The organism is Pseudomonas sp. GM79 (assembly GCF_000282495.1).
Lineage (GTDB): Bacteria > Pseudomonadota > Gammaproteobacteria > Pseudomonadales > Pseudomonadaceae > Aquipseudomonas.
The window spans coordinates 1-54,800 of the sequence record NZ_AKJE01000081.1 but is presented as its reverse complement, the minus strand read 5'-3'; the positions used below and the strand labels follow the sequence as shown (position 1 = coordinate 54,800).

53 protein-coding genes and 2 pseudogenes are annotated in these 54,800 nt (G+C 58.4%); 26 read left to right on the top strand and 29 right to left on the bottom strand.

The features are described from left to right. The 4 genes and pseudogenes from PMI36_RS07810 to PMI36_RS07825 all read right to left on the bottom strand — a co-directional run. Positions 1–221, bottom strand: a pseudogene (locus PMI36_RS07810) (phage infection protein); the annotation flags it as partial. A gap of 209 nt (positions 222–430) precedes the next feature. After that, positions 431–910: a YbaK/prolyl-tRNA synthetase associated domain-containing protein gene (locus PMI36_RS07815; protein ID WP_008074055.1), complete on the bottom strand. Its 480-nt coding sequence runs from the start codon at positions 908–910 to the stop codon at positions 431–433. A gap of 16 nt (positions 911–926) precedes the next feature. After that, positions 927–1,685: a sulfite exporter TauE/SafE family protein gene (locus PMI36_RS07820; protein ID WP_008074054.1), complete on the bottom strand. Its 759-nt coding sequence runs from the start codon at positions 1,683–1,685 to the stop codon at positions 927–929. Positions 1,686–1,689: 4 nt separating this feature from the next. Then, the gene (locus tag PMI36_RS07825) at positions 1,690–2,775 is read right to left on the bottom strand and encodes a TauD/TfdA family dioxygenase (RefSeq protein ID WP_008074053.1); all 1,086 of its coding nucleotides are present in this window, start codon (positions 2,773–2,775) and stop codon (positions 1,690–1,692) included. Positions 2,776–2,884: 109 nt separating this feature from the next. Here PMI36_RS07825 and PMI36_RS07830 point away from each other — a divergent pair, with 109 nt between their 5' ends. The 4 genes from PMI36_RS07830 to PMI36_RS07840 all read left to right on the top strand — a co-directional run bounded on the left by PMI36_RS07830 (position 2,885) and on the right by PMI36_RS07840 (position 6,156). After that, positions 2,885–3,814, top strand: coding sequence for a LysR family transcriptional regulator (locus PMI36_RS07830; RefSeq protein WP_008074052.1), 930 nt, complete (start codon positions 2,885–2,887; stop codon positions 3,812–3,814). Between the two features lie 313 nt (positions 3,815–4,127). After that, positions 4,128–4,604 (top strand): VOC family protein, encoded by a 477-nt coding sequence (locus PMI36_RS0129805; protein WP_032830569.1) that lies wholly within the window; start codon positions 4,128–4,130, stop codon positions 4,602–4,604. Positions 4,605–4,671: 67 nt separating this feature from the next. Then, positions 4,672–5,508, top strand: coding sequence for an AraC family transcriptional regulator (locus PMI36_RS07835; RefSeq protein WP_008074051.1), 837 nt, complete (start codon positions 4,672–4,674; stop codon positions 5,506–5,508). Between the two features lie 51 nt (positions 5,509–5,559). Beyond that, complete coding sequence (locus tag PMI36_RS07840; RefSeq protein ID WP_008074050.1) at positions 5,560–6,156, top strand: LysE family translocator; 597 nt, start codon at positions 5,560–5,562, stop codon at positions 6,154–6,156. 101 nt (positions 6,157–6,257) lie between these two features. Here the strand turns inward: PMI36_RS07840 and PMI36_RS07845 are convergent, their stop codons facing one another. The 7 genes from PMI36_RS07845 to PMI36_RS07875 all read right to left on the bottom strand — a co-directional run bounded on the left by PMI36_RS07845 (position 6,258) and on the right by PMI36_RS07875 (position 11,019). Then, positions 6,258–6,812 carry a YSC84-related protein gene (locus PMI36_RS07845; protein ID WP_008074049.1) on the bottom strand — a complete coding sequence of 185 codons (555 nt, stop codon included), beginning with the start codon at positions 6,810–6,812 and terminating at the stop codon, positions 6,258–6,260. A 258-nt stretch (positions 6,813–7,070) separates the two neighbouring features. Beyond that, positions 7,071–7,571 (bottom strand): GNAT family N-acetyltransferase, encoded by a 501-nt coding sequence (locus PMI36_RS07850; RefSeq protein ID WP_008074048.1) that lies wholly within the window; start codon positions 7,569–7,571, stop codon positions 7,071–7,073. 48 nt (positions 7,572–7,619) lie between these two features. Then, positions 7,620–7,940 (bottom strand): isochorismate lyase, encoded by a 321-nt coding sequence (locus PMI36_RS07855; protein ID WP_008074041.1) that lies wholly within the window; start codon positions 7,938–7,940, stop codon positions 7,620–7,622. 126 nt (positions 7,941–8,066) lie between these two features. Next, positions 8,067–8,585, bottom strand: a complete 519-nt coding sequence (locus PMI36_RS07860) for a cysteine hydrolase family protein (RefSeq protein WP_008074040.1) — start codon at positions 8,583–8,585, stop codon at positions 8,067–8,069. Positions 8,586–8,889: 304 nt separating this feature from the next. Continuing rightward, positions 8,890–9,435, bottom strand: a complete 546-nt coding sequence (locus tag PMI36_RS07865) for a hypothetical protein (RefSeq protein WP_008074039.1) — start codon at positions 9,433–9,435, stop codon at positions 8,890–8,892. 89 nt (positions 9,436–9,524) lie between these two features. Beyond that, positions 9,525–10,592: an SDR family oxidoreductase gene (locus PMI36_RS07870; RefSeq protein WP_008074037.1), complete on the bottom strand. Its 1,068-nt coding sequence runs from the start codon at positions 10,590–10,592 to the stop codon at positions 9,525–9,527. A gap of 10 nt (positions 10,593–10,602) precedes the next feature. Further along, positions 10,603–11,019 carry an ester cyclase gene (locus PMI36_RS07875; protein WP_008074035.1) on the bottom strand — a complete coding sequence of 139 codons (417 nt, stop codon included), beginning with the start codon at positions 11,017–11,019 and terminating at the stop codon, positions 10,603–10,605. 116 nt (positions 11,020–11,135) lie between these two features. Here PMI36_RS07875 and PMI36_RS07880 point away from each other — a divergent pair, with 116 nt between their 5' ends. Continuing rightward, entirely contained in the window at positions 11,136–12,032 is an 897-nt protein-coding gene (locus PMI36_RS07880) for a LysR family transcriptional regulator (RefSeq protein ID WP_008074033.1), read from the top strand. Further along, positions 12,019–12,111, top strand: a pseudogene (locus PMI36_RS32110) (two pore domain potassium channel family protein); the annotation flags it as partial. The gene PMI36_RS07880 and the pseudogene PMI36_RS32110, both read left to right, overlap by 14 nt. Positions 12,112–12,164: 53 nt before the next feature. On the opposite strand, the gene PMI36_RS07885 reads toward PMI36_RS32110, so the two are convergent. Together PMI36_RS07885 and PMI36_RS07890 are read right to left on the bottom strand one after the other, a co-directional pair. Then, positions 12,165–12,587: an MAPEG family protein gene (locus tag PMI36_RS07885; protein WP_008074031.1), complete on the bottom strand. Its 423-nt coding sequence runs from the start codon at positions 12,585–12,587 to the stop codon at positions 12,165–12,167. 81 nt (positions 12,588–12,668) lie between these two features. Continuing rightward, entirely contained in the window at positions 12,669–13,622 is a 954-nt protein-coding gene (locus PMI36_RS07890; RefSeq protein WP_008074029.1) for a diiron oxygenase, read from the bottom strand. Between the two features lie 199 nt (positions 13,623–13,821). Here PMI36_RS07890 and PMI36_RS07895 point away from each other — a divergent pair, with 199 nt between their 5' ends. The 5 genes from PMI36_RS07895 (at position 13,822) to PMI36_RS07910 (ending at position 20,134) form a co-directional block, all read left to right on the top strand. Further along, on the top strand, positions 13,822–14,778 hold the full coding sequence (locus PMI36_RS07895) for an AraC family transcriptional regulator (protein ID WP_008074027.1): 957 nt from the start codon (positions 13,822–13,824) through the stop codon (positions 14,776–14,778). Between the two features lie 333 nt (positions 14,779–15,111). Next, complete coding sequence (gene arsN2 / locus PMI36_RS0129800) at positions 15,112–15,561, top strand: arsenic resistance N-acetyltransferase ArsN2 (RefSeq protein WP_238543592.1); 450 nt, start codon at positions 15,112–15,114, stop codon at positions 15,559–15,561. Positions 15,562–16,479: 918 nt separating this feature from the next. Then, positions 16,480–17,838, top strand: a complete 1,359-nt coding sequence (locus PMI36_RS07900; RefSeq protein ID WP_008074014.1) for an MATE family efflux transporter — start codon at positions 16,480–16,482, stop codon at positions 17,836–17,838. A gap of 275 nt (positions 17,839–18,113) precedes the next feature. Beyond that, a complete protein-coding gene (locus tag PMI36_RS07905) occupies positions 18,114–18,854 on the top strand; it encodes an NAD-dependent epimerase/dehydratase family protein (protein WP_008047277.1) in 741 nt (246 codons plus the stop codon). A gap of 227 nt (positions 18,855–19,081) precedes the next feature. Beyond that, positions 19,082–20,134 (top strand): alpha/beta hydrolase family protein, encoded by a 1,053-nt coding sequence (locus tag PMI36_RS07910; protein ID WP_032830567.1) that lies wholly within the window; start codon positions 19,082–19,084, stop codon positions 20,132–20,134. A gap of 257 nt (positions 20,135–20,391) precedes the next feature. Here the strand turns inward: PMI36_RS07910 and PMI36_RS07915 are convergent, their stop codons facing one another. The 4 genes from PMI36_RS07915 to PMI36_RS07930 all read right to left on the bottom strand — a co-directional run bounded on the left by PMI36_RS07915 (position 20,392) and on the right by PMI36_RS07930 (position 22,822). Further along, positions 20,392–21,309, bottom strand: a complete 918-nt coding sequence (locus tag PMI36_RS07915) for an AraC family transcriptional regulator (protein WP_008074009.1) — start codon at positions 21,307–21,309, stop codon at positions 20,392–20,394. Positions 21,310–21,385: 76 nt separating this feature from the next. Next, the gene (locus PMI36_RS07920) at positions 21,386–21,643 is read right to left on the bottom strand and encodes an Atu4866 domain-containing protein (protein WP_008074006.1); all 258 of its coding nucleotides are present in this window, start codon (positions 21,641–21,643) and stop codon (positions 21,386–21,388) included. A 24-nt stretch (positions 21,644–21,667) separates the two neighbouring features. Continuing rightward, a complete protein-coding gene (locus PMI36_RS07925) occupies positions 21,668–21,880 on the bottom strand; it encodes a hypothetical protein (protein ID WP_008074004.1) in 213 nt (70 codons plus the stop codon). Between the two features lie 177 nt (positions 21,881–22,057). Further along, entirely contained in the window at positions 22,058–22,822 is a 765-nt protein-coding gene (locus tag PMI36_RS07930) for an SDR family NAD(P)-dependent oxidoreductase (RefSeq protein ID WP_008074002.1), read from the bottom strand. Positions 22,823–23,110: 288 nt separating this feature from the next. On the opposite strand from PMI36_RS07930, the gene PMI36_RS07935 reads away from it, so the two are divergent. Both PMI36_RS07935 and PMI36_RS07940 read left to right on the top strand, forming a co-directional pair. Beyond that, a complete protein-coding gene (locus PMI36_RS07935; protein WP_008073998.1) occupies positions 23,111–24,055 on the top strand; it encodes a helix-turn-helix domain-containing protein in 945 nt (314 codons plus the stop codon). A 185-nt stretch (positions 24,056–24,240) separates the two neighbouring features. Further along, on the top strand, positions 24,241–24,975 hold the full coding sequence (locus tag PMI36_RS07940; protein WP_008073996.1) for an SDR family oxidoreductase: 735 nt from the start codon (positions 24,241–24,243) through the stop codon (positions 24,973–24,975). Between the two features lie 242 nt (positions 24,976–25,217). Here PMI36_RS07940 and PMI36_RS07945 read toward each other — a convergent pair whose 3' ends face one another. Next, positions 25,218–25,967: an SDR family oxidoreductase gene (locus tag PMI36_RS07945; protein ID WP_008073994.1), complete on the bottom strand. Its 750-nt coding sequence runs from the start codon at positions 25,965–25,967 to the stop codon at positions 25,218–25,220. Between the two features lie 506 nt (positions 25,968–26,473). Between PMI36_RS07945 and PMI36_RS07950 the strand changes: the two genes are divergently transcribed. The 9 genes from PMI36_RS07950 to PMI36_RS0129790 all read left to right on the top strand — a co-directional run bounded on the left by PMI36_RS07950 (position 26,474) and on the right by PMI36_RS0129790 (position 39,521). Then, positions 26,474–27,265, top strand: coding sequence for a YfaP family protein (locus PMI36_RS07950; RefSeq protein ID WP_008008415.1), 792 nt, complete (start codon positions 26,474–26,476; stop codon positions 27,263–27,265). A gap of 35 nt (positions 27,266–27,300) precedes the next feature. Further along, a complete protein-coding gene (locus PMI36_RS07955) occupies positions 27,301–29,025 on the top strand; it encodes a DUF2138 domain-containing protein (RefSeq protein WP_008073991.1) in 1,725 nt (574 codons plus the stop codon). Beyond that, entirely contained in the window at positions 29,022–29,660 is a 639-nt protein-coding gene (locus PMI36_RS07960; RefSeq protein ID WP_008008411.1) for a DUF1175 domain-containing protein, read from the top strand. The genes PMI36_RS07955 and PMI36_RS07960 overlap by 4 nt, the downstream gene beginning before the upstream one ends. Continuing rightward, the gene (locus tag PMI36_RS07965; protein WP_008073990.1) at positions 29,657–34,231 is read left to right on the top strand and encodes an alpha-2-macroglobulin family protein; all 4,575 of its coding nucleotides are present in this window, start codon (positions 29,657–29,659) and stop codon (positions 34,229–34,231) included. The genes PMI36_RS07960 and PMI36_RS07965 overlap by 4 nt, the downstream gene beginning before the upstream one ends. 2 nt (positions 34,232–34,233) lie before the next feature. Next, complete coding sequence (locus PMI36_RS07970) at positions 34,234–35,853, top strand: DUF2300 domain-containing protein (RefSeq protein ID WP_008073989.1); 1,620 nt, start codon at positions 34,234–34,236, stop codon at positions 35,851–35,853. A 3-nt stretch (positions 35,854–35,856) separates the two neighbouring features. Next, positions 35,857–36,672: a YfaP family protein gene (locus PMI36_RS07975; protein ID WP_008073988.1), complete on the top strand. Its 816-nt coding sequence runs from the start codon at positions 35,857–35,859 to the stop codon at positions 36,670–36,672. 122 nt (positions 36,673–36,794) lie between these two features. Next, on the top strand, positions 36,795–37,340 hold the full coding sequence (locus PMI36_RS07980) for a L,D-transpeptidase family protein (protein WP_008073987.1): 546 nt from the start codon (positions 36,795–36,797) through the stop codon (positions 37,338–37,340). Positions 37,341–37,380: 40 nt separating this feature from the next. Beyond that, entirely contained in the window at positions 37,381–37,914 is a 534-nt protein-coding gene (locus PMI36_RS32105) for a hypothetical protein (protein WP_008073985.1), read from the top strand. A 74-nt stretch (positions 37,915–37,988) separates the two neighbouring features. Further along, entirely contained in the window at positions 37,989–39,521 is a 1,533-nt protein-coding gene (locus tag PMI36_RS0129790) for a WG repeat-containing protein (RefSeq protein ID WP_238543591.1), read from the top strand. A gap of 334 nt (positions 39,522–39,855) precedes the next feature. On the opposite strand, the gene PMI36_RS07985 is transcribed toward PMI36_RS0129790, so the two are convergent. Further along, positions 39,856–41,292, bottom strand: a complete 1,437-nt coding sequence (locus PMI36_RS07985; protein ID WP_008073981.1) for an amidase — start codon at positions 41,290–41,292, stop codon at positions 39,856–39,858. Positions 41,293–41,422: 130 nt separating this feature from the next. Here PMI36_RS07985 and PMI36_RS07990 point away from each other — a divergent pair, with 130 nt between their 5' ends. After that, positions 41,423–42,343: a LysR family transcriptional regulator gene (locus tag PMI36_RS07990; protein ID WP_008073979.1), complete on the top strand. Its 921-nt coding sequence runs from the start codon at positions 41,423–41,425 to the stop codon at positions 42,341–42,343. A 157-nt stretch (positions 42,344–42,500) separates the two neighbouring features. On the opposite strand, the gene PMI36_RS07995 is transcribed toward PMI36_RS07990, so the two are convergent. The 5 genes from PMI36_RS07995 to PMI36_RS08015 are packed head-to-tail and all read right to left on the bottom strand — an operon-like array spanning position 42,501 to position 46,984. Beyond that, a complete protein-coding gene (locus tag PMI36_RS07995; RefSeq protein WP_008073977.1) occupies positions 42,501–43,424 on the bottom strand; it encodes an SdiA-regulated domain-containing protein in 924 nt (307 codons plus the stop codon). Next, entirely contained in the window at positions 43,421–44,941 is a 1,521-nt protein-coding gene (locus PMI36_RS08000) for an ArnT family glycosyltransferase (RefSeq protein ID WP_008073975.1), read from the bottom strand. Before PMI36_RS08000 ends, PMI36_RS07995 begins: the two co-directional genes overlap by 4 nt. A 3-nt stretch (positions 44,942–44,944) precedes the next feature. Then, a complete protein-coding gene (locus PMI36_RS08005; protein WP_008008386.1) occupies positions 44,945–45,223 on the bottom strand; it encodes a lipid-A-disaccharide synthase N-terminal domain-containing protein in 279 nt (92 codons plus the stop codon). Next, the gene (locus PMI36_RS08010) at positions 45,220–45,960 is read right to left on the bottom strand and encodes a glycosyltransferase family 2 protein (protein ID WP_008073973.1); all 741 of its coding nucleotides are present in this window, start codon (positions 45,958–45,960) and stop codon (positions 45,220–45,222) included. Before PMI36_RS08010 ends, PMI36_RS08005 begins: the two co-directional genes overlap by 4 nt. Before the next feature lie 46 nt (positions 45,961–46,006). Continuing rightward, positions 46,007–46,984, bottom strand: a complete 978-nt coding sequence (locus tag PMI36_RS08015; protein ID WP_008073971.1) for an NAD-dependent epimerase — start codon at positions 46,982–46,984, stop codon at positions 46,007–46,009. Positions 46,985–47,038: 54 nt separating this feature from the next. Here PMI36_RS08015 and PMI36_RS31535 point away from each other — a divergent pair, with 54 nt between their 5' ends. Continuing rightward, positions 47,039–47,179 (top strand): hypothetical protein, encoded by a 141-nt coding sequence (locus PMI36_RS31535; protein ID WP_157214968.1) that lies wholly within the window; start codon positions 47,039–47,041, stop codon positions 47,177–47,179. A 73-nt stretch (positions 47,180–47,252) separates the two neighbouring features. Here PMI36_RS31535 and PMI36_RS08020 read toward each other — a convergent pair whose 3' ends face one another. After that, complete coding sequence (locus PMI36_RS08020; RefSeq protein WP_008073968.1) at positions 47,253–48,041, bottom strand: alpha/beta hydrolase; 789 nt, start codon at positions 48,039–48,041, stop codon at positions 47,253–47,255. Positions 48,042–48,389: 348 nt separating this feature from the next. On the opposite strand from PMI36_RS08020, the gene PMI36_RS08025 reads away from it, so the two are divergent. Continuing rightward, positions 48,390–49,208, top strand: coding sequence for an aldo/keto reductase (locus tag PMI36_RS08025; RefSeq protein WP_008073967.1), 819 nt, complete (start codon positions 48,390–48,392; stop codon positions 49,206–49,208). A gap of 146 nt (positions 49,209–49,354) precedes the next feature. Here PMI36_RS08025 and PMI36_RS08030 read toward each other — a convergent pair whose 3' ends face one another. After that, complete coding sequence (locus tag PMI36_RS08030) at positions 49,355–51,175, bottom strand: DAHL domain-containing protein (protein ID WP_008073966.1); 1,821 nt, start codon at positions 51,173–51,175, stop codon at positions 49,355–49,357. 229 nt (positions 51,176–51,404) lie between these two features. Continuing rightward, positions 51,405–51,968 carry a GNAT family N-acetyltransferase gene (locus tag PMI36_RS08035; RefSeq protein WP_008073965.1) on the bottom strand — a complete coding sequence of 188 codons (564 nt, stop codon included), beginning with the start codon at positions 51,966–51,968 and terminating at the stop codon, positions 51,405–51,407. 223 nt (positions 51,969–52,191) lie between these two features. Here PMI36_RS08035 and PMI36_RS08040 point away from each other — a divergent pair, with 223 nt between their 5' ends. After that, entirely contained in the window at positions 52,192–53,112 is a 921-nt protein-coding gene (locus tag PMI36_RS08040; protein ID WP_008073964.1) for a universal stress protein, read from the top strand. On the opposite strand, the gene PMI36_RS08045 is transcribed toward PMI36_RS08040, so the two are convergent. Beyond that, positions 53,102–54,085, bottom strand: coding sequence for a zinc-dependent alcohol dehydrogenase family protein (locus PMI36_RS08045; protein ID WP_008073963.1), 984 nt, complete (start codon positions 54,083–54,085; stop codon positions 53,102–53,104). The genes PMI36_RS08040 and PMI36_RS08045 overlap by 11 nt on opposite strands. Before the next feature lie 33 nt (positions 54,086–54,118). Further along, a partial coding sequence (locus PMI36_RS08050) for a helix-turn-helix domain-containing protein (RefSeq protein ID WP_008073962.1) occupies positions 54,119–54,800 on the bottom strand: 682 nt, incomplete at its 5' end.

Below are 54,800 nucleotides of genomic sequence, written 5' to 3'. Positions count from 1 at the left end.
CGATCCGAACCACCTTCAGCGACGCGGTTCTCGATCAGACGGTCCGAACCACCTTCAGCAACGCGATTCTCGATCAGACGATCCGAACCACCTTCAGCGATGCGACTTTCGATCAGACGATCCGAGCCGCCTTCAGCGACAACCGGGTGAGTAGAAGACGCGGCAAAAGCGTTAACTGCAAAAACCGAGAAAGCGATACTGAGGATGATTTGGCGTTTCATGATGGTGTGCTCCGGGGTGTTATTGGTTGGGTATGGAGCGGATGTTACGCCGAGGATTTTTTATGAGAACTTCATTGACGTGATGGTGACTATCGATGCCAGCAATGGTTGAAACGTAGTGGGCAAGTGGCGCGTCCACACCGAGGCACGCCGGCGCCATGAGCGCCCCCTTGCTTGAGCGGCATTCTCCCCACGCGGTAGCGGTGTGCTCAGGCCTGGCTGATATCCAGCAACCGAGGCTTGGCAATCGCCAGATAATCCTGCGTATCGAGCACCATCGACGCGTCCAGCCGACCAGCATTGAAGGCGATTTCGCTGTAGCCGGTGGTCAGGGCCGGATCGACGATCAATTGAATCCGCTCATCGAAGACGAAAGGAGGGATGGCGCCGATCCGGCATCCGGTCAGTTCCATGGCGGTTTCGGCCTTCACCAGTTCGGCTTTTTTCCCGCCGAGGGCCGCACCGACCTTCTTCATGTCGAGCTTCTGGTCTCCCGGCAGAATCACCAGAGCATACGGTTCGGCCTGACCCTTGAGCGAGCAGAGCATGGCCTTCGCGCCTTGGCCGGGCTCGGTGCCACGGATTTCGGCGACCCGCGCCGACTGGCCCTCGGCATCGTGCATCAATACCCGGTAAGAGGCTGCGCGGGCATCGAGTAGCGCCACCAGGCGATCGAACATGGGATGCATGTGATTTTCCTCAGGTTTACAGGAACAGGTCGTAGGACAGTTTGCTGATCAGAATCACCAGCAACACCAGGAACAGAGCCCGGACAAAAGGCACGCCTTTATGAACCGCCAGCCAGGTGCCGGTCAGCGCGCCCAGGATGTTGAATGCCGCCATGGGGATTGCGATCAGGTAGAGCACATTACCCGTCGGGATGAAGAATATCAGCGCCGCTACGTTGGTCGCGATGTTCACCAGCTTGGCCGACGCCGAGGCATGGAGGAAGTCGAAGGCGAAGCAGCGGATAAACAGGAAGATCAGGAAGCTGCCAGTGCCGGGACCGAACAGTCCGTCGTAGAAGCCGATTGCACCGCCGATGACGATCGCCAGCAGTTTTTCCCTGGTACCGATGTGCATGGGTTTGTGCAGGGCGCCGAAGTCCTTTTTCCAGAAGGTGTAGATCGCCATCAGCACGATCAACACCAGCACCGCCGGCCGAATCATCGACTGGGGTACGAACGACACCGTGGCCGCTCCGAAGAAGGCCATGACAAAGGCCGCACAGGCGGCGGGGATCACCAAGCCCCAGTTGATCACCACTTTGCGCACGAAGGACCGGGCCGCGAAGGCGGTGCCGCAGGCTGCCGCGACTTTATTGGTACCGAGCAGCGCCGCCGGTTGTGCCGTGGGCAGCACGTTGAACAGCGCGGGTATCTGGATCAGTCCGCCGCCGCCCACCGCCGCATCGATCAGGCCGGCGGCGAAGGCGAACACGCAAAGGATGACAATATCGACCATGAAATCAGGCTCTGACTATGTAGGGTTGGTGAGGGTCCAGCGGCATCACGCGTGCCGGGTCGTTGACCCCGAAGACGCGCAGCATCCAGCGATCCCGGCCGTCGTAGCGGGGGGTAAAACCGTCCCGGGCGTGCAGGGTTTGCTGGTTCTTGAAGATCAGCATGTCCCCCGGTTGCAGCAGTATGTGGTGCACGACATCGGGATGATTGGCGGCGGCGGAGAACAGTTGCAGGGCAAACTGCGCATTGGCGCAGGTCGCTTCGACACTCGCCTTGTTGTAGCGGCAATACAGTCCACCGGTTGCGTTTCTGTACAGCAGGGGGACGTTTTCCAACACATTACCCTGCTTGCCGAAGGAGGCCGGTCGGCGAATGGAGAAGTTCGGTCGTGACAATTCTTCTTCGACGGAGGCCGGCAGCATGGCCAGCACCTCGTCAATGGCGATGATGCGCGTCGGCACGTCGAGCTCGCATCGCAGGCCGGTCAGAGTCAGGTACTCCGGACAAGCCGACAACTGCGACACGGGTTCGCAGGTCAAGGGCAGATGAGGGTTGTCGACATGCATGTCCAGATCCGCGCGCGAGCCATAGGAACTCTTTTCGGTCTCTCGCTTGTGCTTGGGTGATACGTGGCGGAACACCGTGTCGTCGCTTTCACCCTCGTACGCCAGCGGACGGGTTTGCAGGGTTTGCAGCACGGACAGGATCGCCCCGGCCACAACCGACAGGTTCTCGATACCTGGTTCCAAGTCGTAGGGCGTGGCGGGCAGCTGCGGGTCCAGCGGCAGCCCCCTGACGATCATCGCCACTTCACGGGCCTGGGGAAAGTTACGCAACTGCTGGATTTTCTCGGTGCACAGGACACTCTCCAGCAACTGCCCCAAGGCCGGCATGTGGCGGATACCTGAGGCGCTGTCGGTCACGGCCAGGGATGCCAGGCCGGCTTGAAGCGTGCGCTGTTCTTCGAACGACAGATGAATTTGCGGTATCTCCTGTCGGGTCGAAGTCGCAGATTTTTTTCCCAGCCATTCATTAATTTCTTCACCGATACAGGTTGCGGATTTCCCGACTATTTCATCCAGCTTCGACACGTCCTTCTGCTCCTGTTTGCCCCATCCTTGTGGGTTGAGCGGGAAGGTTAACGGAAGGGCTTTTTTTGTGTTGCAATACCACGTTGTGAAAAGTGCAATGAGGTGGTCAATGGCATTGAATATGTTGGGGGAACTAGAAGCCTTCGCGACGGTGGCTCGCAAGCGCAGTTTCATCGCGGCGGCACGTACTCTGGGGCGCTCCCCCAGCGCGCTGACCCGTGCCGTTCAAGCCCTGGAGGAAAGTGTCGGGGTCAAATTGTTCAATCGCTCGTCCAATGCCGTGAGCTTGACCGAAGCGGGTGAGCGCTTGATGCCTCACGCTTACAAAATGCTGGATCTGCAACGTGAGGCGGATGAAGACCTGGCCGGTCTCAGCGGCCTGGCCTACGGCTGGATCCGCTTTTCCGCCCCCGAGTTTCTCGGGCACGGGGTATTGCCCCGGTTGATCGCGCAGTACAGTGAGCGTTATCCAGACGTGAACGTCGATGTGATTTTTACCGATGAACTCATTGACCCGGCCAAGAGCAAGTTGGACTTCTCGATTCGCGGAGCGTTTGCGCAATCGAGTGACCTGATCGGCTATCCGCTCTGGAATTATTCACGTTACCTGTATGCCAGCCCCGGGTATCTGGAGCGGCGCGGGATGCCCGACTCCATCGAGGCGCTGGAGGCGCACTCGCTGATCCTGCACACGGCGCCGCGGATTCTCAAGGAGTGGAATTTTCGCAGTGAAGAGCGGGCCATCAGCTTCCGGGTTCATCCAAAATTTCGTTTCAGCTCCGGTTTGGCGGTGTTCCAGGCGGCGCTGGCGGGCGTCGGGATCGCCCGCCTGGCGGACTGGATGGCGGAGCCCGAAGTGGAAGCGGGGCGCCTGCTGCGGGTCTGTCCCGAGTACAAACTTACCTCCAGCGGCGGTGAAAGCCCGCAGATGCACGCGGTGTACCCGGCCGGGAATCTGCCGCTGCGGGTGAAGTCGTTGTTGGAAGTGATCCGTGGTTTTGGCGACAGCCTTGGTCGAAAGCATGCGGGGACACTTTAGGCGGCTGGACTGCAAGGCACCTTGAACTGAATAGCCGTTTTTGGCCGACTCTGTTGAAAAAGTCGGCCATGGTTTCCATGGCAGAAAAGTACACGCTTGAGATTGAAATCTTTACTTTGAGTAGAGGATTCCGGGCTCAGATTTCACGTAGCTGCGCGCAAAAAGGCTGTTTCAGTATGCGAGCAGTCCGGAAGGACCGACTTTTTCAACAGAATCGACCGAATGCAGACATCAGTAGCTATCGCAAAGGTTAGCGAATCAGAATACCCGGACTGACAGCAAACGAATCGTATGTCTGAAAAGGGTGAGGCCATTGAAATTAAAGTTCAGCCACGTGGATGTTCTCGTCGAAGACCTTGAAGAAGCGTGCAGGTATTACGCCCGAGTTTTCAGCGCCAGGATCTCAAAGACACTTGATTGGCAGCGCGACGGTTTGCATGTGCGCTATGCGATCGTCATGTTTGGAACGGAGCGCCTTATGTTAGTGCAACCGTTTACCGGAAATCTCAAGGCGCTGATGGACTCCAACGGCGAAGGCACGATCTATCGTCACTGCTATTCCACACCAGACATTGAGGCAGCGTACGACGAATTGATCGATGCAGGAGTCCAGCCGGAAAATGAGAACGGAAAACCTCTGTCCCGCGATAATCTGCAATCGCCAAGCGGGACACGCATCATTTGGTTACCGAAACGCTTTGGGCATTTTTCTATTGAGCTGCTTGAAGAGAAAGAGCTGGAGGCATTCATCAAGGATGCATTTGCCGAGGAGCCTGCACAAATCTTCTAAACGTCATTTCCATTGCGCGGTAATTTAGTCGTCCGCACAGATAAACGCTGAACCAATGGAGCCTTCCGTGGATAGACGCAACTGGATTGAGCTGTCCCAGGACGCCGATACCGGGATTGAATCAATTCGTGCTCATTTTCAGGGCCATGCCTACGATCCGCATTGGCATGACAGTTTTCTGGTGGGGGTCACCGAGCAGGGCGTGCAGCAGTTCAATTGCCGGCGCGTTCGCCACCTCAGTACGCCGGGCAAGGTATTCATGCTGGAGCCGGGGGAAATCCACGATGGGCACGCGCCGACCGAGGAGGGGTTTACCTATTCCATGCTCTACCTCGATCCGCATTGGCTGGAGCGGGAGTTGCACGCGTTGTTCGAGCATGCGCCGGCCAACAGTCAGCCGGGTTTTGCCGACACCCTGAGCCAGGATCCGCGCCTGGCCACTGCCATTTTTCAAGCCTTCCACGCGCTCCATGAGGGCGATTTGCGCATTGTGCGCCAGAGCGCCATCGACACCTTGTTGGGGGCGCTCACTGGCCACCTTGATTGGCGCAAGCGTCAGGCTTTTGATCCGCGCCTGCCGTGGGTGGCCCAGGTTGCGCGTGACTATTTGCATGCCCATGTCTATGAAGACATTGGGCTGGATGATCTGGCCAAAGCCTGTGGTGTTGATCGCTTTCGTCTGACGCGGGCCTTCAAGGCAGCCTTTGGGCTGGCGCCTCATGCTTACTTGATCCAGCTGCGCCTGGCCAAGGCGCGACAGCTGCTGGCGCGGGGCGAGTCGCCGGCACAGGTGGCCAGTGCCCTCGGGTTCGCCGATCAAAGTCATATGGGGCGCTGGTTCCGTCGTGCCTACCAGCTCACACCCGCGGATTACCGCAAGCGCTGCTCAAACCTTCCAGACTGAATTTCGCTGATCCGCGACCATGGATTCCTATCTGATCAAGGAGTCCATGCCATGGAATCGTTGCTGCCTTTCCTGCTGTTTGCGTTCGTTGCCTCGATTACCCCGGGGCCGACCAATATTCTGGTGTTGAGCCACAGTTCGCGGCGGGGGCTGGGGGCCACACTGCCCATCATTTTTGCTGCCTGCGGGGCGGCGGCGCTGATTGTGTTTGCGGTCGGGCTCGGCGTGGGCGAAACGCTGCTGCGGTTTGCGCGTGTACAGCAGGCAATGGCGTGGGCCGGGGTGCTCTGGTTGAGTTGGCTCGCCTGGCAGATCTTTCAAAGCGCGCCGCCGTCCCTGGCCCCGACCACCTCGCGCGACGAAGGTGTCAGCGTGTTCGGTGCCGCCACCCTGCAATTGGTCAACCCCAAGGTCTGGATGATGGCGGTGGCGGTAGTGAGCGTATTTGTCGGTGGCGGTGACAAGACCCTGCGGCTGGTAGTGTTGTCGCTGATATTTTTGTTGGTCTCCGTGCCCTGCATGACCCTGTGGGCGTTGCTCGGCGTGGGCAGTGCCCGGGCTTTTGGTTCGTCGCAGGCATTCAAACGTATGAACACTGCACTGGCTTGTTTGCTGCTGGTGTCGGCCTGGTTAACCGTGCTGGTGTAGGTCGTTGACTGGGCAAGTCGCTTGAATCAGTAACTGGACCCCGCATGGCTTCAAGAGGGCGCATTTATGGACTGGCGCATCCATGCGCCAAACGACCGGTGTTAGCGCTTGATCAGCGAAATCTTGGTTCCTTCGATGCTGATCCCGGCCATTAACCCCTGCTGGTCGAAAATGAACGCGTAGGCATCGTCCTTCACGGTCGTGCTGGACAGATTCTTCGCCACCCCTTCATCAACCATTACAACAGTGGGTCCTACGCCGACTTCCCAACCCTTGGATTTGCGTATGTAGTCCACGGCTTTGTCGGTCATCAGGAAAACCGCATAGCCATACGACTGGGCACCTGCTTGCAGCCCCCAGGACCCGGTTACGGAGTTGTAATAATTCTCTACTTTCTTGTCCTTCAACAACACGCCTTCACCATAGCTGCCGCCAAACACAAGGCCCGCCTTGATGATTTTCGGGAAGACAAGAATCGCTTTGGCGTTGTGCGAAATGCTTTCAGCAAATGGCGTGGACTTGTACAGAGTTTGCAACGCTTGCCGAGAGTCGACATCCAGATCCTCGGCGGTTGCCGCGCTAGCAGTGTTCAAGAAGCTGGCCGATGCCAGTGTCGCAAGGACGATCGATAGGAAGAACCGCATTGACTGAGTCATGTTAGTACTCCGATACGGGAGCATTGGATATGAGCAGCAGTCAGCACTTGCCCCTCGGAACAATCCGAGCCTGCTGAAACTATCCGGCGCACCCTAAAATATGTGAGCTACTGACTTCGCCCTTGAATGAGCTCTTTGATCATTGGCGACGTCATCACCTGCTTTGACCTCTGTGTATCAGCCGGGTTCGTCGTCAGAACTGCGATGACCAACTGTAAAAAAAACGGACACCTGACAAGGCGCCCGTTTTTCAATCATCTAAATCGAAAGATCAAACCGATATTCATGCGCTGTCGTTTCTTGCCGGGATAGAGGTTCGATCAAAAAGCCACACCGTTCGAGTACTTTTGCCGAACCAATATTGCCAGCGTATACGTTGGCAACCAGTTGTTTAAGATTCCAATGCAACAGCGCCTCCTGAATCAAATGCCTCACCGCCAGGGTTGCCAGTCCCCGTCCGCAAGCGCTTTGAGCAATCCGATAGCCAACTTCTGCCGACCGCTCGGACATGTCGATGCCTTTCAGGTTCGCGCGTCCAACAATAGTTCCGCCAGCCTCTTCGAGGACAAATGGGTGCCAGGTTCCGGCGGTAAAACCAGATAAATAAGCCGCAATGTGGTCGGTGACACCCTGCACCGTATAAAAAGCAGCATCGCGCGCGTCAATGAAACGCTCGAACCACTCGCGATTGTCCATTTCAAATGCCAACAACGCCTCAGCGTCAGTACTTTGTAGGGTACGAATTCTGACGGGGCTCATAAGGTCGCTTCCCTTTCTGGTAGAACTACTTGGTCGTTGCGCAATGGATCAGATTTCGGATTGATGAGCCGCCCAGTGTTTCATCTCTTCGGCAATGAAGTGGTTCACCAGGTCGCTGTACATCTTCTCGATGGCATCCGGGCTCAAGCCCTCGGTCTCAGCCCACTCGCGACGTGTCGCCAACATCGCCTTGAAACGCTCCGGAGCACGCACCGAAGTCGCCGAGGTCTTGAACTTCGAGGCAGCCAGCACGTACTGAAAACGCTTTCCCAACAGCTTGATAACGGCGTGATCAAGGGCATCGATTTCGCGTCGGATGTCCTCCATGCCTTCACACTCTGCGGGTTGTAATTGATTGATGACTTCCATGTAAATGACTCCATTTGCTGAAAAAAATCGTGGGACTTCGGAAGAGGTATTAGCGGGTTAGGCATTCACTTGAGGGCAGGGTGAGCGAAGCGAACGAGTTGAACCGTCGACGCGTATTTTTGCTGGTTAGAAACGCCATTCCTCAGCGTGAACGACACGACAGAATGGGCCCGCCAGGGTTGCATTGTGATGAGCGACGATATTTTCGGCCTTCAATGCAGGGGTGTCGGTGCAGGTATGAGCATCGGCGATCAGCACTGCATCGAACCCAAGATCTCGTGCGGCGCGGCAGGTGCTGTCGACACAATACTGGGTCTTCATTCCGGCAATAACCACGCCTTGAGATCCACAAGCTTTTAGCTGATCGGCGAGGTCCGTCATGGCGAAAGCGTTGGGTCGGCTTTTTTCGAAGATTACTTCGTCGCCTTGTAGCAGCAGTTCCTGCACCAGTTCTGTCATCGGGCTTCCAGGTTCAATAGGCGAGCCAGGCGGACCTACGTGGCGAGCAAGAAAAATTGGCGCGCCTGCCCTCCGGGCTTTGCTCAACAGACTATTCAAAGTGTTTAGAAGTGCTTCGCCAGCCCATGGTTTATCCGGGCCATGAAACAATCCAACCTGCATATCGAGAATTAACAGTGCATACATAGTGCTTTCCTTGCATTTGGGCCAGCGACACAAGGGCAAAAGAAAAGGCCCTGTCCATCGCTGGCGGGCCTTTTGAAGTTCGTGCGTTATTGGCTCACGACACCTCTCACGACCCGCCCTGGGCGGTCGTGGTAGTGGTGGTCGAGGTAATGCGTGGCTGATTCATAAAGTTGACAGTATCTGTACGGTACCCTTGTTGGCAAGAGGGGCGTGACCTGCGTGACGGCTACTTCTTGTATTGATCGTTGAGGTCCGCCTATGGCCCAGAGTGTGTAAAAACGTACGTCGAGGTGATAGGCACCTCTCAAACACCGCCATATTGATACACCGTTGCACTCCAATACTGGCTGCCATTACGTTTTTGCCGAGTCCATCCATCTGCCACCAGTTGTTTGGCGATCATCCGATTCATAAAGCCATGACCGAGCAGTAGAACCGGTCCTTCGCTGGCAGCGAGTGTCTGAAGTCGTTGAGCCGCCGTGCTGGCGCGCATCTTCGCAGTGGCGACGGATTCGACGCTGCGTGAGTAACCGCACAACCATAAGACTCGAAGGATAAATGCCCAGGTAAACGGCGATAGCCGTGGCAGTTTCCAGTGACCATAAGGCAGTTGCGCTTCACAGAAAAGTGCGTCGACGAGGGCGGGTTTCAGGCCAAGAGCCTGGACGGAAGTCAGCGCACGAGGCGAGTTGCTTGAGACAATCACCGTGGCGGTTGCGGCGAGCTGCATGCTGGCATCCGGGACCGGTTGGCTGGTGATTTCGGACCGGTTGTAGTGTTCGATCCAGTCTTTCATATCGAGCGCTGACATTTTGTTGGTTGCGACCAACGTTGGCTGGCCGTGCCGCATCAGGATTATTTTCCTGCTCACAGTATGTTTACGTCCTTGTCCTGGTATGCGGTGAATGTGGAGCTCGACGGTAATCTTATCTGCGAAAGTCAGTCGTCGGCCATGACGGATGTGCGTTTTTCCGGCGACGGAGGCGCACTGCGATTTTCAAACCAACCGTGATCGCGGTACCACGCCACGGTGTCAGTGAGTGTCAGCTCCAACGCCCGGAAACTCAGGCCAAGCTCTTGTTCACTCTTGCTGTGGTTGAAACAGGTGCGGTCCTTCTCTCGTACCAATAGGCGCAACGTGGCCATGCTCAGCAGAATGGGCTTGCCGGTGACACGCGCATAAATCTCCTGCACCGACGCCAAGGCGTATAGAAAGGGCAGCGGTAGTTGTCGAGCGGGTGTCTTGACGCCAGCTATGCGTCCCAGAACAGGCACCAGCTCACGCATGGTCATATGCCGGCCCGCCGCGAGATAGCGCTCACCGCGCCGTCCATGCCTGGCTGCGGCAATCTGCGCCAATGCCACATCGCGGGCATCGACAACAGAGAAGCTGCCGGGGATCAGTCCGGGCAATTTGCCGCGCACGACATCGTTAACCAGTTGTCCGGAGGAGGTCGGGCCAATATCGGCAGGGCCCCACATCCAGCCAGGCAGGACCATGCAGGCACGCATCTCGGGATGGCGTTCCAGGAACGACAAGACGACACGGTCGGCGAGGATCTTGCTACGGTAGTAGTCATCCGCGTCGGCGTCGGCCCGCAGGCAAGTTTCATCGATTGACGTGCCGGGTGCACCGTCGAGCACGGCGATGGAAGAGGTATGGATGAAACGTCGGATACCGGCGTTGTAGGCCTGGGCAAGCAGGCGTCGCGTACCCTCCACGTTAATCTTTTCGAGTTCCTTCCAGTGGCTGCCGCCCTTGTAGTTGTCGCGAAAGAATGCGGCGGTGTGAAACACCGTATCGCAGCCTTGCAGCGACGCTGCGAACGCGTCGACATCGGCCATGTCACCAACGACCAGCTCCACACCCTGCAAATGCTTGAACTGTTGTTCACCTTTGGCTCTTGAACGAACCAGGGCTTTGACCGCGCAACCACGAGCGACCAGTTCACGCACCAGGTTATTGCCCAACAAACCGGTCGCGCCAGTGACGAATGTGCTGTGCATAGGTCAACCCTCACGCTGATCGGCTAAAAAATGACATCAACACCGCACTGTCGAAGAAGGCCTCTTCACGGATGGCCAGCCCGTCTTTGAAGGTGAAGTGTGCGGCGTAGTACACGGCAATATGGCGTCCATGGGGTGGAATCACCCGGTCCGGCAGCACTAATGGTGCGGTGAAGGTGCCGGTCAGGAAGGCGGTCAGTGCCAAACGATCGTCACTGACGGCAAATGGGCTGAAGGTCAGCTGGGCATCGGGGAAGGCTTCGAGTAATGCGATTTCTCGTTTGCGCATGGATTCGCGACCGGTTTGCATCCCCATCCCATCGAAGTAGATGAAGTCTTCGCAAACCAGCGTAAGCATCGCTTCCACATCACGGCGATTGAAGGCGCTGGCGGCGCGTTCCGCAAAGTCGTTGGGGCCAGTAGTCATACAGTCCGTTCCATTCGTTTCGAGGACGTGTAGATATACCGTTGACGCCTCTGCCGAAAAACAGCGACTGCTGCATAATGGCTTTGCACATTTGCAAATCAGGGAAGATATGAAGCATGGCTTTGCAAGCAAACTGGGACGATCTTCGCCTGCTGTTGGCAGTCTCGCGACGCGGCAGCTTTCTTCAGGCCGGCCAATTGCTGGGGATCGCTGCGTCTACTGTGTCGCGACGGCTGACCCAACTTGAAAGGGCGCTGGGCGAGCCACTCGTGGAGCGGGGTGTTGAAGGATGCTGGTTGACCCCGCGAGGCCAATCCCTCGTGGACGTTGCCCTGGCTACGGAAGCGGGCTTGAGGCGTCAAACCGTTACGGGCATGTCCGAGCCACACACAGAGTTATCTGGCACTGTCGTGGTCAGTGCAGGGGAGGGGTTCTCGTCTTCTGTGCTGGAGGCCGCGAGTCGCCTCACCTCACTTCACCCGCGTTGCTCGGTGGAGTTGCTGATAACAGCCGACTTTCACAAGATCGTCCGCGGCGCCGCAGACATTGCCGTACGCACAGCTCATCTGGGCGAGCCGTCGCTGATTTATCGCCCCATAGGCAGGCTCGCTTATGGTGTCTTCGCCGATGCAAGTTATCTGAAGCGGTTTCCAGGGGTGACTCCGGCCACTGCGGTCAATATTGCCTTGCTTCCTCCGCTGGATATGTTGCCGCAACTGTGTGTGGCAAAGGCCGCGGGTCTGGAACACACGCAGATCAGCGTGAACTCGTTCGCGGCTCAGCTCGAATCGGTGAGGCGAGGTATGGGCGTGGCAGTGCTGCCCCGTATTCTGGCGAAGGACCTGATCGAGTTGTTCCCGCAGATCCAGCTTCCAGATATGGAGGTCTATCTGGTGACCCGGCCGCAGGCGTTGAAACAGGCTCACATCAAATGTTTTTTTGTCATTTTGGAGCAGGTGCTGCTGGAAGCCATTTCCATAGAAAGTGTCGAAGGTGGACTTAGTGATGGTTGAAGAGTTTTCAGGCGTCTTTTACGTGGGTGTTGTGACAGCGCGGCTTGCCGGTCTTTATCCATCGAATCAGATTAAGTGACTCTCGATTTTCCTAAGCACCAAGCCTGGATTCACCCCTCTATTTTTAGAGATTCATACGCCATAACTAGCGGCTATAACAATGAGCGCGAGAAAACAGACCAACTGAACGAAAAAGAAGGCAAACCGAACCGCCACGAACGTATTGGTTTGCACATGGGATACATGAACCACAGACTGGCACACGCGAGCGATCAGGACGATTACGGACAAGTAGCTCACTGCAGGGCCGTCGACACCAAGGGTTGAAATCACCAATACGATGGCGCCAAAGACCGGCAGGTTTTCCACACAGTTCGCGTGTGCTCTTATCCCACGCCGATACCAATCCTCGCCTTCGAGCTGATCGCATCGAAAAGAGCCAATCGGAACATTCGAGAACAAGATTCTGACCCAGCGATACACCCCGACAGTTGCCATCAACAGCAGCAAAGTCCAGGTCGCAAATCCAAGCAACATCCACATCGGTATTGTCATGACTGCCAGCCTCGATAAATCGTTTTCAATACGTCATCCCACAGCCGCGCGGCCGACGCACGGTCGGCCGCTCCCTGTCGATCAATTGCTCATGATTGGCGCCAGCGCGGTCTGAATCGTGGACATCTGTGCAGGTGTTGTCATGCGCGTAAGCAGTCGGCCAAAGTGTGGATGCTCCACGCCCGAGATTATGTATTGCCAGCGGTAGGCGCTCAGCACGGAAGCTTTGATTTGCGCTGTCTCATCGTCACTGAATGATCTTGAGACATTGCGAATAAAGTAGTCGGCATCGGATGCCGATTGTGCCTGCAGGATTGCATCAACGGCCGCCACCAGCGCAATCAGATCGTTCACTGCCTGGTCGCGCTCGGCTGGCGAGAGTTTCGCGTGCTCCGCCTTCCACTCCAGTTCATCGAGAACGACGTGCCGGCTTTCATCCTTCCAGTGGAATTTGAAAACATCCTTGAACAGTGGGCACAACTCCTCACGCGGGGCGATGCTTTGCGCGTAGTGCGCCTGAACAAACAGCTCGATATGACAGGTCAGCGCCAGCACCGACCAGGTGCTGGCCGCAAGTACCGAGCGCGCCACATCGTTTGGATCGGCAACTTGACGATACCCCGCTGGCAAGTGCGAACTAATCATCGTCTCCATGCGCCGGAACAGCTCCTGGTGCTTGATCTCATCGTTAGAAAAACGCACCAGCGCTTCGAGTGCGAGCTGATCGTCAAAGACATGGGCTCGACCTTGATCGAGCATTTTGGCGCTGATAAAACGCTCGACCAAGCCAAAGATATACGCATAGGTTCGGCCCTGAATCTGACTGAGCAGGCGCGCCTCATCCGCGTCGAGAAAAGTCAGGCGGTCGATCCGCGACAGTCCGTCGGGCAAGAATTTGCGCGAGAAGTCGAAACTCCGGTCCTGTAGCAAATCACGATCGATTTGCCATTCAGCTTTCTTCGATGATCTGACAAGTTGAGCATAACGGTCGGCGTTGTCCGAATCTGCGCTGGGCATGGTAGCAACGGTGTTCATATCGATCTCCTGCTTGCCTGGTCGAGTTGGAATAGGGCAATTACGGTTAACGTCGGAGCCAATGACCATTGGTGAAGCGTGTGGGGAGCGTCTCGATCACGGAGTCCGCGTTGGTGCTAATCTAGGCCTCGCAGTTCAGGCGATGAATGACCAGTGCGCCTGATTACATGCTCCGGACTCCGGAAAGGAGGGCTGGCAATTGTTGGATGCGTTTTCTGATGTGTTGCGTGTGATTCGGCTGTCTGGAGGGGTTTTTCTCGAGGCGGAATTCACTGCGCCCTGGTGCATCAAGGGAAGAATCTCTGCGGACGATTGCAAACCGTTCCTGGCGGCACCTCGACATATCATTGCGTCGCATTTTGTCGCCGCAGGGCATATGCAATTACAAGTCGACGGTGGTGCCGCCATCGACGTGCGGGCAGGCGAACTCGTTCTGCTTCCTCACAATGACGCTCATTCTTTTGGCAGCGATCTAAGCATTGCGCCCATGCCGGCAGGCGAAGTTATTCAGCCACCGGAAGTCGGCGCTATTTCACGAATCAAGTACGGCGGGGGCGGCGAGGTCACGCAACTATTGTGCGGATTCCTCGGCTCTGAAACCCCCTTCAGTCCGTTGCTTTCATCGCTGCCATCCTTATTGAAACTAGACTTGCGCGCGACGGCTTCGGGAGCCTGGATTGAAAGCTCATTCCGGTTCGCTGTCAGTGAGATTGCAGCGGGGCGCCTCGGCTCGACAACGGTCATCGCCAAGCTCTCCGAATTGCTCTTCGTCGAAGCCGTCAGCCAGTACGTCGCGAGCCTCCCCGCTGAGCGGCGCGGGTGGCTGGCGGGTTTGCGAGATCCGCATATCGGGCGCGCACTGGCGCTGCTCCATGCTCGTCCAACCGAGGGCTGGACTGCAGAAGCCCTGGCGCTTGAAGTGGGCATGTCGCGCTCGGTATTCGCGGAACGATTCACGGCATTGGTCGGACAGCCACCGATGCAATACCTGACGCTCTGGCGTATGCACGTAGCGGCTCAACACCTGCGCGAAGGTCGCGGTAATGTTGCGCAAATTGGTTTTGCAGTTGGCTATGAGTCCGAAGCTGCGTTCAGCCGCGCATTCAAACGCCAGTTCGGCACATCACCCGGTACTTGGCGTAGACAATCAGCGTGAGAAGTCCGGTGCGCGCGGATACAAAAACGGGCGCCACTCACAGGCTGTGTGAAAATGCATTCACCTTTTTGAAGTCTGCGTTGCTACGTAAAATCTGCGAATGCTTGGTTAATCAGCAGACCTGAAATTTGCGTAGGAGAGCGACTTTCGCTTCGGTTCTGACCGTCAAACCGACTCCAAGACGTTTTCACACAGCCTGGACCGATTGCTGCCTGTCACGAAGGGCTGCAATCGACGACCCAAAGCAGACGAATTCAAGTGCCGTTGTCGATTGAACTCTGATAAGGATTGAGCCTGCTAGCATTGAGTGTCAGAGAGCCTATAAGAGCACTGATGATGCAGATGATTAAAGTAGGAGCGAGCGGTTTGAATCAGCTCCGTGCGTCTTTGAGTCAAGCTGGATTGCCCTACGATGATGTGAGCGATCCCGGGCGGCAGTTCTACCGATTCGACGTGGATGGGAAATTGGTTGCTTATGGAGGGTTGGAGGGTAGTGGCCCCGATCTCCTGCTGCGCTCTATGGTCGTTTGCGAGGAGCATCGTGGAGCGGGACTGGGTACAGCGGTATTGTCGGAACTGGAGCAATACGCGGTCTCCCGAGGCGCAGCCCGACTGCATTTGTTGACCCAAAGCGCTGTTAATTTTTTCACGGCCAACGGGTACGAACTGCTTGATAGGGGTAAAGCGCCTGTCGCAATTACCCAGACAGCTCAGTTCAAGCATTTGTGCCCTTCGTCAGCAAGCTACCTGCGGAAAACTTTAAGCAGATCCCCTCTGCGCTGAGTGAGCCATCGAAACGTTTCTGGGTCATTGCTAGTGTTGGTAGCCAATGCCCGCTTTTGGCCGTTTCTGCCGATCAAGAAGGGCAGCTTGCGACTCAAAGTATCTTTTTCCTATTGTGGCGCTTTCAACTTGGTCGGGCGTTTAGGGCGAGGGCTGTAACGTTCTATCTCTCGAATGTACTCGCGCGCTTCGCGAAAATAGTAGCGCATCAAATGAATTCGCAGGTTCTGCCTTAGACGCCAATTACCGTATGCACCTGCGCAAAGAAAGAAAAAAAACAATACCACTTGGTTGGAGTTAGATAAAAATATAGCCAGACATATAAGTGCTACGCAGATTAGTTGATCAGGTGTATTAAGCCATCCGCTGTCTGTTCCTCGCGTGCTCAGCATACGAAGCGTCCACCGATAGAAGGCGAAAAAAAGTGCACTCAAGGAAAAGAACACGAACCCTATAATCCAGCTGCCTGATATAGGCGCAAAGCAGAGCTTAACCCCAAAGCCAGCAAAGATAATGCTTGCGATGAATAGCCCAAAGAGAGCGTCCCACTGTTGATCGGCGTGGCGATACAGCTGTCTTTTGATCTCGGCCCGGTGTATTTCATGATAGCGAGGGTTCATAGGCCTGACCTGGGTTATCTAGCCGGGAAACAAAAACTGCGCTTGTTTGCCAAGTGTATGGTAGGTAGCAGCTTTGTCCAGGCTGTGCTCCCTACCTGGGAAGAGGGGAAGGGATGGCCGCTTCTGGCCCAGGGTGTGTAAAAACGCCTTCCCGAACACTTGCTGTTCCGTTGGCCGCTGCTTGCAGAAAGCAGCCATTACTCACGCTCCCCTAATTCGCAAAATAGGAGCGCATCGTTCCCCAGTCCCGTAGCGTAGAATTTCCCAAACGCCAGCCCCCACCCGAGACGGAACCTCAATGCAAACCCCCACCACCCAACACCCCCTCTGGCAAACCTACCTCCTATTCCTGGCCCCCATGGTCCTCTCCAATTTCCTCCAGTCCATGTCGGGCACCATCAACAGCATCTACATCGGCCAAATGCTCGGCACCCAATCCCTCGCGGCGGTATCAGGCATGTTCCCCGTGGTGTTCTTCTTCATCGCCCTGGTCATCGGCCTTGGCGCTGGCGCTGGGGTGTTGATCGGCCAAGCCTGGGGCGCTCGGGAGTTGCATTTGGTGAAGGCTATCGCCGGTTCGACGTTGCTGTTGGGGGCGATGATCGGGTTGGTGGCGGCGGTGTTGGGCAGTGTGTTTGCCCGGCCGGCGTTGCAGGGTTTGGGCACGCCTGTGGATGTGCTGGACGATGCGGTGGCGTATGCCCATGTGATGATGTGGATCTTGCCGTCGCTGTTGGTGTTTGTGTTGTTCACGCAGTTGCTGCGTGGGGTGAGCGATACGGTGTCGCCGTTGTTGGCGCTGGTGGTGTCGACGTGTGTCGGGCTGGCGCTGACGCCGGCGTTGATTCTCGGGTGGTTGGGGTTGCCGCCGATGGGGATTCAGAGTGCGGCGTGGGCGGGGTTGGCGGGTAACTTGGCGGCGATGGGGTGGCTGGCGTGGCGGTTGATTCGCAAGGGGCATCCGTTGGCGCCGGATCGGGAGATGTTTGCCTCGATGCGGCTGGACATGGACATCCTCGGCAAGGTGTTGCGCATCGGGCTGCCGACCGGGTTGCAGATGGTGGTGCTGTCGTTGTCGGAGCTGGTGATTCTGGCGCTGGTGAATCAGCACGGTTCCCAGGCGACGGCGGCGTACGGGGCGGTGACGCAGATCGTCAATTACGTGCAGTTCCCGGCGCTGTCGATTGCGATCACGGCGTCGATTCTCGGTGCGCAGGCGATTGGGGCAGGGCGCATCGAGCGCATGGGGCCGATTTTGCGCACGGGGCTGTTGATCAACGTGTGCCTGACCGGTGGTTTGGTGGTGTTGGGTTACTTGCTGTCGCACTGGTTGCTGGGGTTGTTCCTCACGGATGATTCCACCCGGGCGATGGCCGAACACCTGTTGCACATCATGCTCTGGAGTCTGCTGGTGTTTGGCTTTCAGGCGATTGTCGGCGGCATCATGCGCGCCAGCGGCACGGTGTTGGTGCCGGTGGTGGTTACGATCGTTTGCGTGGTCGGGGTGCAGTTGCCGGTGGCGTATCTGCTGGATGCGCGCTTTGGGCTGCAAGGTGTGTGGATGGCGTTTCCGGTGGCCTATCTGGGCATGCTGATGCTGCAGACGCTGTATTACAAAATGGTCTGGCAGCATCAGAAGATTGAGCGGTTGGTGTAGGGCCTTCGTTTGAGTGCGAAATTGCACTCCACTTGACCACCTGTTTGCATTCGACCTGACCAATAATTTGCATCGCATCTGACCACCGGTTGCATGGGATTTGACCGTCATGCTTCGTAACCGTGATCGGCAGAGAATTGCGCATTGCAGCCCTTCTCGACAGGCAGCAATCGGCCAGAAGCGGACGTGTTGACGCTTGTTACTCTCATTGGAGGTTGTCAACCGACCACGACGCGGGGAAGCTACAGTGACGTTTACCATAAGGACATGCTGAAATGAACGCGCGAAAAATTTTAATCACAGGTGCTGCGGGCCGAATCGGCAGCGCTTTTTGGAAAGCGCATTACGATAAGTCAGATTTGCGTTTAGCCGACATAGATGTATCAACACTTCCGCAATCGGCACAACGTTTCGCTCTCGACATCAGCGTTCAAGCCAGTTGCCTTGAAGCTTGCGAAGGCATACATACAGTGATTCATCTAGCTGCTGACCCTCGCCCAGACGCCGATTTCATGACATCCCTGCTCCCTGTGAATATTGTGGGCACCTACAACATGCTATTCGCCGCAAAGGCTCAAGGCTGCGAGCGCTTTATATTTGCGAGCAGCGCTCAGGCTATCGAAGGTTATCCAGAGGATGTCCAGGTACATGAATGTATGGCACCTAAGCCAGGCAATCTATACGGGGTCAGCAAAGCGTTCGGGGAAGCTCTGGCTTCGATGTATGCAAACGATGGTCAAATGACAACAATCGCAGTCCGTATTGCAAACGTAGCTATATTTCACCAAGGGGAAAACCACAGTCACAGGGATGTAGCTGCTTTTATTAGTATCAGGGATGTTGTCGCACTACTTAGTAATTGCGTCGAGGCCGAGCTGAGCGGATTTCATGTTATCCACGGGGTCTCAGATAACAGATATAAGCGACTTTCTATCGAGAAGACCAGAAAAGTTGTGGGGTACGCTCCCTTTGATGATGGATTTGAGATTCTGGAAGGACACGCTCAACCTGACTGAACTACTTCATTAATTGTTGCCCCTTCGACTGTCCGCTTCGGGTTGTGGATTCAACCGATCGATGCAGATAACGAAAACTATGCATGTCAGTCGGAGTATCGGCTTTAATGTCGGTGCAGATTCACCTGCTCACGGCGCTGGATTTCTATAACTTGCGAGATGTGATGCACGCTATCGGTGGGTTTCAGGTTCTGAACCCCCTATCTAAATCAAGGAAGACAAACCCATTGAAAACAGCTCTCGGCGCCCTGCTTTTAACCTGTCTGACGACCAGCGCTCTCGCTGACGTCAACTCTGTCGGCTTCCAATCCTCCACCCTGCCGGACCCACACAATGAGCGTCCGCTGGAGATGGTCGTCTGGTATCCCAGTACAACGACCGTCACCCCACAGTTGATCGGCGACGATGTGGTGTTTGTCGGTGCTTCTGCGGTTCGCAACGCGCCACCCTCTGCTGGAGAGCACCCATTGGTGGTGCTCTCCCATGGATTCAGAGGCAATTGGAACAATCAGAACTGGTTGGCGAGTGCATTGGCCCATCAGGGTTACATTGTCGCAGCGGTCAACCACCCCGGCACCACGACCCATGATCGCAGCCCGCAAGCGGCGGCGCAGTTATGGCAGCGGCCCATTGACCTGCATCGGGCCATTGAGGCGGTCACCACTCAACCTGAAAAATTTGGCGTGGTCGCAAAGCGTCAAATTGCTGTAGTGGGCCATTCACTCGGCGGCTGGACTGCAATGGAGATCGCCGGTGCTCGTTTCGACCCGGCCCTGTTTGCCCGTGACTGCAAACTCCATCCGCAGTTATCCAGTTGCACCAATTATCAAAAGATCAACCCTGAGAGTACTCCGGCATTAAAGGCTGGTCTGGCCGGCGATTTGCGCGATCAACGCGTCACCGCTGTGGTTTCTTTGGACCTGGGACTCTCGCGCGGGATGACCGATGAGAGCCTTGCGGCACTGCCGGTGCCGGTGCTGGTTATCGCTGCCGGCGCACCATCGGTGGAACTGCCTGCTCAGTTGGAGTCCGCCAACCTGGCCACACGCCTGCCCCAAGCGTCCAGCCGCTATGTCGAGATCAGTGACGCCAGCCATTTCAGCTTCTTGCCGATTTGCAAACCAGGTGCAGTGGCATTGCTCGAAGAGGACATTCCTGGCGATGGCATCATTTGCGGGGATGGCGACAATGCTCGCCCGCGCGAGGTAATCCAACAGCAGGTTACGTCACTGATCACCGAGTTTTTGACGCAGTCCGCGAACAACAAAGTGGAGCTCTAGGGTTGCTGGCACTCAGCAACTCAGCAGACCTGAAATTTGCGTAGGAGCGCAATTTTTGTGTCGAATCCAGCCACCTATTACGATCAAAAACGTTTTTACACAGCCTCGGCCAAAAGCAGACATTCAAACGACAGCAATAGGCGAAAATTACCATTAGTGAAAGTGGGCTGTTCGATGAATTAGGTTCCAAGGCAATAGCTACTCTAACCTTACTAAACGAGTAGAACCTCATAAGCAGTAGGCAGCCGGTCAGACTTTCACGCAGAGTGGCGAACTCGGCTGGCATCTCTTGATGGCGGACACCCAAACTGGCGACTGTATTCCCGGCTGAATTGCGATGGGCTTTCGTAGCCCACTCGATAACAGGCACTCGCCACATCCAGCCCTTCACCCAGCAACAGACGGCGGGCTTCCTGCAGACGCAGTTGTTTCTGATACTGCAGTGGGCTCATCGCGGTCACTGCCTTGAAGCGATGATGCAACGTGGAGCTGCCCAAATTGGCGACCCGGGCAAGTTCTTCGATGCGTAAGGGCTGGGTGTAATGGTTATTCAGCCAGTCGATGGCCCGTGTCACACGTCGTGTTTGCGAATCACCGAGGGCAAGCTCATACAGCCGGCGTCCGTGCACGCCTCGCAGGAGGCGGTAATACAGCTCCCGCAGGGCGAGCGGCGCCAACATGCCGATGTCTTTCGGTGTTTCCAGCAACCGTACCAGCCGAAGCATTGTTTCCAGCAGGGGCACGTCGACCTTCTCAAGGAAAAGGCCAAGCTCCGGCTCGTCCGGGACGCCCGTCGCTGGCGCATCGGCGATGACCTGTGCAATTTCCGCGGCCTCGAAATCAAAGCGGATACACAGGTAGGGCGCCTCCGGGCTGGCCATCAGCACGCGCCCGGAAACCGGAAGTGTCACCGATACCACCAGATAACTCAGGGGGTCGTACAGGTAACGGTCGTCGCCCAGGCCGATTTCTTTTTGTCCTTGCACGATCAGGCAAAGGGCCGGCTTGTGGACGGTATGGATAAGCTCCGAAGGCGCGTCAAAACGAATGACATGCAGCGGCGCTATCGCGGTCTCATAGATCCCGGGCGTGGTAAAGCGTTGTGTCAGCAGGCGAACCAGTTCGTCACGGTAGATGGCCGTGTTTTGCAGGATGAAAGCATCGCTCTGTTCCATTTCAAGGCTCTCACAAGTGTTAATGCTGCCCGAGTCTTCCCCAGCAGACGATATTCACCCGACATCATCAAAGTGCTCATTGCCGATAGAGGATCATGCCGGCGTGATACAGCACGTCGTCATGAAAGTGCCCGTCAGCGGTGAAGCCGGTGTCGTCCCAGTACTGGATGTAGTCACCGACTATTTCGTACCGGCCTTGCCAGGCGCTCTTATTTTTACCACGGGCCTCGTCGTAACGCCCAGTGGTCAGAAGCTCGTGACGGATGAATCCATCAGCGGTGACCCACATGCCTGCGTAACGATGATCAGGCGTGGCTTGTTTGGCATTTTTCATCAGCTTTTCTCCTCGATGGCAGGCTTAGCCGATACGACCCAGGGCAGTGCGATTAGAGCCGTTTTCGGCAACGCGAAAACCCGGAGTGCGGTCACTGCCGCCTTCAGTCACGCGCATGCCGGGAGTGCGATCCGCACCGTCTGCAGCCAGGTACAGGCTGGTAGAAGAGAGGTTGACCGCGCAGGCAACCATCGCGCTGATCACCAGTGACAGGGAAAGCCGTTTTGCGTTTTTCATTGTTCAGTCCTCATTGACGTTGTTCATCTGAGTGGCCTGCCTTGGCCGGTGTCTGCGTCCGTTGCGTGTATTCAGATTACGTAGCCGAGCGCAGCGGTGTTAGGACGAAACTGCCGCAGATTTGCCTGATCCTCTCGCGTTTGCCGAGCATGTCCGGCAGCTCCTTCCTGCGGCGACTCACCCGGCCGTGACGGTCATACCGCCGTCTGCCATGACCACCGAACCGACCATGAAGCTGGCACGATCCGAGGCGATGAACGCGACCACTTCGGCGATTTCTTCCGGTTGTGCGGCGCGGCCGATCGGTGCGGCTTCGCCATGTTGGGCGAGAAATGCAGGGCCATCGTCGACCACATGGTTGAGGATGTTGGTCACCACATCTCCCACACCGACGGCATTGACGCGGATGCCGTGGCCAATGACCTCAAGCGCCAGGGTGCGCGTCAGTTGCGCAAGCGCGCCTTTAGAGGCGGTGTAGGCGGCAATGGTGGGGAAGGCGAAGTAGGAGGCGTAGGACGCGATGTTGACGATCGATCCGGATTTGTTGGGCATCATCGCTTTGACCGCTTCGCGGCTATGCAGGAATGCCGCCGTGGCGTTGACCGCTTGAATGCGCTCCCAGTCTTCGCGGGTCATGTCGATGACCAGCTTGTTGATGATGATGCCGGCGTTATTGACCAGAATGTCCAGCCGACCGAATTGCTCGACGGCCAAAGCGACCGCGCGCTCGGCGGCGCCGTCCTGAGTGATGTCGGCCACCAGTGGTACCAGGCCAGGGCGGGCCAGCGCTTGTACTTCAGGGTTTATATCTTCGGCGATGACCTTGGCCCCGCGGGCATGCAGCAGCAGTGCGATGGCCTGGCCAATACCGCTGGCCGCGCCAGTGACCAGAGCGACTTTATCTGCCACTTCGTTTGGGGTGCTGTTCTTGATATCGGTCATGATGTTCTCCAGCGTTGTGATCAAGTAGGGGATAAGCCGTGTCGGCGCCCGCAAGGCGCTTGTCATCGGCGACGGGCCTACTGTCTCGCAGCGAGGCGAAGACGGCTTTCGTAAGATTGCCCACGCTGTCGGGGTTTTGCGCCGAATATGAGTGAGGACGGTTCGGTGCTCGGTTCAGCAAGCGGGAAAAGCCCGATATCATCGATCCGGTCTCCATGGTGCGGAGTTCGGGCAAGCGTCTGGAGACCTGTCTGGCTTTGCACAGCGGAATATGAAAAGGACGAGTTCATGGCAAATACCGGGCGCACGTCCCAGGAACAGATGTCGACATCCTCTCGGGATTTGCGCATCACCGGTGAGTCGATGCGTGAATACCTGCCAGGCCAGCCGCAGGCGTTTCCACCGGGCCTGGAAATCAAGGATATTGTGATTCAGCTGTTTACCCATCGCAGCGTCATTGAGCCCATTCTCGTGCCTGCGGTGGTGGAACCGCTGCTTGTCCTGGTTCTGGCGGGGGCGGCCAGGGTGGAGGAGCGCGTGCCGGGTGGGGAGTGGGAGGCGGCAGAGGTCAGTGCCGGCGATTTTTTCCTCACCAGTTCTGATGAGCCGTATGAAATGCGCTGGCAGACCCATGGAGGCGATACCTTCGAAGTCATGCATCTTTATCTGGGATTACCGCTGATCGAGCAAGCGTCACGGGAGCTGTTGGGTGAGCATGCCAGGGCAGTTCGATTTCGCGATGTTTCCGGGGCACAGGACGGGCGCGTCACGTTTGTCATGGAGCAGCTGCGCACCGAACTGGTCGTGGAGCGCTCGCCCAGTGCTCTGTTCGTCCGGTCTCTGGCACAGGCGCTGGTCGTACACCTGGTGCGCAGCTATCTCGCCGAAAACCAGCCTGGGCGTCGGGTCAACGCCTTGCAAGCCTACAAGCTGCGCAAAGTCACTGACGCCATGAGTGCGGATCTGGGCGCTGAGTTCAGCCTGGCAAAGTTGGCCAGGCTTGCCGAGCTGAGCGAGTACCACTTCAGCCGCCTGTTCAAGCGTGCGACGGGGCTTTCGCCGTCGCAGTACTTCATTCGCTTGCGCATGGTTCGTGCACGGCACTTGTTGCTGGAGACCCGGCTTAGCGTCATCGACGTCGGGCTGGAGGTCGGCTACTCCAGCCCCAGTCACTTCTCCCAGGTATTTCGTCGCGAGATGGGCGTAACGCCCAGCGAGTTCCGTGGGGCGTAACTGACGTCGCTTCACGCCTTTTGCGAGCGCTTGATGCTCACAGACACGAATAGGCAAAAGTTGCGCAGGTTTCGGCACGCGTCGAGCAGGCCTGTGCCTTTAATCTTTTCGACGTACCCCGCAGCAACGCCCGCGTCTTCAACGGTCGGTGCTGAACTTCAATGCAGACAGCAGGAGCTACGGATATGTCGAACATTCAAAACAAAGTCGTCCTGATTACCGGTGCAAGCAGTGGTATTGGCGAAGCGGCGGCCAGATTGATCGCCGCCAAAGGTGCCCATGTGGTACTCGGCGCCCGCCGTACCGAACGCCTGGACAAACTTGTCAGCGAGATCCACGCCGAAGGTGGCTCAGCAAGTGCCTGCGCACTGGACGTTACGGATCTGCAATCCATGCACGCATTCGTGGCATTCGCCAAGACGCAACATGGCAAGGTCGATGTGATCATCAACAACGCAGGCGTGATGCCCCTGTCTCCTTTGACTTCGTTGAAGGTCAATGAGTGGAACCAGATGCTCGATGTCAACGTCCGCGGAGTGCTGCACGGTATTGCAGCCGTCTTGCCGGACATGGAGGCGCAAGGTTTCGGCCAGGTCATCAATATCTCCTCAATCGGCGGCCTCGCGGTTTCTCCGACAGCCGCGGTGTACTGCGCGACCAAATTTGCGGTCAGGGCTATCTCGGATGGTCTGCGCCAGGAAACGGACAAGATCCGTGTCACCGTGGTGTGCCCGGGCGTTGTCGAGTCTGAACTGGCCGATACGATTTCCGATGAGGTGGCCCGCGAGGAAATGAAGGCTTTCCGGCGGGTGGCGCTCAACGCCGACGCCATTGCGCGAGCGCTCGCCTATGCCATCGAGCAGCCTGACGATGTGGATGTGAGTGAGATTGTGGTTCGTCCGACCGCCAGCCCACACTGAGGAGTCTTGGGCGAAAGGCGTACCTTGGTTCGGAGGCAGTCGTCGATGAGCGTCTGCTCTCGTCCGATTGTTGCACATCAGGAATGACAGCTAATGGCCGGTTTCTGCCTCTGCTGACCGGCAGCTTTGGGCCGTTCTCTGCCGGTCATGGTCACGAAGCGTGATGGTCAATTCCGATGCAAATGACTGGTCAGGTCGAATGCAAATGGGTGGGCAAGTCTGTGCAATTACCCATTTGAGTATCAAACGCTGCTCTTGAGCCAGGTCTCGAAGCGCGTCGGCCCGATGATGGGGTGCTCTCCCGGCGTGAGCGAATGGTCATCGATGGGCGCGCCGAAGTAGGGGACCGTGTCGTCCGCTTGGGTCTGGCGCGGGTCGTGGGTGTGTTGCAAAAACAGGCGCACGAATTCCACCAGCGGCCAGCGCTCTGGCCCGGCCACTTCCAGGGTTTGATTGCTCGGTGCTTGCACGGCGACCTTCGCCAACGCCATCGCGACATCGACCGCGGCAATCGGTTGTAGCTCGGCGGAGGTCAGGCGGACGGTGTCGCCGTCCTGAGCGCCCGAGTGCGAAATCGCCCCGATGAACTCGAAAAACTGCGTGGCCCGCAGAATTGTGTAAGGAACGCCTGAGTCCTTGATGAGTGTTTCCTGGGCCATTTTCGCCCGGAAGTAACCGCTGTCTAGCATGCGCTCGGTGCCCACCACCGACAGGGCGATATGGTGTTTGACGCCGGCGGTTTTCTCGGCGGCGAGCAGGTTACGCCCGCTGGTTTCGAAGAATTCGAGTACGGCAGCGTCTTCGAAGGAGGGCGAGTTGGCTACGTCGACCACCACGTCGGCGCCTTGCAAGGCGGTTTGCAGTCCTTCGCCGGTGAGGGCGTTGACGCCGGTGCTCGGTGATGCGGCCAGGGTTTCATGCCCCAGGTCTTGCAGGTTTTTGCACAGGTGTCTGCCGATCAGCCCGGTACCGCCAATGACGACGATTTTCATGACGAGTCTCCTGATGCGATGTCAGTCCTGAGTATCGTGTTGGTGGACAGATCGAGGGGCTGACGTTGAATCCTGCAACCATTAAAGACCCGCAATGGAACTGCTTGGTGTTGTCCGATAGGTGGTTCGCTCAGACGACGATCGGGTCAACTTGAAAAAATGCAGAGATGCGCACAAAAAGACCGGAAAAACAGATTGGCGGGAATGTTATATTGCCAGCCTCTGCCCCAATGCCAGTCAGTCAAGGCGCGGGATCTGTGGGAGCGGGCTTGCTCGCGAAAGCGGTGTATCAGGCGACATCAATGTTGACTGTGCCGCCGTCTTCGCGAGCAAGCCCGCTCCCACATGGATTGCGCTTGACTGACTGGCATTGGGCATCTGCACCCATCATGTTTTGAAGTTCGAAGGCTTGTTTGAGGTTACTCAAGCGCCTTCCCAGCAGTCAGTTCAAATAACGCGCCGAGGATTGGGCGCAAGGCTTCGTTATGCATGGCAGGAGGCGTTACATGCGTTGTGTTCTTTCACTGCTGATCACGCTGGTCTGCGCCCAGGTGGCATGGGCCGAGCCCACGGCCGAGTTGTCGGAACCGGTGGGCGGCTGGCGCTATCACGGCCTGCTGGACCGTAGTGAAAACCCTCGAGTCGCCTATCCCACGCCGCCCATCGACCGGGGCGTGCAGCGCAATCGCACGATGATCGAAGGCCAGCTCAAGGCTCTCGGCACGTTGCGTCCGCCCCATAGCCTGGCGGTCAACGGCAATCCCCTGAATCTATACACCGACGACCAAGGGCGTTTTGCCCGGCCGTATGCGTTCGGCGCCGGCTCCAACAGCGTCGAAGTGCGCAGTTCCGAGGGCAAGTCGCTCAAGCGCGTTCAATTCTACGAAGCCAACAACCTGCGCACGCCGGCACGAATTCGCGTGGTGCTGGGTTGGGACGATCCCAAGGCCGAACTCGACCTGCACATCATTACCCCCGACGGCCAGCATGCGTTCTGGGCTCGCCCGGCAATGAGCAATGGCGGCGGCCTGGACCCGGACGGGGTCGATGGTCCCGGTCCGGAAATGTTCACCATGACCGCGCCGATGCATGGCACTTATCTGGTTTACGTGAACTATTGGGGCAACTTCGGCAGCGGCGGCTATAACTTCGATGAGACCAGCAACCAGAACGAGGTGATCACCTCGCAAATCAATCTGGTGCTCAACGAAAACACCGTCGACGAAAAACGCGAGACCTTCATCGTGCCTTTGCGAGCGATCGGCGACCTGCTGCTGGTCAAGACTTTCAACTATTAAACATCCCGCACCACGGATGAATTGGGTTTGTGAACATGAGTGATAACACTATTTTACCGGCCGCTTCCCCGGCCGCTGCCGCACCTGTGGCCAACACGTCCCGTCGCTGGCCGGCAGTGGTGATCGGGCTATGCCTGGTGGCCGGCGTGGCGGGCGGGTTGGGGTGGTTCCTGAACAAACCCAAGGCTCCGCCTGCGGAACTGGCCAGTGACAAACTGGGCATGGGCCGGCCGGACGGTCTGCTCGAAACCCACTCCCTGAGCCAGCTGCCAAAGGATCTGCTGGCGGTGCCGTTTCTCAAGGAAACCCTGACCGAAGATTTCGTCTTCTATTACCAAGCCCACGCCGACCGCCTCGGTTTGATCGGCAGTCTGCGGCGGATCATTTACGAGCATGACCTGAAGTTGCAGGACAGCCTGATCGAGCAGCTGTTCGATCAACCGGCGGACGTGGCGCTGTGGCGCGGTGCGGATGGGCGTCTGAAGGATTTCCTGTTGGTGATGGATCGCGGCGGGCTGGCCAAGGTGCTGGAGCCGCTGGCGAAAGTGGCGCTGGATGATACGCAGCTGAGCAAGCTGGCTGAAATCAAGGTCGCCGGCGATGTGGTGCCGCTTTATCAACTCACCTACAACAACAGCAAAGCGCTGCTGTTCGCCTCTCATGGCGACAAACTGGTGGTGCTGTCCAACCCGGCCAAGCTTTATGAAGCCGGCCACGGTCCAGTCGAAGAACCCGGCATGGTCTCGACCGAATCGCTGGAAGCACTGCTCAGCGGCCAGAAACTGTTCCCCGAAGCCTTCGGCCTGCAACCCCGCGCGCCTGAAGTGAAGCAACGCCTCTCGGTCAACTCCAGCGTCCTTGCCATGGGTTACCAGCGCTTCATCCCGAATTTCGCCGGCCTGCGTTTCGACATGGACGAGAAGGGCTGGCACAGCTTCCTCGCCATGGACGAACTGGAAAACCAGCCAGACTTCGACTTCAAACCGATCTGGCAGGCCATGCCGATGGGCGCCAGTGCCTGCGTGACCTTGCCGCTGGCCGCCGAGCAACAGAAACCGCTGCTGGTGAAACTCGGCGCCGACGACGCCGTGGCCCAAGCCCTGACCGAACACATGGCCGGTGCCGCCGGCCTGTGCTGGTACGCCGATTCGCGGCTGTACACGCCGCTGCTGGTGGCCAGCCTGAATGACGATGACAGTGCCAAACTCGACGGCGACCTGGGCAACCTGTTCGGCTCGATGGTCGGCGCCTACGAGGGCAACGTCGCCGAGCACGCGTTCCCGGTGGTCGAGAAACAGGAAGGCCAGACCCACCAGTGGCAGCGCCAGGTCAGCTCCAACTTCGGTCCCTATAAAGCCAAGGATGCCGAGCAACCGGACGCGATCACCGGCAAAGCCTTTATGCGCGTAAGCCTGGCGCGCCACGGTTCGACGCTGCTGTTCTCCCTTGACGACAAACTGGTCGACAAAGCCCTTGGCACCCTCGACAAACGCTTCCCGCCCATGGCTGACGTCGTGCCGAAAGACCTGCTGATGCCGATCTATTTCGGCCCGGACTCCATGGCGCAACTGATGCAACAGGAAACTCTCGACAGCCTGCCGCAAGACATGGAGCCGGTGTTCTACAACGCCGCGCAAACCTACCTGATCCCGAAACTGCGCACCCTCGGCGGCTATGGCAAATATGCCCTGACCTTGCCTAAAGGCAGCGAGCCCGACGGTCACTGGCAGTGGCTGCCGCTGGAGTGGAAAGCCCTGTGACCGCACTCATCCGAGGCCTCGGCCTGCTGGCGTTGTTGCTGGGGACTCGCACCTTTGCCAGCGAAGCCCCGGCGCTCGACCCGCAGCAATCCCAGGTATTCCGCGCCTGGTTCGTGCGCATCGCCCAGGAACAACTGACCCAAGGCCCGAGCCCGCGCTGGTATCAGCAGGACTGCGCCGGGCTGGTGCGGTTTGCCGCCAACGAAGCGCTGAAAGTCCATGACGATAAATGGCTGCGCAGCAATGGCTTGTCCAATCGCTACCTGCCGCCCGAACTGCAACTGAGCGACGCCCAACGCGGCCTCGCCCAGCAATGGCAGCAGGGCGGTGGCAAGGTCGGGCCTTACGTCAACGCGATCAAACTGATTCAGTTCAACAGTCATCTGGTCGGTCGCGATGTGGCCCAGGCCCGGCCCGGCGACCTGATGTTTTTCGATCAGGGCGACGACCAGCACCTGATGATCTGGATGGGCCGCTTCATCGCCTATCACACCGGCACTACTACCCCCACTGACAACGGCATGCGCTCCGCAAGCCTGCAACAACTCATGACATGGAAGGACACCCGATGGATACCCGACGCAGCCAACCCCAACTTCATCGGCGTCTATCGACTGAACTTCCTCTCCCAATGATCGGTGCCCGCATGCTGCGCATTTGCTCTCGAATTCCATTGCTGCTGGCCCTTCTGGCGCCTTTAGCCACGGTCAACGCCGAAGACACCGTCGAGCCAAGCGGCTACACGCCGGTGGCCGGTGAAAGCTTTTTCCTGCTGGCCGACAGCAGTTTCGCCAGCGACGAACAGGCGATGGTTCGCCTCGAAGCGCCGGGCCGCGATTACCGCCGGTTCCGCATGGAACCTTACGGCGGTGCGGACATTCGCGTGTATCGCATCGACAAGCCGCTGGATTTCCTCAAGCGCCAGAAGAACCTGCACCGCGTGGTCAGTGACGGCCAGTTCAAGGGCGAAGGCCTGTCGAACACCCTCGCGTACCTGTGGGACAACTGGTACCGCAAATCCCGTCGGGTGATGCAACGGGCGTTTTCCTACGAGTCGCGTAAACAAGTCACCGAGGAAGTGCCGGAACTGAAGATGGGCACCGCCATCGCCGCGCCAACGCCTTACGACGCACAGCCACAATTCGCGTTGATTCCGGGCCTGCCGGTGGTCAGCCAATTCCGTTATCCGCTGTGGCAAGCCAAACCGATCCAGCCGCCTGAAGGCGTGAACCTGGCCGGTTCTTCCAGCGAGTTCGTCAGTGTCTCGCCGGGCAATGTGTACATCCCGTTGGGCAACCTGAAGCCGGGCCTGTATCTGGTGGAAGCACTGGTCGGCAAATACCGCGCGACCACCATGGTTTTCGTTTCCAACACCGTGGCCGTGAGCAAGATTGCTGGCGATGAATTGCTGGTGTGGGCCGCGCGCAAACACGAAGGCAGTTCGGTGCCAAAAGTGAATGTGCTGTGGACCGACGGCCTGGGCGTGATGAGCAGCGGCGCGACTGATGCCGACGGCTTGCTGCGCCTGAAGCACGTCAGCCCGGAGCGTTCGTTCGTGATCGGCGAGGACGAAGAGGGCGGGGTGTTCGTCTCCGAGAACTTCTATTACGACAGCGAAATCTACGACACCAAACTCTATGCGTTCACCGACCGGCCTCTATATCGGCCGGGGGATTGGGTGTCGCTGAAAATCGTCGGTCGCGAGTTCAAGAATGCGCGGGATTCCGTGACACCGACCGCTGCCGACGTCAATGTCACCGTGCTCGATGCCACGGGCACGGCGCTGCAATCGTTGGCGCTGAAGCTTGATTCCAAGGCCGGTACTCAGGGCCGTTTCCAGTTGCCGGACAACGCCGTGGCTGGCGGCTATGAGCTGCGTTTCAGCTACAAGGATCAGGCCTACAGCAGCGCCTTCCGTGTTGCCGAATACATCAAGCCGCACTTCGAAATATCCATGAACCTGGCCAAGCAGGATTACCGCACCGGCGAACCGGTGAAGGGCAGTCTGGTGCTGTTGTACCCGGACGGCAAACCGGTGGCCAACGCCAAGTTGAGCCTGAGCCTGCGCGCCCAGCAATTGTCGATGGTCGACAACGAGCTGCAATACCTCGGGCAATTCCCGGTGGAGCTGACCAGCGCCGAACTGACCACCGACGCCAAGGGCAACGCCAGCCTCGACCTGCCGGCCGCCGAGAAACCGAGCCGCTACATGCTCACCGTGTTCGCCAGCGATGGCGCGGCGTATCGGGTCAAGACCACCAAGGAAATCCTCATCGATCGCGGTGCCGCGAGTTTCCGCCTGAGCGCGCCGCAGCGGTTCAGCGCGGTGGGCGGTAAGGTTGCCTTCAACTATGCCAACGAAGGTGGCAGCGAGCAGAGCAAAGCGGTCAACCCGAGCAGCTACAGCTGGGTGCGACTGGAGGATCAAACCACTGGCGAAGGTAAACTCACCGCCAAAGATAAAGGCTTCACCCTGGCCTTCGACCGTCCGGGCACTTACAACCTGACGCTGAAAGATGATCATGGCCGCGTGCTTGGCGCGACCGGTCATTCGGTCACCGGCGATGGCGTTAAAGCCGTGCCCGGCACCGTGGAAATCGTCCTCGATAAACCCGAGTACAAGGCCGGCGACGAAGCCCTCGCGTTGATCACTTTCCCCGAGCCGATTATCGATGCGCTGTTGTCGCTGGAACGCGACAAGGTCGAGGCCACGGCGCTGCTGTCCAAGGGCAGCGATTGGCTGAAGATGGAAAAAATCAGCGACACCCAGTACCGCGCGCGCATCCTGGTGAAGGACACCTTCGCGCCGAACCTGACGTTCTCGGTTCTTTACACCAAGGGTGGCCAATACAGCTTCCAGAACGCCGGGATCAAGGTGATCGCGCCGCAAATCGATGTGGCGATCACCACCGACAAAGAGGCGTATCAACCAGGGGATACGGTTACCGTCGATCTCGCTACGCAGTTCGCCGGCAAAGCCATTCCGGCGCACCTGACGGTCAGTGTCGTGGACGAGATGGTCTACGCCCTGCAACCGGAAGTCGCGCCGACCATCGACCAGTTCTTCTACCACCCACGCCGCAACAACGTGCGCACCAGCGCCAGTTTGTCGTTCATCAGCTACGACGTGGCATTGCCGGGCAGCCCAGGCGCGCCGGGCAAAGCCAACCGCAGCGAACGTGGCGTGAAAGTGCTGGAGCGGCCGCGTCGCGAAGACGTCGACACCGCCGCGTGGCAGCCTGAATTGATCACCGATGCGAATGGCAAAACCCGCTTCACCTTCAAAATGCCGGACTCGCTGACCCGCTGGCGCATCACCGCCCGGGCCATTGCCGATGACGGCCAGGTCGGGCAGAAGAAGCAGTTCGTGCGCTCGGAAAAACCGCTGTACCTGAAGTGGAGCGGCCCGACCAAGTTCCGCAACAGCGACAAACCGGACCTCGGTGTGTTCGCTTTCAGCCAGGCCGAGAAGCCGGTCAAGGCTGAGCTGGTGATTCATTACGCGGGCGCCGAGCAACGGGTGCCGGTCACGTTGAACAACGGCATCAACTACATCGCCTTGCCCGCGTTCACAGTGGCCAATGGCGAGTGGACCGCCGAGCTGGTGCAGGACGGCAAAACCGCTGATGCCCTGGCCGTGCGCCTGACCGCGACCGGCGAAGGCTGGCAGGTGACTCAAAGCCAAAGCCTGGACGTGGCCAGCGGTGATACGCCGTTGACCTTGCCCGCGGACGCCACGGATATTCGCCTGCGTCTGGATGACAGCCCGCAAGCGCTGTTCCGTTCGGCCCTCGATGATCTGCTGAGCTATCCGTATGGCGGCGTTGAACAGACCGCCAGCCGTTTGCTGCCATTGAGCATCGCTTATCCGACCTTATCGTCGAACCCGCAGATCCGCGATCGCTTGCGTTTGATCATGCAGAACAGCCGCCTGCGGCTGGTACAAATGGCCGGCCCGTCGGCGAGCTTCACCTGGTGGGGCTTTGACGGTGAGCCGGATGCGTTCCTCACCGCCTATGCCTATTACGCCGACTGGCACGCCAGCAAAGCGCTGGAACTGAACCTGCCGCCGGAGCATTGGCAGCGGGTGCTGGAGGTGTACGCCAAGCAGTCGCAGAACACGCCGCTGTTGCAGCGGGCACTGATTCTGTCGTTTGCCAAGCAGATGCAATTGCCGGTGAACACGCTGCTCAGCGGTTTGATCGACGATTTGGTGAAAGCCGGCGAGGGTCATGGGGCGAGCGTGATGGACGACGGCGAAGAGAGCCTGGTCATGAACGATCCGGACTCGGCATTGGGGCTGGCCAGTGCTCGGCTGTTGACCGCATCGTTGGCGCGTCAGGCCAAGGTCAATCTGCCGGAGGCGTTCAATCGTCAACTGGACGCTGCGCAACAACAAGTGGCCGCCAGTTCCCAGCCATTTGTCGAAGCCTTGAACCTGTCGCTGCAAGCCTTTGATCAGGCTCACGCGCAAGCGCTGTTGCAACGCCTGTTGCCACAGCAATCGACCCTGGAACGCGCCTTGGCGCTGACCTGGCTGCAACGCAGCATCGAACAGGCTTCACCTACCATCGCACTGGCACCGGGCGAAGGCTGGAAGAAAAAGTACGGTGATACCGGTGAGATGTATTGGACGTGGCAGGGGGCTGCAACCGTGCCTGCAACGTTGTCGCTGAGCGGGACGCAAGAACGTCCGCTTCGTGCTGCGTTGAGCTTCCAGAGCAAGCAACCGCCGGTGGACCCGATGGCCGTGACCATCACTCGTCGTCTGTCGCGTCTGGTGCCGGGTGACGAAGCGTTCGAATTCAAACTCGAAGCCGTCGGCACCAAACCGTTGTCCAGCGACAGCCTGTACCTGGACGAAGTGATCATCACCAGCAAAGCCGCAAAACCGCTGCGCTACGGCATGCTCGAAGTGCCGCTGCCACCGGGTGCGGACGTCGAGCGCACCACGTGGGGCATCAAGCTGATGGGTAAGGCAGGCACCGAGCCGACTTCGCTGGAGAAAGCCCGCTTCGAACCGGGGCAAATGGCCTACGCGATCCCGGTGGATGCCTTGAGCGGTGAATTGCGCCTGCGTCATCTGGTGCGTTTCTCGCAAAAGGGTCAGTTCAACCTGCCGCCGGTGCGTTTCACCCAGGTCTATGCGCCACAGCATCAGGCTCAGGAACAGAAACCGGCGCTCGGCCAGGTCACGGTTCACTGACGATGACCCGGCGTCTGGTCTGGTGGTTGTTGTGTTTGATGCCTGCGCTGGCGACAGCGCAGGACGAACCGTTGCGACTGGGCTTCAAGGATGAATTGCTTTCGTTGAGCCAGACTCAGGTGATCTCGCGTCAGCCATTGCCTGCTGATCTGCAAACCCCTCTGGGCAGCTTGTGGAAGCTGTTTGTCTACGGCTGGCTGGTGGACACCGGCGCACGGGAACCGGCTTATGAATGTCGCGGGCAATCGAAGGAAGAAGTGTATTGCTGCACGGCGGGCGGCAGGATTGAGCGCGATCAGGCGTTGGTGAAGTCTTGCGGGTTGTACTTTGAGCCTGCACGGCTGGGCATTGCTGGCGCTGAATGGCGCGATTATTGGCAGGCGAGACAAGCGCCGAAGTGGCTGTTGGACTTGCCGTCGTTGCAACCGCAGACCCGGGTTTCGGTGGCTGAGTTGCTGAAGGTCTTGGCCGTGATGCCGGCGCAGGATCAGGCGCGGCGAGTGTTGCTTGATGTGGTGCTGAATGCTGCTGATGGCAATGTCGTCGGTGAGCTTGGCGGCCGGTTGCGGGTGAAAACCTGGAGCTGGCTGGGGGATCAGGATCCTTCGTCACGCCAGGGCGGGTTCGCTGGCTGGACGGCAGACGGCACGCCGATCTGGGCCGGTGGGCGCGGCACCAGTCAAATGGTCTTGCGCAATTACGGTCAGGCACTGGCGACGGTGTTGCCTTCGTCATGGCCGGCGGAGGCGGGGAAGTGCGTCGAGGTCAGCCTGTTCGCACGTTATCCGCTGAAACGCGTGCTGGCGGGAGATCGCGTGTTAGCGCCCGGGCCCTTGCAAGGCGACTATCGCGTCGAGTTCGCCAACGGCAATCAACTCGATATCCATAGCGACGGTGAGTTGTTCCTGCTCAAAGACACACTCGTCGCCCGTCTGGACCGCGAAGAATACGTCGCCCGCGTCCTGCAGCGCGAAGCCAGACCGGAACCCGCCGAAGCCGCCAAAGCCCTGAGCGTCGCGATCCGCACCTACCTGCTGCAAAACGCCACGCGCAACGGCGACTGCCTGAGCATCGAAGACAGCAGCAGCCGACAGCGCGTCGCCCCACGCCCGGCCGCGACCGAATCACGCAACATCGCCGCGTGGACCAGCGACCTGGTCCTGGCCGGCAGCGACGTCACCTATCACTCCGACCAACCGGGGCCGGACAAGCTCTCCTGGCAGCAAGCCGTCGAACAGGCCAATGCCGGTCAACGCTATGACGCCATCCTGCTGCACGCTTACCCACGCGCCAGCCTCAGCCGCTGGGACAATCCAGTGGCTTCCTGCGATGCATTGCCCGCCGCGCAAGACTGGCTGCAAAAACAACGCCGCGGTTGGCGACCACGGCTGGAAAGCGAGGTTGGCTACAACGAAGTCAACACCTTCGCCGTCTGCCGCCTGGCCTTCGGCCGTCCTTTTGTCGATCGCGAACGCCAGCGCATTTACGTGCGCGGCGTGCTGTCGCTGCAAGACCGCCTCGACCTGACCCACGAATACCTGCACCTGGCCTTCGAAGCACACCCCAACGGCCAGGATGAAACCTACATCGAAGGGCTCGCCCGCCACCTCTTGCTGGATTAGGCCATGAAACTCCGTTACCCACAGGTCCTCCTGTTCCTTTGTTCCTTTTGCGTATGGCCGACCACGTTCGCCACCGATAGCGCGGTCAAACTCGACACGCCCGTCGGCGGCTGGCGCACAGGCGCACCCGAAGGCGAAGGCGAAAACTTTCGTCAGACGGTTAATTACCCGGCGTCCTCGGTCAACACACCGGTGGGGCAGGCCAATACCGCTCGCATTACCGGCCAAATCAAATCCACGCCCAAGGGCAATGAGCCCGGCAAGCTGATCGTCAACGGCGTCAGCATGCCGCTGAAGCTCGACCCCACCGGCCGCTATGATCGCCCGTTCTCATTCCCCAACGGCAGCAACAGCGTTGAAGTCCGCAGCCCCGATGGCCAACAACGCCACCGCACGCAGTTCCTCAACACCAGCGGCGGCGCCACCCCGGCCAAGTTGCGAGTGCTGCTGGCCTGGGACAGCGATGGCACCGACCTCGACCTGCACCTCGTCACGCCTGACGGTGGCCACATCTGGTACGGCGACCGCGTCGCAGCCAACGGCGGCGCACTCGACGTCGACGTCACCACCGGCTACGGCCCGGAAATCTTCGCCATGCCAGCGCCGATCAAGGGGCAATACCTGGTGTACGTGAACTACTACGGTGGCGGGTATCGCAGTGATGAGGAGGGGCAGGAAGAGGCTGTTCAGCCCCTGACCACGGCGCAGATTACGGTGATTACGGAGGAGGGGACGCCGAACGAGAAGATGGAGACGTTCCTGGTGCCGATGCGGGCGGTGGGGGAGTTGACGTTGGTTAAGGGGTTTAGTTATCCGTGAGGAGATAACTGAGTTGTGAGTTATTCAAGTTTAGCTTTTTTCTGAGTCGGTCTTTTATCCAAAAGGCAGAGAAGGGCACCAATAACCGGGCTGACCACCGCTGTTTCTTGAAAGGATTGAACATGCTAAAGCGCTTGGCTCTTTCTGGGCTGTTTCTACTAATAGCGGCATTTGGGTATACGGCAGTCATGGGCCGCTTGGGCGGAGGTCCTGCTCCAACCCCGGAGCTTGATCAGCCAAACAAACAGGCTGATTTGATAACCGTCAATAAACAAGAAAGGCGGATGTTTCTGTGGCGAGAGGGTGTGGTATTGGCCGAATATCGCATAGCGCTTGGAGCGGCCGCGAATGACGGCGCAAAGCAACGAGAAGGGGATGAGAAAACGCCTGAGGGACGTTATTTCATCGATTGGCGCAATCCAAAATCAATGGCGTACCTTAGCTTGCACATTTCATATCCGAATCCGGCAGACGAAGCCGCTGCTCGTCATAACGGGTATTTGCCAGGCGGTAACATTATGATTCATGGTCTACCCAATGGATGGGCGTGGCTTGAACCGCTTCATCATCTGTGGGACTGGACTGATGGTTGCATTGCTGTAACTAACAGCGAAATGCGAAAAATCTGGATGTTGGTGCCTGACAGGACGCCAATTGAAATCAGATAGGACGCTGCCTGCACTTTCCAGCCCTTTAACTACCGAAGCCATGATGAACCTTACCCCGCCTCGTTTGAGATTGTTGTCGATACTGACCGTGACCCTGTTAGTGGTGGGCTGTACGTCCTACTACCTGTTTCGCCAGAGCAGTGCGTCGACAAGTGAAAGCTTCACCGCCGAGGACATGAACGAAGGCGGCGTAGAGGACATCGGCACGCTGGCACTGCCTGACGTGGAAAAGCGTCTGAACTACTTGATCCACGACACCGGTGAAACCCTCAGCGCTTTGGAGCTGGTCACTCACTCGGAATTTAGCCTGACAGTTGACGGAACCAAGCCCGCCGACGAGCAGAAGTTGCAATACGAGGAGTTGTTTGTCCCTTTCACCAGTGCGCAATTGAAAACTGCGCTGGCGTCGGTCCAGGACCTGCGTTTTGTTCAGACGCTGTTTGCTGATGGTTCCGAAGTGAGGTTTGACACCAGCAGCCTTGATCCTCTCTGGAAGCGCGCCGCCACGCCGGATAGTACCGTGCGCAGCGTTTGCGGTTTCGAGATGGCAGCGAGAAAGTCTTCGCCGATATAAAGGTGCAGTCCAAGGTTGAGTCGCACGATAGTGTGTCGTCCCGTGAACCCATCGCACTATCGGTCAACAAGCCCTTGGCTAGTCTCGGCCTGACGATCGCTTACCGCAGCTATCCGGCGTTCAAAAAAGTGGTTCTGGACAAGGATCACCCGCAGGTTACCCTGGACGACGGCCAATATTTTCAGCTCACTGCCCTTGGTGACGCAAGCGCCTCACTGTGGCTGAGTACGCCCAAAATGTCGACCTTCGTGGTGCAGGGTTTGACCGATTCGGGCAAGGCGCTTTACAGCAATGGCAACAACACCCGCTCCTTCCCCTCGGACGGCGATATTGCGGCGATGCGTGACTTTTACAAAGCCCTGCTGCAGACCAAGGATGATCTCGATCGGTTCAAGACCAGTCAGGCTGTGCAACAACGGCTGGAGCATTTGGTCAGTAATCTTTCCACTCAGGCGGGGCCGCTGAAAAACACCGAGGCCGACTACCAGTTCGAGGCCACGCCGCAACGTATCGTCATTCATGTGCTTGATCCGATGGAAGACAATACTGCCGTTATCAACGAGGTACACAACGTTCTTGCAGAGCAGACACGTTACATCGCCCGCGACCGGAAAACCGATCACTACGGCTTCATCGATCAGGCCGGACAGTGGTTGATCAAACCACGTTGGGTAGAGCTGCACGATAGCGTGGTGGCGGATATCTACACGTTGTTCACACTAGAAAAATCCAGCGACCCTCAATCTGACATGCAGGAATTGCGCAGCCAACTCGCCTATTTTCCCGCCGCTAGCAATAAACTCGTCTACCTGCCGTTCGAAAACATAACGCAGACACTGGACGATGGCCTGCTGCTGGTGGAGCGTGAAACCAACGGACCTTATGGGCTCTACGACGCCAGGAATCACCGTTTCACGTTGCCGATGAAGTTCGTCAACCCCACCGTCACCGGCAACGTGTTCATCGCCCGTCTTGGCAAAAAAACCTATGCCATGGAAGGCCTCTACGGCGCCTATACCTTGGCCGGCAAGGAGATTCTGCCACCACAGTTCTCTGACATCGAGCAAAGCGGTGGCTACCTCTACACCCACTCAGCCGATCGGAGTCGTCAGGACGTTTTCGACCTGGAAGGTAAACGGATCAACCTCCAGGGTTACAACGTGATAGGTCGGTTCTTCGGCGAGCAGCCACTGCTGGTGCGGGACGCTAAAAGTAAGAAATTTGCTTTTATCAACCGCCAGGGGACGCTGCTACCCATCAAGTTACCGTATGACGAGGTGGAGCCGTTTTCCAACGGCATGGCGGTGGTCGGGCGTGATCACAGCTATGGAGCCATCGACCTGACCGGCACGTTGCAGATTCCGCTGGAGTACAACAGGATCAACTCTTTCCAGACCCGCTACGCAGCCGCCGTCCCGGCCGGCGGTGGTAGTGGACTGGTGTTGATCAGTCAAAACAACAAACAGGTCAAGAAACTCGGTTCCTACACCAGCCTGAAAGTCCCTGATAACAGCAACGAAGCCCGTTACTACGTGAATGATCCGAGCAATCCTGACGAGTCTCTGGTCTATGACGCCGACGGCAATCTTGTGCGGAATGAAGAATAAAAAGGCTTCAAGAACAGTACCGACACGCAGTTGCGTCTGATCAACCTCAGGCACGTTGGTTAAGGGGTTTAGTTATCCGTGAATGCAATAGTCTCAGCAGTGCCTTGAACACCTGTTCGAGGGTGTTCTTGCGGGCCTCTTCGCGAGCAAGCCCGCTCCCACACTGGATCTACTGTGATCACGAAATTTGTGACCAACATCGATCAAATGTGGGAGCGGGCTTGCTCGCGAAGAGGCCGTCCCATCCACTACAAAACCCACAGTAAGACCGATAAACAGACAATGTTTAATCGACATCTCCAGCCGCCACCCCTGTCGTTGTCGGGGCATTGACTCAGTTATCGCCGACCCAAATCTGCGGTCTGCGCTCATGCCACGGCAGCGCCTGCTCCAATTGCCCCGCCAACCGTAACAACACCTCCTCAGCCCCGAATCGCGCAGCAAATTGCAGGCCGATGGGCAAACCCTGTTCGCGGGACATGGCCAGTGGCAACGACATCGCCGGCGTCCCCGCCACATTGAACACCGGTGTGAACGGTGAGTGCTCGAAGACCCGCGCAGTCCATTGCAAACCGTCCATGGTTTGCGCTCCACGGCTGTAGGTGTCGAGGGCGTGGGGCAGGCGCGGCAGGGTCGGCGTCAGCAGTACGTCGAAGTCGTCGAACCAACCGGCCACGCTGCGGGCGATGAGGTTACGCACTTCCAGCGCGCCGGCGAATTCCACGGCGCGGGCCTGTTGGCCATAGGCGTAGCAGGCGAGGGTGGCGGGCTCCAGGGTACTCAGGTCGATGGGCCGTGAAGTGGTGGCGGCGAGCCCGTCGATCCAGCGCACGAGGGTGGCACACCAGATGTGGGCGTTAGCCTGGACGAATGAATCCCACGACGTACCGAGTGGTGCGGTCACTCGTTCTACGCGATGACCGAGCGCTTCCAGTTCGCGGGCCACGGCCAAGGTGGCCTCGGCAATCTCGGGATCCGGTGCGGCGCCGTTCCACGGTGTGTCGAGCAGGCCGATGCGCAATCGTCCCGGATCGCGTCCCACCTGCGCCAGAAAACCTTCGTCCGGTGCAGCGGTGTAGTAAGGATCGCCCGGCGCATAGCCCTGGACGATGTCCATCAACGCCGCGCTGTCGCGCACGGTTCTCGACAGACCGAGTTGTACGCCGAAACCGGCAAATACCTCATCGAGCGCCGGGCCGTTCGAGGCTCTGCCGCGAGTCGGTTTCAGCCCGACCAGCCCGTTGTAAGATGCCGGTACGCGGATTGAACCCGCTGCGTCAGTGGCATGGGCAATCGGCACGATGCCGGCAGCGACCGCGGCACCCGAACCACCGCTCGATCCGCCGGCCGACAGCCGAGTGTCCCACGGGTTGCGGGTCGGGCCCTGGAGCACGGATTCGGTCTCGGTGCTAAAGGCCATTTCCGGGGTGGTGGTGCGCCCGAGGGTGGCGAGGCCGGCGGCGTTGAAGCGTTGCATCAGGTACGAATCCGACTCGGCCACCAGGCCTTGGGCCAATCGGCTGCCCAGTTCAACGCGGCGGCCGGCCGAGGTAATCGCCAGGTCCTTGATCAGGAAGGGCACACCGGCCAGCGGCCCCGTGCCCTCGGTGACAGTGGGCGACCAGTGTTCAATGACCGCGTTGATTTGCGGGTTGACCTGTTGCACGGCGGCAATGGCCAGCTCCGCCAGTTCAGCCGACGTGACTTCGCCAGTCGCCACCAATTGCGCGAGGCCGATACCGTCGTAGGTTGCATATTCGTTCAGATTCATGGGAGTTCTCCAGTTGAGAGCCCCGATGATAGGTGCCGCCCGCGGCGTTGATTAGCCCATAAAAGCGGTATGAAATGTGCCGTCAGTGGCACAATTGGGCCATCTTGATTTTCCCTCGCAGGTGGCTCGAATGATCCGGGACTTGAATGACACGCTGGTGTTTGTGCGCGTGGTGAGGTTGGGCAGTTTCACCGCCGCCGCCCATGCCTTGCAGATTCCGAAGACGACCGTCAGCCGCCGCGTGCGCGAGTTGGAACAGGCCATCGGTGTGCAGTTGTTGCGCCGTACCACGCGCCAGTTGAGCCTGACCGAGGCGGGAGCGGTTTACTTTGACCAGTGCAAGGACATCGCCACCACCCTGGAACACGCCGAGCTGGCAGTGCATCAACTGCGCGATGACCCGCGCGGCTGGCTGCGGGTGACGGTGCCGTACTCGTTCGGGGTCAGTTGGTTTTCACCGTTGGTGGCCGGTTTTCGTCAGGCGTACCCGCACATCAGACTGGAGATTCTGGCGTCCCACGTGCCGTTGGATCTGGTCGGCGAGGAGGTTGATGTGGCGCTGCGCCTCGGCGCCTTGCCGGATTCCAGTCTGGTCGCCCGCCGCCTGGCGAGTTACGCCACGGGCATCTACGCCGCGCCTGAGTACATCGAGCGCCATGGCTTGCCGGCGACGCCGGACGAACTGGTTCAACACCGGACATTGGTGCTGCATCAGGCTCGGCGCGATGTGGGTTACGTCTGGCCGTTGCGCAAGGCTGGCGCCAAAATGCGCAGTTATCGGGTTGAGCCGACCATCATCGCCAACGATCCCGCCCTGCTCAAAGATGCATTGTGTGCCGGCGAAGGGTTGAGCCTGGGCATGGATCAAAGCATGCAGGCCGATGTGGACGCGGGAAGACTGCGCCGGGTGCTGCCGGAATGGATCGGGCCGCCACAGGACCTGAATGCGGTAACGGCTCGGGAGCATTTGCCGTCGCCCAAGGTGACGGCGTTTATCGGGTTTTTGAAGGCGCACATGGCGACGGCTGAAGCTCGGCCTGATTCGGTGTGATTTAACCGGAAACAGGAGGGTGTTCTTGCTGGCCTTTTCGCGATGCAAGCCCGCTCCCACAGGGGATCTGCTGTGAACCCGTTTTTGCGATCGCCGCAGATCAAATGTGGGAGCGGGCTTGCTCGCGAAGAGGCCGGCCCATCCCACACAAAACCCATTAATGCGCCACAGCAGCCTTCGATTTACTGAACCGATAAAACAGATTGGGCTCGCTCACAATGTAGAGCTCGCCGTCGGCGTCCATGGTCATGCCTTCGGCTTGCGGTATGGTTTTTTCGAGGTCAGCCGTCAGACCGAGCAAGGAGCGGATGCTGACGAAAGTTCCGTCCTGATCGAGTTCGGTCAGGTTGGAGGACTGCTCGCTCAGCACCAGCAAGTGACCGGTCCGAGGATCGTAGTAACCCTCGGATAGATCCATGCCGAATACGCTACGGTCTATCCAGCTCGTCAAGTCCTTGATGCGCACCTGCAACGGGCCACCCATGGAGGCAAGCATGCCCGTGACCGAATACAGCTGCCGCGGATCGCGCTCCTTGATCGCGAAGATACGATCATTGGCCGCGTCATAGGTCACGCCTTCAAAGCCCTTGTTGTGTTCGCTCAGGTTTATCTCGATGGCGACAAATTGTGCGTTTTCCACAGGGATGGGGCCTGGGCTGTCCGGCAAGGTCAGGACGTACAGTCGCTGCAAGCTTTCATCGGCGATTAGCACGCGACCGTTACCCATGTAAGCAATGCCTTCGGTGTCCTGGAACCCGATCAGCGGGTAACGTTCGAGCAAGTCGCCGTTACGGCTCATTGCCACAATCTCCATGGGCGCACCATTGGTGATGCCCAGCAGACGATCGTGATCCGGGTCATAGGCGATGCCGGACAAATTAGTCACGTCTGCAACAGGCTTGGCCTGGATCACGGCCTTATAGTCCGGCAGCCAGATATTTTTGTCCGGTGCCTGATTGCCGTGCCAGAGGTTTTGCCAGTGCGCATACAGCTGCCGGTGGACCATAAAATGTACCGAAACCGCGTAGGCGCCAAGCAATACAACAATGAAAAATATTCCCGGCTTCCATGCCTTGCTCATGACTTTTCCTTGTCCCAGCTGAAGCGATAGACCTTGAGTGGCTGCCCGGGATGGCAACGGCCGTTATCGGCATCGGCGCCGACGATCGACCACTGCGCACGAGACGTTTCGCCCAGCGCATGGGCGGCTTCAGGATTGAAACACCGGCTCAACACTCCGTCCGGCACCAAGGCGTACGCCTCACGGTGGTCGCGCAACCACTGTGCTGCTTGTTCGACCGAGGAGTCTTTCATCCCGAAATGCACGATCGGCTGCCGGGCGAATAGCCAGTGGCCCTCGCGCCAGTTGACCAGCACCAGATCGGCACCGTGGGTCATGGTCGCCGCCTGCGCCATGAGCGCTTCATGGGGGTTGCGACCGTCCTTGATCGTCTCGATGAAACCGCGGGCGAACCACAAAACAAACCAGGTCACCACCAGCGCCTGGAATATGCGCCGACCGCGCGGGCGTTTGCCGAACCAGCGCTTGAGCAGCCATGGAATCAGCGGCGCTGCCACCAGCACCAGCCCTGGCAGCGCCGGATAGATGTACAACTTGCGCTTGCCGCTGCTCAGGCAGAAGAACAACACCACCAGCACGACCCAGCCCAGCAGCACCAGCACTCGACCGTCGTGTTTGCGCAGTTGCCGGCGCCAGGCCGGCACCAGCCAAGGCAGGGCCAGCACCAACGGCAGCCAATATTGCGGGATGACGTTGACGAAGAAATACCAGAACGGTTCGCGGTGATCCCACGCGGCGGCATAGCGTGCCGCTGTCTGACGCAGCAGGATTTCTCGCGCATAGGCAATTTCATCCGCAGTGCCATTGAGCACAATGGAAAGCGCCAAGGGCAGTAGCCAGATGGCGATGGCGCCGAGGGCGACCAAGAAGCCCAGGAACCACTTGCGCGCTTCGCCCGGCATGGCCACCACACCGGACCAGTTTTTACGCACCGCATAGGCATACGGAATCAGCATCAGGACAGGGACGAAGCCGACCCCTTTGGTGATCACGCCAATGCCCATGGCGGCGCAGCCCACATAGAACCAACGCCAGGCCGGCCCGAGCAGCAGGTGCCGCGCCAGCCCGTACAGGCCCAGCGAGGTGAACAGAATCAAAAAGCTGTCGATCTGCCCGGTTCGCAAGATGCTGTAAGTCTGATAGGTGGCCAGGTACAAGAGCGCCGCCGTCCGACCGATGCGCTGATTCCATAATCTGCGACCCAGATCGTAGACCATGGCCGTGACCGTTGCGGCCGACAGAAGCCCCGGAATATAAAGGGCGAGGGCAGGCAGGCCGGTAAGCCACGCGAAGAATGCTACCGTCCACATAAAGATCGGCGGCTTGTCGCCGTATATCTCCGCGGCGCGGTGGGGGATGAACCACGCGCCGTTGTGCAGCATTTCCAGGGCCACGCCGAGGAAGCGTTCTTCGTCCACATTCTGCGGTTGACGCAGCCCCAGCCCGGCACCGATCAACAGCAAGGCGAGCAGCATCAGGCCCAGGCATTCGATCCCGGGCGACAGGGTTTTGCGCATGGCTCAGTCCTTTAAATGTCTGCTGCGGGCAATCAATTGCAAGTTGCGCAAATAGACGATGGAGCCAAAGGCCTGGCCGACAATGAAGACCGGGTCTTGCCGGTAAATGGCGTACGCGAACAGCAAGGTGCTGCCGACGATGCTCAGGTACCAGAAGCTCACCGGGATCACGCTGCGTTTCTTGTATTCGCTGTACAGCCACTGCAAGACAAAGCGACCGGTAAAGGCGATCTGGCCACCGAAGCCGATCACCAGCCATAGGGTTTCGCGGGAGAGGTTCATCCTTCGATCTCCTGTGCGTTGGTGTTCAACCGGGTGCGCTTGATCAGCCACCAAACGCCGAACAGGTCGAGAATGCCCACCAGGGCACGGTCGATGTTGCCGTATTTGGACACCCCTGCGGTGCGGGGGCGGTGGTTGACCGGATGGACGATCATGCGGCCGTTGTGACGCTGGATCAGCGCAGGAATGAACCGATGCATATGGTCGAAGTACGGCAAGCGCAGAAACGCCGCGCGCTCGATCAGCTTCAGCCCACAGCCGGTGTCCGGCGTGGCGTCCTTGAGCAGGCGGCTGCGCAGGCCGTTGGCGAAACGCGAGGCCCAGCGCTTGCTGGCGGTATCGCGGCGATTGACCCGGTGCCCGGCTACCAACTGAACGTCTACCAGACCCTGTTCACCGCGCACCAGCGCCAACATCCCGGGGATGTCCGCGGGGTCGTTTTGACCGTCGCCATCGAGTGTCGCCAGCCATTGGCCCCGGGCATTCAGCGCGGCATGGTAGAGCGAAGTGCTTTGCCCCAGCGAACGCTCATGACGCAGGATGCGCAACGTGCTCAGACCGTTGTTTTTGATCTGCCGCAGTTCATGCAAGGTGGAATCGGTACTGCCGTCGTCCACGACAATGATTTCGTAAGCCTCATCGGCCAACGCGGTGTGGATTTCCTCAAGTAAGGGCTTGAGGTTGTTTGCTTCGTTTTTTGCTGGAATCAATACAGATACAAAGATGTCTTGGCTCATAGAGTCCCCCTTGCGCCTTGGTCTTTTATTATCAAGGGCTCACGTTTCATATCTGATAGAAGTGGCGATACCACTTCACAAATTCCGTCACGCCTGCTTCAACCGTCACCTGAGGGCGGAAGTCGACCCATTCGGCCAATGCCGAAATATCGGCCCAGGTCTTGATCACATCGCCTGCCTGTAGCGGCATGAAGTTGCGTTGGGCCTTGATGCCCAGCGCCGATTCCAGGCAATCGACGAATTCCAGCAGCGGCACCGGCTGGCCGCGGCCTATGTTGAAGATTCGGTTTACACCATCGCCGGGCCCGTTCGGCACCGGTGGTTTTGAGCGCAGGCGGGCGATGCTTTCGACGATGTCGTCGATGTAAGTGAAGTCGCGCGACATCTGGCCATGGTTATAGATGTCAATCGGCAAGCCTTTGATGATCGCCTCGGTAAACTTGAACAGCGCCATGTCGGGGCGGCCCCAAGGCCCGTAAACGGTAAAAAAGCGCAGGCCGCTGGCCTTCAGGCCATAGAGGTGGCAGTAGCTGTGCGCCAACAGTTCATTGGCTCGTTTAGTGGCGGCGTACAACGAAATGGGATGATCGACGCTGTCTTCGACGCTGAACGGCATTTTGCTGTTGGTGCCATACACCGAGCTGCTCGAGGCATAGATCAGATGCGCGGGGCGGTGGTGTCGGCAGGCTTCCAGCATATTCAGGAAACCCACCAGATTGGACTGCGCATAGACGTCCGGGTTGTCCAGCGAATAGCGAACGCCCGCCTGGGCCGCCAAGTGCACAACCTCGGTGAAAGCATGGTCTTCGAATAACGCCATCAAGGCCGGTTTGTCGACGATGTCCAGAGTCTGGAAACGAAAGCCCGGCAAGGGTTCCAGCGCCTTGAGCCGTGCATGTTTGAGTTCCACGCTGTAGTAGTCGTTGAGATTGTCGATACCGACCACTTCAAGGCCTTCCCGACACAATCGCTTGACGGTGTGATACCCGATGAAACCGGCGGCGCCCGTGACCAGAACCGTCATGAGGCCCGCGCCTGTGCGCGACCAATCCCCGCCGTGCGCAAAGGAGGCCTTTGCATGACATTCACCCCTGAGTGCGTGCTGATCAGCGTATGTGTTTGGGTCGATATCACCGTTGGCTCCATGCCTTGCTCCATTGTTTTATCAAAGGCCCGCGCGATGCTCATCATGAGCCGCAGCACCCGCAGCCACGCATAACGTGCCTGCTGGGTTGTAAAAAAAACGTTAAGCATTCATGTCGATTTTGTGACTGTCTCCTGATGCGCTGACTTCACAGCCCTGCACCCAGCATCTTCAGGTATAGGGGGCTTTCGGAGATCGAGTTGTGGCCCGTGCCCGGTATCACTTGCAGCGAGGCCACGCCCTTGGCGAAATGGGTGTAGAGCTGGTCCGTGCTTGAGCGCGGTATGACTTCGTCGTGCTCGGCGGCAATCAACAGTGTCGGTACGGTGATGTGAGCGGCGTATTTCCAGGATTCGAACTTGTCCCGAAGCAGCCACTTCACCGGGAACCAGCGGAACTGGCGGGCGGCGAGGTCTTCAAGGCTGTTGTAGGGCGTGATCAGGATCAGCCGCGAGGCCGGGCGTTGGCTGGCGAGGCGCACGGCGACACCGGAACCGAGGCTGCGCCCGACTACCGCAATATTGGTATGGGTGTTGTAAACCATGTCGAACAAGGTCATGGCATCTTGCTGAATCGCCTCCTCGGACGGCGACCCGGAACTGCCACCGTAGCCTCGGTAATGCAGCAAGTAGATCGCATGATCCGCAAAGGCCTGCGAAAACCCGGGCAGGCTGCGGGAAACATCCTCGGCATTGCCACCAAAGTAGATCAACGCCTTCGGGCCGTCGTGTGGCCTGACGGTCACCAGCACCTGCGCATCGGCGACTTGCAGCGTCAGCAGTGTTTCGGGTGAGTCGATGGCGCGTGGTTGCGGGTAGTAGATGAGGGCGCGTTGAAACACGAACAACGCCGAGCAGAGCACCAGGTACGCAATTGCAATGAAAGCGAAGAGAGACATCAGGGGGCGCGACATTCGACTAAGTTTAGTGGACGACATGGACTGCTTTGGGCCTTGAGACAGCTATTGCCTGAGTGCGGCCAAAGTGTAGTTCAGCAAATTCAGCTGTACAGGAGAGGTGCCCAATGTCAGTCAATCAAGCGCAATTCCTGTGGGAGCGGGCTTGCTCGCGAAAGCGGTGTGTCAGGCAGCATCAATGTTGACTGTGCCGCCGTCTTCGCGAGCAAGCCCGCTCCCACAGGGTTGCGTGTTACTGACTGGTCTTTGCCTATGATTGTTTTCAGCCGTAGAAAAATACTCACGCTGGCTGCCGGTGTTTCGGCGGTCTTCACCTTCGATCCGGCCTATGCCGCATCGGCGCCGTCGACGGAAACAGGAGGCAAGAACATGCTGACCCGAGCCATTCCTTCCAGCAACGAGCCGTTACCCATAGTCGGGTTGGGCACCTATCGCGGCTTTGATGTCGCGCCTTCCGACGCCGCCTACAAGCAACTGCCCGCCGTGCTCATCGCGTTGTTCGAGAAGGGCGGCACGGTGATCGACAGCTCGCCGATGTATGGTCGTGCCGAGCAGACGACCGGTGAGTTGCTGTCGATCCATCGGCCTCGTTCGCCTGCGTTTCTGGCCACCAAGGTCTGGACCCAGGGTCGCGAAGAAGGCATCGCGCAGATGGAACAGTCGTTCAAGCTGTTGCAGACAGACCGTATCGATCTGATGCAGATTCACAACCTGCTGGACTGGAAAATCCACCTGCCCATTCTGCGCCAATGGAAGGCAGAAGGGCGCATCCGCTACATCGGCATCACCCATTACACGGCGTCGGCGTATGACGAAGTGGAGGCCGTGTTGAAAGCCGAGCCGCTGGACTTTTTGCAGATCAACTATGCCCTGGACGACCGCGGCGTCGAGAAACGAATCCTGCCGCTGTGTCGCGAGCGCGGCGTGGCGGTGATCTGCAATCGGCCTTTCGGTGGCGGTGACCTGCTCGCGCGATTGAAAGGCAAACCGCTGCCGGGATGGGCCGCGCAAGTGGGGGTCATTAGCTGGGCGCAATTGGCGCTCAAGTTCCTGCTGGCTCATCCGGCGGTGACCTGTGTCATCCCCGGCACGAGCAACCCGCGTTACATGGCGGAAAACGCCGGTGCAGGTGCAGGCCCGATGCTGACGGATGCGCAACGCCAACAGTTGATGGCCTTGGTGGGGTAGGCCCGTTGGTGGGGCGATTAATGCCAGTCAGTCAAGCGCAATCCATGTGGGAGCGGGCTTGCTCGCGAAGGCGGTGTGTCAGGCAACATCAATGTCGACTGACACTCCCTCTTCGCGAGCAAGCCCGCTCCCACAGGTTTTGTGGCTTAACTGACTGACATTCCAGCTGCCGGCAATGCGTCGGCAGTCTCCAGCGGAATCTCCAGGGTGAAAAGCGCCCCCTTGCCCGGTCCATTACTATGGACGCGAAGGTGCCCATTCATCTCCACCGCCGCGAGCGCACAACTGTGCAGGCCAAAACCGTGACCTTCCTTGCGGGTGGTGAAGCCGTGATTGAAGATTCGGGTCAAGTTCTCGGCCGCGATTCCTTCGCCCTGATCCTCTACGCTGAGGCGCAGTATTGCGTTATCGATAATCTTGACGCCCAGCGTCATATGGCGCTGATGGTCGCTGACCTTGGACATTGCATATTTGGCATTGCTGATCAGGTTGATCAGGATCAACAGCAGCCGGTGTTTGTCGCCGATGATCGTCGGCGCGTCCTGGTAGTCCTTGGTGACGACGACATGGTGCCGGCTCAAGGCGCCGGAATTCATGCGTAACGCATCCTCGAACAGATCGACGACGTTCAACGGCTCGACCAGCCTGGCCGCACCGGCATAGGCCTGTTGAGTGGAAACGATGTCCTTGATGTGATCGATGCTTTTGGTCAGTTGCGACAGCTCGTCAACGATGCTCGATTGCTCGTTCGCGATGGAGTCGACCAGTTGATTGAGGTAAAGGGGGAGCAATTTGCCTTTTTCATCGCACGTGATGAACTGCCCCAGGTCTTCGGCATGTTCGTTCATCATTTTCACCGCTTTACCCAGGCCGAGGGTTTTACTGGCTGCCAATTTGCGGGTGATTACATCTGCCGAGACGTTAACGCTGTTCAGCACATTGCCGACGTTGTGCAGCACATTGGTCGCGATCTCTGCCATGCCGGCCATTCGCGCGGCATCGACCAGTTCGCGCTCGGCTTCCAGCAGTTCGCGGGTGCGTTCTTCGACGCGTTGTTCCAGTCGCTCGTTTGCCGTTTGCAACTCACTGTTCATTTTGTTGATCAGGGCATAACTGCGAATCAGGCGGCCGGCCAGATACAACAACAGCAGCGCCATGATGCCGGCGCATATGCCCAGGTAAAGGTGATATTGGCGGTCTGTCGCGCTGGTGCGCCGTTGTTTCTCGTTCAATAATTCGTTGATGCTGTCCAACTGCCGTGCGACCGGAATCACACTGATGCGATCAAGCAGATCATTGACGATGGGCTGTTCTCGAACAATGGCATTCACCGCGTCTACAAAGGCAGTGAAAGGCGGGCGCTGTTCGAGCGGCAGTTGATTGATGTAGTCATTCAGGTACTTCATATGTCCGGAGATTTCCTCGGCCCTTTCGCTGGAGACATAGAGGGCGTATTCAAGGGTATCCAACGTAACATCGAACACCACTGAGGCCGCCACAGCATCCACTTTCGGGCGTTTGTCGTTGAAATCTTCCAGCAACACCCGAATGTTATCTTCCAGCTCAGGCAGGGCCTCGAATGATATTCGCAAGGCCGTGTTGTGCTGTTTGAATTGCTCAACCAGTCGGGTTTTGTTTTCTAACGCATCCAGATAACCCTGGCGTCGAGTTTGCCAAAGGGTCGAGAGGGGGCCGGTTGTATTGAGGTTGTCGAGCTGCGCCCATCGCTGTTCTGCTTCAGCGGGTGCTCCCAGAAACAAATTGTCGTTCAGGCCGATTTTGGCTCTCAGAATCTTCACGTTCCAGTTGGCATCGAACTGCTTGAGTTGGCGAACGAAGTCGCGGGACTCGAAGTAGGTCGATGTGTCGTAGGAATAGGATTTGATCAGCAAAAATATCAATACGCTGAAAAGGGTCAGCGCAATGGCGCCCAAGGCTGTCCATTTGTAATGATTGGAAAGCTTCATTGCGGCATTCCTCCCTGGGCCATCCTGAGGGAGAGGTTTTGCCAACGGTTAATGATTTCCATTTTTGCGCTCCCTGCAAAATGGCGATGATCACCACATTGTTTGTAAGCCTAGCGTTGTTGGCGGACACCGTTGAAAAAAACACCGAACGGCGGGTCGGCACTCGTTGTTAGAGCCCTGAGTGTTGAAACACCCCTCGGCGGATCCAATGACGCCGAGGGGCGTTTTTTTACAGATAGAGACTATGAATGACCTGACGACTGTCATCGGGATCGTGACGGGTCTCAAAGCCCAAGGCTTTGGCCAAATCGCGCATGGGGGCATTGCTGGCGGCGTCGACGGAATACATCTGACGAAAACCATTCTTGCGCGCGGCCTTGATCAAATGCTCCATCAGCGTCGTGCCCAAGCCCAGATGCTGGTATTCATCGGCAATCGTCACGGCACATTCACACTCGTTGTCGGCGGTGGCGGCATAGCGGCTGACACCGATTTCAATCAGTTTGCCGTTGTCATGGACCAGGGCGATGTAAGCCAACCGCTTCTTGCCGTCGACATCCATCAACTGGTCGAGCATGGCCGTGCCGGGCTCATTGACTTGCGCCAGAAAGCGCATGTGCCGCGACTCCGGGGACAGCTGCTTGATAAAAGCATATTCACGTTCGCGGTCTTTTTCTGTCAGCGGCCGGATCAGCACATGGCGCCCGTCCCTGAGCGCTTCAATCCAGTACTGTCCGGAGACGGCAGCGTAGGCGGCAGCCGCTCGGTCATTGTGGTCTTTAACAGTGAGCATGGTGCAATTCTCCATCCGGGTTGAAAGGCTCGCGCGTCGCAACGAACCACGCGGTTCATTTCTTTTTACGCCGCCGGCGGCGCTTGAATCTGATCTGGATCAGACACTCGTGACAGGCAGGCTCAAACGCTCGCATCTGATGTAAATCAACCGGGGTAGGGAGCAACGAGCGCAGTCTGGGAACATACCGGCGCTTTGGACCGGCACCGAATCGAGGTGTGTTATGGGTCAATATCAACGTGTGTTGCTGATCGCCGACCGAACCCTGTACCAATCCCCGGCCTTGCAGCGCGCCGTTGCCCTCGCCAAGGTCAGCGGGGCGATTCTGGATGTGCGGGCGTTCATAGAACCGGCCCCGATCATCCATTTGTGGGAAGAAAAAACCGATGAGGCGGAGTACCAGCGCTATCTGCGCCGCTATCGCCGCTGGATGGCGGAAGAAATTCAGCGCCTCAGCGGTGAGGGACTGAAAGTGAGCGTGGAAGTGGTCTTTACCACTCATCCATTGCTGGACATCCTGAGGTGCGTCGAAGATCTCAAGCCCGACCTGCTGATCAAGGACGTCACGCTGGAGCCGCTGCTCAAGCGCGTGTTTGTCACCCCTCTGGATTGCCATCTGCTGCGCGAATGCCAAGTGCCGGTGCATCTGGTCAATGAGGCCCGTCACGCTTTGCCGCACCGGATCGTGGCGGCAGTGGATCCGTTCGACCCCTCGACGCAAATCAGTGGCCTCAACGACACCATCATTCAATCGGCGAATGCACTGGCCCTGCAATGCGATGTACCGTTGCATCTGCTGTACGCGTATGACTTGTCGCCGGCCTTCAATGGCGATGCGCCCTTGGTCAGCGGTGGGTGGAACGTGGACTTCATGGAGGAGCTGCGGCAATCCCTGCACCAGACGTTTGTCAGCCTGGCCGATCGCTATGGCGTGCCACCGGAGCGCCGGCATTTCATCATGGGCCTGCCGGCGCCGGTGCTGAGTGAGTTTGTCGAGGAGTATCTGGTCGATGTCGTTGTAATGGGAACGGTGCATCGGGTGGGGTTCGATCGGTTGATCGGCAGCAACACGGAACGAGCGCTTTACTCGGTGCCGGGCAGTATTCTGGCGGTCAAGCAGCCGGGATCGCGTATCAGGGGATGAGCACAATCGCGCCTTTGATCTGACCGGTCCGCAGGCTGGCCAGTGCCTGATTGGCATCGTCCAGGGCGAAACAGGTGACATCGCTGTGCACGGGCGTATGACGCAGCTCTGCAAAAAACGCCGTGCCGTCCTCGCGAGTCAGGTTTGCCACTGAACGGATGCTGCGTTCGCCCCACAGCAATCGATAAGGGAAGCTGGGGATGTCGCTCATGTGGATGCCCGCGCAAATCACACAGCCACCCTTGACGGTGGCCTCCAGCGCCGGTGGCACCAGCGCACCGACGGGGGCGAAGATCAGGCTGGCGTCGAGCGGGTGAGGCGGCGGTTGATCCGAGGGGCCTGCCCATTCGGCGCCCAGGGTTCGGGCATAGGCCTGGCCCTCGCTGTCGCCCGGACGGGTGAAGGCATACACCTGCTGCCCCCGGCCCCGTGCCACCTGAATTGCCAGATGCGCCGCCGCGCCGAAGCCATAGAGACCCAGATGACGCGCCCCTTTGGCCATTTGCAAGGCGCGAAAACCGATCAGCCCGGCACACAGTAACGGTGCGGCTTCGGCGGCCGAGAGCGCGTCCGGGATGGGAAAACAGAAATGGGCGTCGGCAACGGTGTACTCGGCATAACCGCCATCCAGGTGACAGCCGGTGAACCGGGCGCGATCGCAGAGGTTCTCCCGGCCCGAGCGGCAGAATGTGCACTCACCGCACGTCCAGCCGAGCCAGGGAACGCCCACGCGCTTACCGATACAGTCGGGCGCGACGTTGGCACCCACCGCCGTCACTTCACCGACGATTTCATGGCCCGGCACCCGCGGCAGCACTGCTTGCGGCAATTCACCATCCACCAGATGCAGGTCGGTGCGGCACACGCCACAGGCCAGGACTTTGATTAACAGTTGGTGTGCGTCGGGTATCGGGATGGCACGCTCCTCCCGTTGCAGCGGCTGGCCGGGGGCATGCAAAACCATCGCGCGCATGATAATTCTCCAAAAGCCGATGCACCTGGGGCGTCAGGGGGGCGACTGCCGGTGACAGCCGACGACCAATTGCTTGAGCCCGTCCAGATTCAGGACTTTGACGTTACGCCCGCAAATCTCGACCAACCCCTGATCCCGCAGATGAGCGATGCCCCGGCAGATGGTTTCCAGGCGCAGGCCCAGATACGAGCCGATCTCTTCACGGCGCATCTTCAGCACGAAGTCTCTGGACGAGTACCCGCGAATGCTCAGCCGTTGCGACAGGTTCAGCAGGAAGGCCGCCAGGCGTTCATCGGAGTTCATGTTGCCCATCATCATGAGCATGCTGTGATCACGAACGATTTCCCGGCTCAGGAGCTTGTTCATGTTGTGTTGCAGTGAGGGCAACTCCTGGGCGAGTTTCTCCAGTTGTGCGTAGTGCAGGGGGCAGACTTCGCTGTCTTCCAGGGCAAAGGCGCTGCAGGTGTGCCGATCGTCGCTGATGGCGTCCAGACCGAGCATCTCGCCGGGTATCTGAAAACCGGTCACCTGCTCGCGGCCATCGACCGACAGCATGCTGGTCTTGAATGCACCAATGCGTACCGCATACAGCGAGCGCAACGGATCACCGGCCCGGTACAGGGCGGCACCTTTTTTCACCTTTACCCGCTGAACGATCAGGGTATCCAGCCGCTCGACCTCCTGGCCGGTCAAGCCGATCGGCAGGGACAACTCC

Bases quoted from the DNA above. Each gene is read 5' to 3' on its own strand.
- PMI36_RS07980 (WP_008073987.1), top strand. From the start codon at position 36,795: ATGCTAAAGCGCTTGGCTCTTTCTGGGCTGTTTCTACTAATAGCGGCA.
- PMI36_RS08035 (WP_008073965.1), bottom strand. From the start codon at position 51,968: ATGCTCACTGTTAAAGACCACAATGACCGAGCGGCTGCCGCCTACGCT.
- PMI36_RS08040 (WP_008073964.1), top strand. From the start codon at position 52,192: ATGGGTCAATATCAACGTGTGTTGCTGATCGCCGACCGAACCCTGTAC.
- PMI36_RS07975 (WP_008073988.1), top strand. From the start codon at position 35,857: ATGAAACTCCGTTACCCACAGGTCCTCCTGTTCCTTTGTTCCTTTTGC.
- PMI36_RS08015 (WP_008073971.1), bottom strand. From the start codon at position 46,984: ATGACGGTTCTGGTCACGGGCGCCGCCGGTTTCATCGGGTATCACACC.
- PMI36_RS07940 (WP_008073996.1), top strand. From the start codon at position 24,241: ATGTCGAACATTCAAAACAAAGTCGTCCTGATTACCGGTGCAAGCAGT.
- PMI36_RS07935 (WP_008073998.1), top strand. From the start codon at position 23,111: ATGGCAAATACCGGGCGCACGTCCCAGGAACAGATGTCGACATCCTCT.
- arsN2 (WP_238543592.1), top strand. From the start codon at position 15,112: ATGATGCAGATGATTAAAGTAGGAGCGAGCGGTTTGAATCAGCTCCGT.
- PMI36_RS07840 (WP_008074050.1), top strand. From the start codon at position 5,560: ATGGAATCGTTGCTGCCTTTCCTGCTGTTTGCGTTCGTTGCCTCGATT.
- PMI36_RS07990 (WP_008073979.1), top strand. From the start codon at position 41,423: ATGATCCGGGACTTGAATGACACGCTGGTGTTTGTGCGCGTGGTGAGG.
- PMI36_RS07970 (WP_008073989.1), top strand. From the start codon at position 34,234: ATGACCCGGCGTCTGGTCTGGTGGTTGTTGTGTTTGATGCCTGCGCTG.
- PMI36_RS07865 (WP_008074039.1), bottom strand. From the start codon at position 9,435: ATGCGGCACGGCCAGCCAACGTTGGTCGCAACCAACAAAATGTCAGCG.
- PMI36_RS07915 (WP_008074009.1), bottom strand. From the start codon at position 21,309: ATGGAACAGAGCGATGCTTTCATCCTGCAAAACACGGCCATCTACCGT.
- PMI36_RS07930 (WP_008074002.1), bottom strand. From the start codon at position 22,822: ATGACCGATATCAAGAACAGCACCCCAAACGAAGTGGCAGATAAAGTC.
- PMI36_RS07815 (WP_008074055.1), bottom strand. From the start codon at position 910: ATGCATCCCATGTTCGATCGCCTGGTGGCGCTACTCGATGCCCGCGCA.
- PMI36_RS07880 (WP_008074033.1), top strand. From the start codon at position 11,136: ATGGCTTTGCAAGCAAACTGGGACGATCTTCGCCTGCTGTTGGCAGTC.
- PMI36_RS07995 (WP_008073977.1), bottom strand. From the start codon at position 43,424: ATGAGCAAGGCATGGAAGCCGGGAATATTTTTCATTGTTGTATTGCTT.
- PMI36_RS07830 (WP_008074052.1), top strand. From the start codon at position 2,885: ATGGCATTGAATATGTTGGGGGAACTAGAAGCCTTCGCGACGGTGGCT.
- PMI36_RS07925 (WP_008074004.1), bottom strand. From the start codon at position 21,880: ATGAAAAACGCAAAACGGCTTTCCCTGTCACTGGTGATCAGCGCGATG.
- PMI36_RS07950 (WP_008008415.1), top strand. From the start codon at position 26,474: ATGCGTTGTGTTCTTTCACTGCTGATCACGCTGGTCTGCGCCCAGGTG.
- PMI36_RS07845 (WP_008074049.1), bottom strand. From the start codon at position 6,812: ATGACTCAGTCAATGCGGTTCTTCCTATCGATCGTCCTTGCGACACTG.
- PMI36_RS07920 (WP_008074006.1), bottom strand. From the start codon at position 21,643: ATGAAAAATGCCAAACAAGCCACGCCTGATCATCGTTACGCAGGCATG.
- PMI36_RS07890 (WP_008074029.1), bottom strand. From the start codon at position 13,622: ATGAACACCGTTGCTACCATGCCCAGCGCAGATTCGGACAACGCCGAC.
- PMI36_RS08025 (WP_008073967.1), top strand. From the start codon at position 48,390: ATGCTGACCCGAGCCATTCCTTCCAGCAACGAGCCGTTACCCATAGTC.
- PMI36_RS07870 (WP_008074037.1), bottom strand. From the start codon at position 10,592: ATGCACAGCACATTCGTCACTGGCGCGACCGGTTTGTTGGGCAATAAC.
- PMI36_RS07855 (WP_008074041.1), bottom strand. From the start codon at position 7,940: ATGGAAGTCATCAATCAATTACAACCCGCAGAGTGTGAAGGCATGGAG.
- PMI36_RS08045 (WP_008073963.1), bottom strand. From the start codon at position 54,085: ATGCGCGCGATGGTTTTGCATGCCCCCGGCCAGCCGCTGCAACGGGAG.
- PMI36_RS31535 (WP_157214968.1), top strand. From the start codon at position 47,039: ATGACATTCACCCCTGAGTGCGTGCTGATCAGCGTATGTGTTTGGGTC.
- PMI36_RS08000 (WP_008073975.1), bottom strand. From the start codon at position 44,941: ATGCGCAAAACCCTGTCGCCCGGGATCGAATGCCTGGGCCTGATGCTG.
- PMI36_RS07955 (WP_008073991.1), top strand. From the start codon at position 27,301: ATGAGTGATAACACTATTTTACCGGCCGCTTCCCCGGCCGCTGCCGCA.
- PMI36_RS07905 (WP_008047277.1), top strand. From the start codon at position 18,114: ATGAACGCGCGAAAAATTTTAATCACAGGTGCTGCGGGCCGAATCGGC.
- PMI36_RS07945 (WP_008073994.1), bottom strand. From the start codon at position 25,967: ATGAAAATCGTCGTCATTGGCGGTACCGGGCTGATCGGCAGACACCTG.
- PMI36_RS32105 (WP_008073985.1), top strand. From the start codon at position 37,381: ATGATGAACCTTACCCCGCCTCGTTTGAGATTGTTGTCGATACTGACC.
- PMI36_RS08020 (WP_008073968.1), bottom strand. From the start codon at position 48,041: ATGTCGTCCACTAAACTTAGTCGAATGTCGCGCCCCCTGATGTCTCTC.
- PMI36_RS07820 (WP_008074054.1), bottom strand. From the start codon at position 1,685: ATGGTCGATATTGTCATCCTTTGCGTGTTCGCCTTCGCCGCCGGCCTG.
- PMI36_RS07900 (WP_008074014.1), top strand. From the start codon at position 16,480: ATGCAAACCCCCACCACCCAACACCCCCTCTGGCAAACCTACCTCCTA.
- PMI36_RS08010 (WP_008073973.1), bottom strand. From the start codon at position 45,960: ATGAGCCAAGACATCTTTGTATCTGTATTGATTCCAGCAAAAAACGAA.
- PMI36_RS07985 (WP_008073981.1), bottom strand. From the start codon at position 41,292: ATGAATCTGAACGAATATGCAACCTACGACGGTATCGGCCTCGCGCAA.
- PMI36_RS07860 (WP_008074040.1), bottom strand. From the start codon at position 8,585: ATGTATGCACTGTTAATTCTCGATATGCAGGTTGGATTGTTTCATGGC.
- PMI36_RS07885 (WP_008074031.1), bottom strand. From the start codon at position 12,587: ATGACAATACCGATGTGGATGTTGCTTGGATTTGCGACCTGGACTTTG.
- PMI36_RS07875 (WP_008074035.1), bottom strand. From the start codon at position 11,019: ATGACTACTGGCCCCAACGACTTTGCGGAACGCGCCGCCAGCGCCTTC.
- PMI36_RS08030 (WP_008073966.1), bottom strand. From the start codon at position 51,175: ATGAAGCTTTCCAATCATTACAAATGGACAGCCTTGGGCGCCATTGCG.
- PMI36_RS08005 (WP_008008386.1), bottom strand. From the start codon at position 45,223: ATGAACCTCTCCCGCGAAACCCTATGGCTGGTGATCGGCTTCGGTGGC.
- PMI36_RS07850 (WP_008074048.1), bottom strand. From the start codon at position 7,571: ATGAGCCCCGTCAGAATTCGTACCCTACAAAGTACTGACGCTGAGGCG.
- PMI36_RS07965 (WP_008073990.1), top strand. From the start codon at position 29,657: ATGATCGGTGCCCGCATGCTGCGCATTTGCTCTCGAATTCCATTGCTG.